This window comes from Sorangium sp. KYC3313, assembly GCF_052075895.1.
In the GTDB taxonomy this organism is placed as follows: Bacteria; Myxococcota_A; Polyangia; order Polyangiales; family Polyangiaceae; genus Sorangium; species Sorangium cellulosum_B.
Genome location: NZ_CP197255.1, coordinates 1,261,732 through 1,319,402 on the forward strand (window position 1 = coordinate 1,261,732; position 57,671 = coordinate 1,319,402).

Annotated in this window: 44 protein-coding genes (2 of these 44 only partly in view); 28 read left to right on the plus strand and 16 right to left on the minus strand. The window is 68.3% G+C overall.

Annotated elements, in window-relative coordinates; all coding sequences use genetic code 11:
* The 3 genes from ACSRUE_RS04940 to ACSRUE_RS04950 form a co-directional block, all read right to left on the minus strand.
* Nucleotides 1–948, minus strand: the 5' end (the start) of a protein-coding gene (locus tag ACSRUE_RS04940) for a S8 family serine peptidase (RefSeq protein ID WP_441290010.1). It extends 990 nt beyond the left edge of the window; 948 of the gene's 1,938 nt are visible here — the first part of the coding sequence; it begins with the start codon at nt 946–948; its stop codon lies off the left edge, out of view.
* Nucleotides 949–1,422: 474 nt separating this feature from the next.
* Nucleotides 1,423–2,961 carry an aminopeptidase P family protein gene (locus tag ACSRUE_RS04945; RefSeq protein WP_441290011.1) on the minus strand — a complete coding sequence of 513 codons (1,539 nt, stop codon included), beginning with the start codon at nt 2,959–2,961 and terminating at the stop codon, nt 1,423–1,425.
* Nucleotides 2,962–3,058: 97 nt separating this feature from the next.
* The gene (locus ACSRUE_RS04950; protein ID WP_441290012.1) at nt 3,059–3,799 is read right to left on the minus strand and encodes an SDR family oxidoreductase; all 741 of its coding nucleotides are present in this window, start codon (nt 3,797–3,799) and stop codon (nt 3,059–3,061) included.
* 121 nt (nt 3,800–3,920) lie between these two features.
* Between ACSRUE_RS04950 and ACSRUE_RS04955 the strand changes: the two genes are divergently transcribed.
* On the plus strand, nt 3,921–4,784 hold the full coding sequence (locus tag ACSRUE_RS04955) for a hypothetical protein (protein ID WP_441290013.1): 864 nt from the start codon (nt 3,921–3,923) through the stop codon (nt 4,782–4,784).
* 35 nt (nt 4,785–4,819) lie between these two features.
* Here the strand turns inward: ACSRUE_RS04955 and ACSRUE_RS04960 are convergent, their stop codons facing one another.
* The 3 genes from ACSRUE_RS04960 to ACSRUE_RS04970 all read right to left on the minus strand — a co-directional run bounded on the left by ACSRUE_RS04960 (nt 4,820) and on the right by ACSRUE_RS04970 (nt 8,698).
* Complete coding sequence (locus ACSRUE_RS04960; protein ID WP_437762905.1) at nt 4,820–5,365, minus strand: HdeD family acid-resistance protein; 546 nt, start codon at nt 5,363–5,365, stop codon at nt 4,820–4,822.
* A gap of 251 nt (nt 5,366–5,616) precedes the next feature.
* Nucleotides 5,617–6,963 carry a DUF1552 domain-containing protein gene (locus tag ACSRUE_RS04965; RefSeq protein ID WP_437762906.1) on the minus strand — a complete coding sequence of 449 codons (1,347 nt, stop codon included), beginning with the start codon at nt 6,961–6,963 and terminating at the stop codon, nt 5,617–5,619.
* 43 nt (nt 6,964–7,006) lie between these two features.
* Nucleotides 7,007–8,698 (minus strand): DUF1592 domain-containing protein, encoded by a 1,692-nt coding sequence (locus tag ACSRUE_RS04970; protein ID WP_441290014.1) that lies wholly within the window; start codon nt 8,696–8,698, stop codon nt 7,007–7,009.
* Between the two features lie 724 nt (nt 8,699–9,422).
* On the opposite strand from ACSRUE_RS04970, the gene ACSRUE_RS04975 reads away from it, so the two are divergent.
* From ACSRUE_RS04975 to ACSRUE_RS05040, 14 genes are all read left to right on the plus strand, one after another.
* Nucleotides 9,423–11,669: a bifunctional salicylyl-CoA 5-hydroxylase/oxidoreductase gene (locus ACSRUE_RS04975; RefSeq protein ID WP_441290015.1), complete on the plus strand. Its 2,247-nt coding sequence runs from the start codon at nt 9,423–9,425 to the stop codon at nt 11,667–11,669.
* A gap of 163 nt (nt 11,670–11,832) precedes the next feature.
* Nucleotides 11,833–12,552: a MerR family transcriptional regulator gene (locus tag ACSRUE_RS04980; RefSeq protein WP_441290016.1), complete on the plus strand. Its 720-nt coding sequence runs from the start codon at nt 11,833–11,835 to the stop codon at nt 12,550–12,552.
* 254 nt (nt 12,553–12,806) lie between these two features.
* A complete protein-coding gene (locus ACSRUE_RS04985) occupies nt 12,807–13,829 on the plus strand; it encodes a YihY/virulence factor BrkB family protein (protein ID WP_441290017.1) in 1,023 nt (340 codons plus the stop codon).
* Nucleotides 13,830–13,900: 71 nt separating this feature from the next.
* A complete protein-coding gene (locus tag ACSRUE_RS04990; RefSeq protein WP_441290018.1) occupies nt 13,901–14,851 on the plus strand; it encodes a diacylglycerol/lipid kinase family protein in 951 nt (316 codons plus the stop codon).
* 291 nt (nt 14,852–15,142) lie between these two features.
* On the plus strand, nt 15,143–16,879 hold the full coding sequence (locus tag ACSRUE_RS04995) for a kelch repeat-containing protein (RefSeq protein ID WP_441290019.1): 1,737 nt from the start codon (nt 15,143–15,145) through the stop codon (nt 16,877–16,879).
* Nucleotides 16,880–17,166: 287 nt separating this feature from the next.
* Entirely contained in the window at nt 17,167–18,489 is a 1,323-nt protein-coding gene (locus ACSRUE_RS05000; RefSeq protein ID WP_441290020.1) for a ketopantoate reductase family protein, read from the plus strand.
* Nucleotides 18,490–18,703: 214 nt separating this feature from the next.
* Nucleotides 18,704–20,656 (plus strand): hypothetical protein, encoded by a 1,953-nt coding sequence (locus tag ACSRUE_RS05005; protein ID WP_441290021.1) that lies wholly within the window; start codon nt 18,704–18,706, stop codon nt 20,654–20,656.
* A gap of 2 nt (nt 20,657–20,658) precedes the next feature.
* Nucleotides 20,659–22,485, plus strand: coding sequence for an acetyltransferase (locus ACSRUE_RS05010; protein ID WP_441290022.1), 1,827 nt, complete (start codon nt 20,659–20,661; stop codon nt 22,483–22,485).
* Between the two features lie 29 nt (nt 22,486–22,514).
* Complete coding sequence (locus ACSRUE_RS05015; protein ID WP_437762917.1) at nt 22,515–24,002, plus strand: OmpP1/FadL family transporter; 1,488 nt, start codon at nt 22,515–22,517, stop codon at nt 24,000–24,002.
* Nucleotides 24,003–24,101: 99 nt separating this feature from the next.
* Entirely contained in the window at nt 24,102–26,765 is a 2,664-nt protein-coding gene (locus ACSRUE_RS05020; RefSeq protein ID WP_441290023.1) for a protein kinase domain-containing protein, read from the plus strand.
* Between the two features lie 414 nt (nt 26,766–27,179).
* The gene (locus ACSRUE_RS05025) at nt 27,180–27,719 is read left to right on the plus strand and encodes a hypothetical protein (RefSeq protein ID WP_441290024.1); all 540 of its coding nucleotides are present in this window, start codon (nt 27,180–27,182) and stop codon (nt 27,717–27,719) included.
* Entirely contained in the window at nt 27,716–28,426 is a 711-nt protein-coding gene (locus ACSRUE_RS05030) for a hypothetical protein (protein ID WP_441290025.1), read from the plus strand. Before ACSRUE_RS05025 ends, ACSRUE_RS05030 begins: the two co-directional genes overlap by 4 nt.
* Entirely contained in the window at nt 28,423–29,517 is a 1,095-nt protein-coding gene (locus ACSRUE_RS05035) for a hypothetical protein (protein WP_441290026.1), read from the plus strand. The genes ACSRUE_RS05030 and ACSRUE_RS05035 overlap by 4 nt, the downstream gene beginning before the upstream one ends.
* A gap of 91 nt (nt 29,518–29,608) precedes the next feature.
* Nucleotides 29,609–30,709, plus strand: coding sequence for a hypothetical protein (locus ACSRUE_RS05040; RefSeq protein ID WP_441290027.1), 1,101 nt, complete (start codon nt 29,609–29,611; stop codon nt 30,707–30,709).
* A gap of 197 nt (nt 30,710–30,906) precedes the next feature.
* Here ACSRUE_RS05040 and ACSRUE_RS05045 read toward each other — a convergent pair whose 3' ends face one another.
* On the minus strand, nt 30,907–31,932 hold the full coding sequence (locus ACSRUE_RS05045; protein WP_441290028.1) for a hypothetical protein: 1,026 nt from the start codon (nt 31,930–31,932) through the stop codon (nt 30,907–30,909).
* A 252-nt stretch (nt 31,933–32,184) separates the two neighbouring features.
* Here ACSRUE_RS05045 and ACSRUE_RS05050 point away from each other — a divergent pair, with 252 nt between their 5' ends.
* Nucleotides 32,185–32,448, plus strand: a complete 264-nt coding sequence (locus tag ACSRUE_RS05050; protein WP_437904082.1) for a hypothetical protein — start codon at nt 32,185–32,187, stop codon at nt 32,446–32,448.
* A gap of 41 nt (nt 32,449–32,489) precedes the next feature.
* Here ACSRUE_RS05050 and ACSRUE_RS05055 read toward each other — a convergent pair whose 3' ends face one another.
* Together ACSRUE_RS05055 and ACSRUE_RS05060 are read right to left on the minus strand one after the other, a co-directional pair.
* Nucleotides 32,490–34,124 (minus strand): hypothetical protein, encoded by a 1,635-nt coding sequence (locus tag ACSRUE_RS05055; protein WP_441293059.1) that lies wholly within the window; start codon nt 34,122–34,124, stop codon nt 32,490–32,492.
* 20 nt (nt 34,125–34,144) lie between these two features.
* Complete coding sequence (locus tag ACSRUE_RS05060; RefSeq protein WP_441290029.1) at nt 34,145–35,140, minus strand: hypothetical protein; 996 nt, start codon at nt 35,138–35,140, stop codon at nt 34,145–34,147.
* Between the two features lie 349 nt (nt 35,141–35,489).
* Here ACSRUE_RS05060 and ACSRUE_RS05065 point away from each other — a divergent pair, with 349 nt between their 5' ends.
* From ACSRUE_RS05065 to ACSRUE_RS05085, 5 genes are all read left to right on the plus strand, one after another.
* A complete protein-coding gene (locus tag ACSRUE_RS05065; RefSeq protein WP_441290030.1) occupies nt 35,490–36,569 on the plus strand; it encodes an RNA polymerase sigma factor in 1,080 nt (359 codons plus the stop codon).
* A gap of 119 nt (nt 36,570–36,688) precedes the next feature.
* Nucleotides 36,689–37,576, plus strand: coding sequence for a helix-turn-helix transcriptional regulator (locus ACSRUE_RS05070; protein ID WP_441290031.1), 888 nt, complete (start codon nt 36,689–36,691; stop codon nt 37,574–37,576).
* Between the two features lie 57 nt (nt 37,577–37,633).
* The gene (locus ACSRUE_RS05075) at nt 37,634–38,194 is read left to right on the plus strand and encodes a sigma-70 family RNA polymerase sigma factor (protein ID WP_441290032.1); all 561 of its coding nucleotides are present in this window, start codon (nt 37,634–37,636) and stop codon (nt 38,192–38,194) included.
* Nucleotides 38,191–38,403: a hypothetical protein gene (locus tag ACSRUE_RS05080; RefSeq protein ID WP_437296997.1), complete on the plus strand. Its 213-nt coding sequence runs from the start codon at nt 38,191–38,193 to the stop codon at nt 38,401–38,403. Before ACSRUE_RS05075 ends, ACSRUE_RS05080 begins: the two co-directional genes overlap by 4 nt.
* A 1,725-nt stretch (nt 38,404–40,128) precedes the next feature.
* Complete coding sequence (locus tag ACSRUE_RS05085; protein ID WP_441290033.1) at nt 40,129–40,497, plus strand: hypothetical protein; 369 nt, start codon at nt 40,129–40,131, stop codon at nt 40,495–40,497.
* A 177-nt stretch (nt 40,498–40,674) separates the two neighbouring features.
* On the opposite strand, the gene ACSRUE_RS05090 is transcribed toward ACSRUE_RS05085, so the two are convergent.
* The 4 genes from ACSRUE_RS05090 to ACSRUE_RS05105 all read right to left on the minus strand — a co-directional run bounded on the left by ACSRUE_RS05090 (nt 40,675) and on the right by ACSRUE_RS05105 (nt 43,741).
* Entirely contained in the window at nt 40,675–41,154 is a 480-nt protein-coding gene (locus ACSRUE_RS05090) for a hypothetical protein (RefSeq protein WP_441290034.1), read from the minus strand.
* A 192-nt stretch (nt 41,155–41,346) separates the two neighbouring features.
* A complete protein-coding gene (locus tag ACSRUE_RS05095) occupies nt 41,347–42,108 on the minus strand; it encodes an ATP-binding protein (RefSeq protein ID WP_441290035.1) in 762 nt (253 codons plus the stop codon).
* Nucleotides 42,105–43,592, minus strand: coding sequence for an IS21 family transposase (istA, locus tag ACSRUE_RS05100; RefSeq protein ID WP_441290036.1), 1,488 nt, complete (start codon nt 43,590–43,592; stop codon nt 42,105–42,107). The genes ACSRUE_RS05095 and istA overlap by 4 nt, the downstream gene beginning before the upstream one ends.
* A complete protein-coding gene (locus tag ACSRUE_RS05105) occupies nt 43,589–43,741 on the minus strand; it encodes a hypothetical protein (RefSeq protein ID WP_441290037.1) in 153 nt (50 codons plus the stop codon). Before ACSRUE_RS05105 ends, istA begins: the two co-directional genes overlap by 4 nt.
* Between ACSRUE_RS05105 and ACSRUE_RS05110 the strand changes: the two genes are divergently transcribed.
* Nucleotides 43,734–44,108, plus strand: coding sequence for a hypothetical protein (locus tag ACSRUE_RS05110; RefSeq protein ID WP_441290038.1), 375 nt, complete (start codon nt 43,734–43,736; stop codon nt 44,106–44,108). The genes ACSRUE_RS05105 and ACSRUE_RS05110 overlap by 8 nt on opposite strands.
* 156 nt (nt 44,109–44,264) lie before the next feature.
* Here ACSRUE_RS05110 and ACSRUE_RS05115 read toward each other — a convergent pair whose 3' ends face one another.
* Entirely contained in the window at nt 44,265–44,438 is a 174-nt protein-coding gene (locus tag ACSRUE_RS05115; RefSeq protein WP_441290039.1) for a hypothetical protein, read from the minus strand.
* 1,793 nt (nt 44,439–46,231) lie between these two features.
* Here ACSRUE_RS05115 and hsdR point away from each other — a divergent pair.
* Together hsdR and ACSRUE_RS05125 are read left to right on the plus strand one after the other, a co-directional pair.
* Nucleotides 46,232–48,637, plus strand: coding sequence for an EcoAI/FtnUII family type I restriction enzme subunit R (gene hsdR / locus ACSRUE_RS05120; RefSeq protein WP_441290040.1), 2,406 nt, complete (start codon nt 46,232–46,234; stop codon nt 48,635–48,637).
* Nucleotides 48,638–48,651: 14 nt separating this feature from the next.
* Nucleotides 48,652–50,478, plus strand: a complete 1,827-nt coding sequence (locus ACSRUE_RS05125) for an N-6 DNA methylase (RefSeq protein ID WP_441290041.1) — start codon at nt 48,652–48,654, stop codon at nt 50,476–50,478.
* A gap of 106 nt (nt 50,479–50,584) precedes the next feature.
* Here the strand turns inward: ACSRUE_RS05125 and ACSRUE_RS05130 are convergent, their stop codons facing one another.
* The gene (locus ACSRUE_RS05130; protein ID WP_441290042.1) at nt 50,585–50,818 is read right to left on the minus strand and encodes a hypothetical protein; all 234 of its coding nucleotides are present in this window, start codon (nt 50,816–50,818) and stop codon (nt 50,585–50,587) included.
* 102 nt (nt 50,819–50,920) lie between these two features.
* Between ACSRUE_RS05130 and ACSRUE_RS05135 the strand changes: the two genes are divergently transcribed.
* A complete protein-coding gene (locus ACSRUE_RS05135; RefSeq protein ID WP_441290043.1) occupies nt 50,921–52,318 on the plus strand; it encodes a restriction endonuclease subunit S in 1,398 nt (465 codons plus the stop codon).
* Between the two features lie 309 nt (nt 52,319–52,627).
* On the opposite strand, the gene ACSRUE_RS05140 is transcribed toward ACSRUE_RS05135, so the two are convergent.
* Nucleotides 52,628–54,322 (minus strand): recombinase family protein, encoded by a 1,695-nt coding sequence (locus ACSRUE_RS05140; RefSeq protein WP_441290044.1) that lies wholly within the window; start codon nt 54,320–54,322, stop codon nt 52,628–52,630.
* Between the two features lie 136 nt (nt 54,323–54,458).
* Between ACSRUE_RS05140 and ACSRUE_RS05145 the strand changes: the two genes are divergently transcribed.
* The 3 genes from ACSRUE_RS05145 to ACSRUE_RS05155 all read left to right on the plus strand — a co-directional run.
* Entirely contained in the window at nt 54,459–55,994 is a 1,536-nt protein-coding gene (locus ACSRUE_RS05145; RefSeq protein ID WP_441290045.1) for a tetratricopeptide repeat protein, read from the plus strand.
* Nucleotides 55,995–56,344: 350 nt separating this feature from the next.
* Complete coding sequence (locus tag ACSRUE_RS05150) at nt 56,345–56,626, plus strand: hypothetical protein (RefSeq protein WP_441290046.1); 282 nt, start codon at nt 56,345–56,347, stop codon at nt 56,624–56,626.
* 191 nt (nt 56,627–56,817) lie between these two features.
* On the plus strand, nt 56,818–57,671 hold the start of the coding sequence (locus ACSRUE_RS05155; RefSeq protein ID WP_441290047.1) for a tetratricopeptide repeat protein. The gene runs 2,218 nt beyond the window's last position; only the first 854 of its 3,072 coding nucleotides appear in the window; its start codon is at nt 56,818–56,820; the stop codon falls past the right edge of the window.

The following is a 57,671-nucleotide window of genomic DNA, read 5'->3' on the forward strand; positions in this document are numbered from 1 at the left end:
GGCCGCCCACCGGATGCCGTCGGCCACGTCGGCGGTCGTGCCCCAGCCGCTCTCGTTCAGCACCTTGACCGGCATGAGCCGCGCGTGGAACGCGAGCCCCACGGCACCGAGGCCGTTGTTGGTCGATTGCGCGATCGTCCCGGCGACGTGCGTGCCGTGCCCCTGGTCGTCGTTCGCGTGGGTCGTCTTGGTGACGAAGTTCCATCCCTCCACGCACTCGGTCGAGGCCAGGTCGGTCCCCTTGGTGAAGGGCCCGTGGTCCTCGCACGCGATGCCCGTATCGACCACGGCGACGGTGACGCCGCGGCCGGAGGCGAAGTCCCACGCGCGCTCGGCGCCCACGCGCGCCATGTGCCACTGGTCCTTCATCAGCGGGTCGTTCGCGACGAACGAGGCGCGCACCCAGGCGAGCGGCTCCGCCGCCTCCACGCGCGGATCGCGCGCGAGCCGCTCCAGCGTCGCCCGGACGGGACCGTCCACCGTGGCGATCTGGATCCGGGTCTCCGAGAAGAGCGACGTCGGCTTGACGACGCGCAGCGAGAAGTCGCGCACGAGGTCCGCGAGCGAGGCGTCGTCGAGGTCGTCGCGCGCATCGACGACGATCTGCCCGGGCTCGTCCCAGCTGGTCTCGTCGAGCTCGGAGGCCATGCCGTGCAGCGGCTCGCCCGCGGTCGCGACCGGTTCACTCAGCAGTTCCGGGCCGCGCAGCGATGGACCGACATCGACGGGCAGCGCAGGGTTGACGTATGCAGGGAGGCGAGGTTCGAGCATCCCCGGCGAGCGCGCCGCGAGGACGGCCCTGGCGCCTTGGCCGTCCGTCCCATCCTCGGCCCTGGCCGCGCCCGCCGCTGCGACCACCGCTGCCGCGGCGAGCAGCGACGTCGCGAGCGCGCGTCCGGTTCGGAGATTTGCGGTCCCAGGCCAACGCAGAAGGCGAGACGTGTGCATGCGGGTCTCCTCATCGGCAGGGTAGCGCCGCCGCCCGCGAGCAGCCATCGCTCCAGCATCCTCGCGCCCGCCGTTGCGTCCGTGCGCCAGCCCCCCTCGCGCCCGCGGCATCAACCGCCAACCGCAACTCCAGACTTCCTGGAACACCGCCCCATCCCCTTCAAGCCCGAGCTCGCCTGCCCGAGCTCCCGACCACCGCTCCCCACGGCAGAGCCGCCGGTGGAGGGTGGGGCCGCGCGGGAGGGCGGCGGGGGTGGGCCCCACAAACCCGAGCGCCGGCCCGCATCGGAGCGAGTCGCCCCCGACCCCACCCCACCCTCCCGTGTGGCAACAGCCCCCCAAAAGGCGCGAGTTTGTGGGGGGACCCCCGCCGCCCTCCCGCGCGGCCCCACCCTCCACCGGCGGCCCCCGCGTCTGGGCACGCCCTCCAGCTCGCTCGCCTGGACCGTCCCCCCGCCCGCCGTTCAGTTCAGTTCACGTCGGCGTAGCCCAGAGTCCCGCCATCCACGCTTCCACGTCGCTCACGGCCCTCGGGAGTTCGCTCGACAGGTTCCGATACCCCGTCTCCGTGACGAGGATATCGTCCTCGATGCGCACCCCGATCCCGCGGTACCTGGCCGGGACGGTCTCGTCATCGAGCTGGAAATAAAGCCCCGGCTCGACCGTGAGCACCATGCCCGCCTTGAGCTTGCCGAACTTGTAGACCTGCTGCCGCGCCTGCGCGCAGTCGTGCACGTCGAGGCCCAGCATGTGGCTGACGTTGTGGAGCGAATACCGCCGGTAGAGCTGCCTGTCTTCCTTGAGCGCCTCCTCGGCGGAGACGTGGAGGATGCCGAGCCGCTCGAGCCCCCGCGCGAGCACCCGCATCGCCGCCCGGTTCGGCTCCATGAAGTCGTTGCCCGGCTTCACCTCGCGGATCGCCGCCTCCTGCGCCTCGAGCACGAGCTCGTAGATCTCGCGCTGCTCCCTGGAGAACTTCCCGTTGATCGGCAGGGTCCGGGTGATGTCGGCCGTGTAGAGCGCGTTGCCCTCGACGCCGGCGTCGACCAGGAGGAGCTTGCCCGGCTCCAGCGCGCCGTCGTTCCTCGTCCAGTGCAGGATGCACGCGTGGTGGCCCGACGCGGCGATGGTCCCGTAACCGACGTCGTTGCCCTCGACCCGGGCGCGCAGGTTGAAGGTGCCCTCGACCTCTCGCTCGCTCCGCGCGCGGGGGAGCGCGCGGATGACGTCCTCGAAGCCCCGCTTCGTCGACGCGACGACCGCCTCGAGCTCCTGCACCTCGAGGGCGTCCTTGAGGAGGCGCATCTCCGAGAGCGCCTCGCCGAGCTGCTTGTCGCGATCGTGCCGGGCGAGGAGCTTGTCGACGCGCTCGGACATGCCGCGGAGCACGCGGTGGGGGCGCGTCACCGTGCCGACGAGGCCGCTCAGGTACGCGTCCAGCTCGGGGAGCCCGCGGCACTCGTCGACGCCGAAGTGCGCGCGGCTCTGCTCGACGCCGAGGCGGGGGCCGACCCAGAGCTCGCCCTTGGCGCGATCGGTGAAGAACGTCTTGTCGCTGCGCCCGGGGTTCGGCTCGACGAAGAGGATGTCCCGGTGCCCGCCCCCCTCCTGCGGCTGCAGCACGAGCACGCAGTCAGGCTCGAGGTTGCCCGTCAGGTAGAAGAAGTCCGAGCCCGGGCGAAAGCGGTAGTGCGTGTCGTTGGCGCGCACCTTCTCGTGCCCGGTGGGGATGATGAGCGTCTCCGCCGGGAAGAGCTTCGACAGGGCGCGGCGGCGGGCAGCGAACACCTCCGCGTGCGCGATCGCCTGCGGGAGCTCGCCGGACGCCGGCGTCCAGCGCTCCAGCATGAACGCGATCAGCGCCTCCGGCAGCGTCGAGTCGTGGCTCGCCGGCTTGGCCTCCGCGCCGGGAGCCGCAGCCGCGGGCGCCTCGGCCGGGGCGCCGCCGGCGGGCGCGCTGTGGGCAGGATCTGCCTGGAGGGGGGCGGCGCTGGTCTCGGGCGTGTGGCTCATGAGGCTCGAACTATGGGTCGATCAGGTGAGGTCGTTCAAGCCAAAGCGCGCCCCCGTTCACGCTGGGGCGGATCGACCCGCGCGGCAAGGCGGCGCGTCACGCGACCGAGGCGCCGCCGTCGACCGCGAGGATCTGGCCGGTGATGAAGTCGTTTTCAGCAAGGAACACCACGGCGCGGGCGACGTCTTCCGCCTCGCCGATGCGCTGGAGCGGGATGCGCTCGCGGAGGCGAGCGAGCGTGGCCTCGTCGTAGGAGGACGGCGGCAGCACCGTCCCGGGAGCGACGCCGTTCACGCGCACCTCCGGCGCCAGCCCCACGGCGAGGCCGCGGACCAGGTGCGCGAGCGCGGCCTTCGACACGGAGTACGGAATGTAATTTTTCCAGGGGCGCTCGGCGCTCACGCAGACCATCGCGACGACGCTGCCGCGGCAGGCGCGGAGCGCCGGGGCGAGCTCGAGCGTGAGCAGGTACGGCGCGGTCGCGTTGAGCGCCATGGCGTGATCCCACGCGTCGGCGGAGAGCTCGGCCGGCGGGACCCGTTCGAAGTTCGCCGCGTTGTGGACAAGGAGGTCGAGCCGGCCAGACGACCAGCCGAGCACCGCGCGGGCGAGCGCGGCGAGCGCCCCCCGGTCGTGGAGATCCGCCTGGAACGCGGCGGCGCGGCGGCCGAGGGAGCGCGCCTCGTCGACGACGACCTCCGCGCCGGCGGCGCTCGTGGCGTAGTGGACGGCCAGGTCGGCGCCGGCGGCCGCAAGCGCGCGGGCCGTCGCGGCGCCGAGGCGGGTGCCGGCGCCGGTCACGAGGGCGATACGGCCGGTCAGGGGAGCATGGGGCATGGGGAGCTGTGTAGTCGATGCGGGGCCCCGCGCGTCGAGGCGGTAGACGTCGCGACGTCGCGACGTCGCGCGACGCCGTTTTCTTCGCCCGCGCCGCGCGCCATGGCACGCTGGACGGGCTTTGCCGACGCCTCCGACACGCCGAGCAGCCGCACAGGAACGCTCCCAGGAGCCGCCGCGCCGCCTGCGCGCCCTCGCCGCGGCGCTGCTTTGCGCGGCCGGGTGCAGGGAGCGGATCGAGTCGATCGATCTGCCCAGCATCGGCCTGCCGGGCCTCGATCCGCCCGGCGCGAGCGCCCCCGCGGCGCCGGCGAGCGCCGCGCCGCGGGCCCCGAGCGCGCCGCGCGCCGCGGGGACAGCGAGCGCCGCGCCGCGCGCCGCCACGCCGCGCGCCGCCGCGCCGGCGGCCCGACCCGAGTGCGACGAGCTGCCGTCGGAGGAAGAGGAGCGGCGCGCGCAGCTGCCGCCCCTGACGGCGCTCGGGAAGGCCGTGCCCACGGAGCCGTGGGCCCCGCCGCCGTACGAGGTGCTCCCGGGCGTGACGCTCCCGGCGAAGATCGCCGCCAAGGTCGAGCAGATCGACGAGGGCTACGCGCGACGCACGCGCGAGCACCTCGTGATCACGAGCGGGACACGCGACGCGAACCGCCAGGCCAGGGCGATGTTCACGAAGCTCAGGCTCGGCGAGGACCTCCTCCAACTCTACCGCAACAAGGCGGCGGTCCAGGAGATCAAGAAGGCGTATCAGGCGAACTCCCGCAAGCGGCCGGAGCAGGTGGTCGCTGCCATGGAGGCCGTGATCCAGGACCAGATCGACCGGGGGATCTACGTCTCCGCGCACCTGCGCAAAGGCGCCGTCGACGTGCGCAACAGGACCATGTCGCCCAAGGAAAAGCGCGCGTTCCTCGAGAGCACCGCGGAGGTTGGGGGCGTCCTGGTACTCGAGGAGACGAGGCCCGCGCACTACCACCTGCAGATCGATTGACGGGCGCGCTCCGTTCCATGGCGCCCCGCCGGGCGTCAGGGCATGCGCAGCGGCGCGACCACGCCCGGCACGCGGCGCAGGCGCAGCGAGAGCCCGATGAGCATCGCTCCCTCGGCGATGGCGAACGCTCCGATGAACCAGACGAGCGCCAGCACGCCGGCCGCCGGGAGCGCCACCATGAGGACGCCGAAGAGGAGGAAGGCGGCGCCGCTCAGCCCGAGCCAGAACTCGTCGGTGATCACGTGCCGGAGCTTCACCGCGCTGATGATCTTGAAGATGCCCATCACGATGGCCCACGCGGCGATCACGCCGTAGAGCGTGAGCGCGGTGATCATGGGCCGCCAGAACGTCAGCACCGCGATCCCGACGCCGAAGATGCCCTCGACCACGGAATACACGCCGCCGCGGCCGCTGATCGCGGACCCGAACGCGGCGCAGCCGTCGAGCAACGCCCACACACCGAACAGCAGCACGAGCGTGGCGAGCGATGGGATCGGCCACACGAAGAGCAAGATCCCGAACAGGATCCCGACCACGCCCCTCAGGGCCAGCAGCCACCAATACCGTCCCAGCGATTCCATGCCTCACCCCTCCTCTGGCATCCACGTCGCTCACACCGGGCGGACGCGCGCGGCCTGAGCGGACGGCGTCTCCGCCGCTCGCGCGCGGAGCGCTGTGCCGCTCATGCCCGCACGGCGTCACACTGCCCGGGCTGGATGCACGTCCCCTGCCCGACCGCGGCGAGCGAGCTGCTCAGCAGCCGCGGGAGGGCGGGCCCATCGGAGGTCGAGCGCTGGTGGGTGTCACGCGCAGGCCTCGCGGCGCGCGAGGCTCACAGGCCGGCGATGGGCCCGCCCGCCGGGTCGCCGTACTCCGACAGCTCGACGCCGAAGTAGTTGATGATGGAGCAATGGAGCGCGCCGGTCGGGGGCTTGTTGGCCTTGACGGCGCGGCCTGTCTGGAACCCCCCCACGTGGCCGGCGAGCATGATGGGCATGTTGGTCCGACCGTGGGAGTCCCCGTCGCCGTTCTCTGACGTGTAGAGCACGAGCGACTCGTCGAGCAGGTTGCCCGTCGCCGTCTGGGCGGCCTTCATCGCGTTGAGCAGGTAGGCGAAGCGGCGCACCTTGAACCGCGAGGTCTGGACGACGCGGGCGTTCGCGATGCGCATCGCCTCCGCCTGCGGCAGCCCGTCGAGATCGGTCGCGCGGTCGCGATCGCCGAGCTTGTGCGAGATGAAGTGATCGCTCCAGTCCCCCACGCCGTCGGGCAGATCGTACCCGGCGAAGTCGAGGCCCCAGCTGTTCGAGTACTGCAGGACGAGCACCCGCGTCAGGTCGCAGGTGAGCGCGAGGAGCCCGAGATCGATCATCTGCTTGAACTTGCCGTGCAAGCTCTGCCCCTTCGTGGGCGCGCCGGGGACGGTGCAGCCCGCCTGCGTCGTGGACTGGATCTGCTTCTCCAGCTCGAACACCGACTCGAGGTGCTGCTCCACGCGCGCCCGGTCCGCCGCGCCGAGGCGCAGGTTCAGGCGCCTCGCGTCCTCTCGCACCCAGTCGAGGACGCTGGCGCGGCGCCGCCGGATGTCGTCCATCTCCTCGCTGGGGTTGCCCATGTTGCTGAAGAGCGTGTCGAACACCTTCGCCGGATCGCGGAAGGCGTCCTCGACCTGACCGCCGTCCCTGAACGAGATGAAGCCCTGCGTGACCGCCGTGTCGCCCGTGGGGGACAGGTTGAGGCTGCGGAACGGGGTCTCGGCCGCGATGTGGTTGGCGAGGTACTGGTCGAGCGTGGCCTTGCGCGGGACGGCCGTCCCGCCGCCGTCGGTGTGGGCGCACAGCGCCATGGCCGGGCTGTGGATGTCGGAGCAGATCACCTGGTGGTCGACGCCGGACACCATGGTGACGTCGCGCCAGATCGCGTCCCCCGCCGGCCACTCGCGCTCGGCGTCGAAGCCGTTCATGTCGACGAGGCACGGAGGCAGCCCCTCCGCCGAGAGCGGCCCCGCCGTCTTCGGGTGCCACGCCCCGGGATCCGTGCCGTTCGGGGCGAAGAACGCCACGAAGCGCTTCGGATCCGCCGGCGCGGCGCTGGCGCGCTGGGGCCGCATCACGTCGAGGAACGGCAGGGCGACCGCGACACCCGCCCCGCGGAGCAGAGCTCTTCTCGAGATCTTCACTGGCGACACTCCTCTTCCGTCGGTCGAACCGTGTGCGAGCACATCACTCTGGCGCCCTCCGCAGCCGGAACTCCGGCGAGCGCACGATGGCGGTCAGGAAGGAGCGGAACCGGTTGCCGTCCTGCGTGAAGCTCCCCGCGGAGGCGTCGATCGCGCAGCGGTCCTCGGCCGCCGGCTCGCGCCCCTGGGTGTAGATGAACAGCTTCTCCGCGACGCAGGCGGCCAGATCGGGGCTCCGCCGCAGCTCCGCCGCCAGGGCAGCGAGCGAGTCGAACGACTCGTTGGCGGCGCCCTCCAGGCGCGGCGCCAGCCCGAACTCGTCGATACCGATGCTCCCATCGTACTTCCCCAGCTTGTCGTACTGGGCGAAGCCGACGCCGATGGGATCAATGAGCGCATGGCAGCCAGCGCACCCTTGCTGGGTATTGCGCTTCTGGAGGACCTCGAGATAGGTCAGGCCGGAGAGCTCGCTCTCCAGCTGCTCGAGGAGCCCCGCGGGGATCGAGATCTTCTCGCAGAGGAAGGCCGCCCGGAGCCACTGGCCGCGCACGGCGATGAGATCGCCGTCGTTCTTGGCGCTGATGAGGCTCGCGTGCGTGAGCAGCCCCGTGTTCGCCCGGTGGTGGCCGGCGGGGAACTCCACGCGGCTCACGCCGCCCTCCGGCACCTCGAGGCCGTAGAACTTGCCGAGCGCCGGGGTGACATACGTGTGGTTCGCGGTGAGCGCGTCGAGGAAGTCGACGTCGGGGGTGAACGCGTGCTCGCCGAGGACGAGCTCGCTCTCGGCGATCATGTCCTCGAGCAGCGCGGGCGTGAACGACGCGTCCGGGTTGACCGGCGCGCGGAGCTGCTCGAACGTCAGCCACTGCTTGAAGAACGCGTTGAAGAAGACCTGTGTCCGCTCGTCTCCGACCATCTCCTCCGCGACGGCGCGGAGGCCCTCGTCGCTGTCGAGCTCGCCGGACTCCGCCCGCTCGAGCAGCGCCGCGCTCGGGGACCGGCCCCACAGCGTGAACGACAGCCGCGACGCGAGCTCGAGCGGCGTCAAGGTCGACGTCTCCGAGCCGGCCGAGCCGACCTCGATCCTGAACAGGAAGCTGGGCGAGGTCAGCAGCGCCTCGATGACGAAGCGGAACGCGTCCTCCCTGTCCCGCGCGACCTCGCTCGCCCGCGCGACCAGATCGCTCGTCTCCTCGGCCGAGAGCGGCCTTCGATACGCCAGCTTGCCGAAGCGCTGCACGAAGCGCTCGAGGCAATCGTCGGCCTCCGGCTCGCAGCCGAGCACCGCTGTCCGGCGCGCGTCGTCCGCCATGAGCTCCTGCCCGAGCGTCTCCGCGATCGCCAGGTAGGCGCGCAGGTGCTGATCCGACACGTTCTGGAGGGCGGCGATCGTCCGGAAGCCACCCTGCCCGGTGTCCTCCGGGATGCTGTCCACGGCGGGCGGCCTGTCGAGCTGGAACAGGTCCTGAAGGGTCAGCTGGACCTCGACCTTGGACAGACGGCGCAGCACGCCGGGGCTCGTTCGGGCCTCGCGGCAGTCGTACGCGGCCGGCTTGCCGGTGGTCGGGTCGATGGGCCTGCCGTCGATGGAGCTGCCCGAGCTGCCATCGCCGAGCTGCCCGGTGCAGGCAGCCGCCGTCAGGCCGACGAGCCCCATCGCGAACATGCCCGCCGCGATGGAGCGGCGGAGGAACGGTACCGATTGATGGGTGTCGGGCGGCGCTGTCTTGCTCATGGAGTGACCAGCCGTTCGGGTGGAATTCACCTGGCCCATGCCGAGGCGTGTCCCGGCGATGAGCCACGTCATGGCTAAGGAGAATATTTGAAGCAGAGCGGTACGTGCGCCCCGGCGTCACCTCGGGGTTCGGTCTATATTCCCGACGATCGCTCTTCTGATCCAGGCTTACCCTACTTCCGCCCGCCGACCAACCCCTTCGTCGGTCGTCCGGAGGCGGTCATGCAGAGCGCATTCAGGGCGTAAAAGCATTCCCTCGAATTTTCCGGAGGAATTGAACAGGGAGACGGGGAGACGGGGAGACAAATCCCACCGATCGCCCTCCCCGTCTCCCTGTTCAATTTTCCGCCCCCAAATGCCAATCCATGAGGGGAATTGTCAGATGAAGCGGACCGATCTGCTCCAGCGCGCCGAACTCGCCCTCTGACCGTCGGGCTCGACACCGATGCTCGCGGCGCTCTCGGAGCCTCCATGAAATCGGGGGGGTGGTCGTCTCTGACGACTGCGTCGCCGGCCGCCTGCGCGAGCCGAGCGACGGCGCGGACTGCCGCGCTCGATCGCGCGATGATGCGAACCAGCTCTTGCGCGTCCCGGAAATCCCGTTCTTCGATCCTGTCCACCCTTGATTTCCATCGGAGCGGCGCTGTACCTCGGCGTTCTCGTGTAGGCTCCGGCGCGGGCGCAGACGCGGGAGCAGAGGAGCAGGGCGTTGAGGATTTCATGCGTGGGCGGCGGGCCGGCGGGCCTCTATTTCGCCCTCCTGGCGAAGCAGGCAGACCCCCGGCGCGAGGTCGTCGTGGTGGAGCGGAATCGGCCCGACGACACCTTCGGGTTCGGGGTCGTGTTCTCGGACGCGACGCTCGACGGCCTCGCCGACGCGGATCGCCCGAGCTACGACGCGATCCGGAGCAGCCTCGCCCACTGGGACGAGCTCCACGCGCACTTCGGCGGGCGCGTCCTCGTGTCGAGGGGGCACGGCTTCAGCGGCCTCTCGCGCCGGAAGCTGCTCGCGATCCTGGGGGACCGGGCGCGCGAGCTCGGCGTCGTCCTGCGCTTCGAGGAGGAGGTGACGGACCCGGAGGAGGCCCTCGCCGGGAGCGATCTCGTGGTCGCGGCCGACGGGGTGAACAGCCGGATCCGCGAGCGCTTCGCCGACCGGTTCGGGCCGCGCATCGACGTCCGCCCGAACCGGTTCGTGTGGCTCGGCACGACGTTCCCGTTCGACGCCTTCACCTTCTACTTCGAGGAGAACCGCCACGGCCTCTTCCGGGTCCACGCGTACCGCTACGAGCCGGAGCGCTCGACCTTCATCGTCGAGTGCCGGGAGGAGACCTTCCGGCGCGCGGGCCTCGATCGCGCCGGCGAGGACGAGACGATCGCGTACTTCGAGGAGCTCTTCGCCGAGAAGCTCCAGGGACACCGGCTGCTGAAGAACCGGAGCGTCTGGCGGAGCTTCCCCACGGTGCACAACGAGCGCTGGAGCGCGGGCAACGTGGTGCTGCTCGGGGACGCCGCGCACACGGCGCACTTCTCGATCGGCTCAGGGACGAAGCTCGCGCTCGAGGACGCGATCGCGCTCGTCGACAGCCTCCAGCGGCACCGGGGCGTGCCCGAGGCGCTCGCCGCGTACGAGGCGGAGCGCAAGCCCAAGGTGCTCGCGCTCCAGCGGGCCGCGCAGGTGAGCCTGCTGTGGTTCGAGAACACCGAGCGCTACATGGCGCTCGACCCGGTGGAGTTCATGTTCAGCCTGCTGACGCGGAGCCTGCGGGTGACGCACGAGGGCCTGAAGGCGCGCGACCCGGCGTTCGTGCGCGAGATCGACGCGCACGTGGCGCGCAAGGCGGAAGCGCAGGCGGGGGCGCGCCTCATCGCCGGAGACGGACCGCCGCCGCCGCCGATGTTCACGCCGTTCCGGCTGCGATCGCTCGTGCTGGAGAACCGGGTCGTTGTGTCGCCCATGTGCCAGTACTCGGCCGAGGACGGGCAGATCGACGACTGGCACCTCGTCCACCTCGGCAGCCGGGCGCTCGGAGGCGCAGGGCTCGTCATCACGGAGATGACCGATGTCAGCGCCGAGGCGCGCATCACGCCGGGCTGCGCGGGGCTCTATCGCCCCGGCCACGTCGAGGGGTGGCGGCGCGTCGTCGATTTCGTCCACGCGCGCTCCCGGGCCAGGATCGGCGTCCAGCTGGCCCACGCCGGGCGCAAGGGCGCGACGAGGCTGCTCTGGGAGGGCATGGATGTGCCGCTCGAGCGCGGCGCCTGGCCGCTGCTCAGCGCCTCCGCCATCCCGTACCTCGCGGAGAGCCAGGTCCCGAAGGCGATGGATCGCGCGGACATGGACCAGGTGACCTCGGACTTCGTGCAGGCGGCGAGGCGGGCGGACGAGGCCGGGTTCGACCTGATCGAGCTGCACTGCGCGCACGGCTACCTGCTCGCGAGCTTCATCTCGCCGCTCACGAACAGGCGCGACGACGCGTACGGCGGTCCTATCGAGAACCGGATGCGCTACCCGCTGGAGGTGCTCGACGCGGTGCGGGCCGCGTGGCCGGCGGAGAAGCCCATGAGCGTGCGCATCTCCGCCACCGACTGGGCGCCGGGCGGGCTCACGACCGACGATCTGATCGCGCTCTCGACGATGCTGCGGGAGCACGGCGCCGACATCATCCACGTCTCGGCGGGACAGACGGACCCGTCCAGCAAACCGGAGCACGGCCGGCTGTTCCAGACGCCGCTCTCGGAGCTCGTGCGGCTGGAAGCCAACGTGCCGACGATCGCGGTGGGCAACATCCAGAGCTACGCGGACGTGAACAGCATCATCGCGGCCGGGAGAGCCGACCTGTGCGCGCTCGCGCGGGCGCACCTCTACGACCCGTACTGGACCCGGCACGCCGCCGCGGAGCAGGGCTTCGACATCGACTGGCCACCTCAGTACAGGTCGGTCGAGAGATACACGCTCCGCATGCGGTGACCCTGCGCGGGGCGAGGGAGAGGTCTGTCCCGCCCGAGCCGCTCCGCGCAGCGCCCCGGTCGAGCGAAAAAAATGAAGGCGGGCCCTTGATCCTCACGCTACGTGAGGACCTAGCCTCCGGGGCATGGACGTGCTCACCCGCCCTGGAAACAGGGGTAACGCCATGCGTTCAGCACCGTTGAAAGTCGGCGATCTCGCCCGGCAGACCGGCCTCTCCGTCCGCACGCTCCACTATTACGAGGAGATCGGCCTGCTCGCCCCGTCGCATCGCACCGCGTCGGGGCACCGGATGTACTCGGCGGGCGACGTCGCCCGGCTCCAGCAGATCAAGTCGTTGCGCGAGCTCGGCTTCAGCCTGGAGCAGATCGCCGCGTGCCTGGACCAGCCGGGGTTCTCTCCGCTCCGGACCGTCGAGCTCCACCTGTCGCGGCTGCGCGAACAGATCGCGCTGGAGCAGCGGCTCTGCGCGCGGCTCGAGGGCCTGGCCCATGTCCTGCGATCGGGAGAGGACGTCTCTGTGGAGCAGCTCCTTCAAACCATCGAGGTGATGACCATGATCGAGAAATACTACACCCCAGAGCAGCTCGAGGAGCTCAAGCAGCGCGCGGACGCGATGGGCCCCGAGAGGATGCGTGAGGCCGAGTCGGCGTGGAAGCAGATCTACGACGACATGCGGGCGGAGATGCAGAAGGGCTCCGACCCGAAGAGCGAGCCGGTGCAGCAGATCGTGAAGCGCATGCGGGAGCTCATCGACGCGTTCACGGGGAAGAACCCCGGGATCGAGCGATCGCTCAACACGATGTACCGGCAGGAGCCCTCGGTGAGGACCCAGCACGGGATGGATCCGGAGCTGCACGAGTTCATCGGCAAGGCGATGAGCTAGCTGGCTCGCGGCGCACGGAGGCCACCGGCGCCGTGGCCGTTCTGCCAGGTGGGGCAATTCGCACCACGCGCGAGGATCGAGCCGCCTCTGCGCTCGGCCGGGGCCCCGCGCGGGAAAAATCGCCGACGTGTCCGGGGATCTGCAGCCGCAGGCCTGGCACCTGCGTTGCTTTTCATGACAGCGTACGGCGCCTCCGGCGCGAGCCGCCCCAGGAAGACCCCCGCAGCGCTCCACACGCCCCCTGAAGGTCCACCATGCACCTGCCCGGAAGAGAGATCCCCTGGAAGGATTTCCTGAACGACATCAAGCAGGAATGTATCAAGGACAAGATCGACACCGTCGCTGCTTCACTGGCGTTCTTCGGTGTCCTCGCGATCTTCCCGTTTCTGCTCTTCGCGGTCGCCCTCGCCGGCCTGGTCATCGATCCTGCCGAGTCCGCGCAGCTGATGAGCGAATTGTACCAGGTGGCCCCGCCCGCCGTGGCCAACATCCTGGGCGAGCGCCTTCAGGCGCTCACCGGGGGCCAGAGCCCGGCGCTCCTGACGGTCGGCGCCCTCGGCGCGGTCTGGGCCGCCTCGGGCGGCGTCACCGCGCTGATGGACGCGCTCAACTCTGCCTATGGCGTCGAGGACAAGCGGTCGTACCTCAAGCGCCGCGGGATCGCCCTCCTGGTCACGCTCGGCGGCGCCGTCCTGCTGACGATCGCCTCGGCGATCGCGGTCGCCACGCCCGCGCTCGCCGCGCACCTCGGCCCCTTCGCGACGCTCGTCCTCTGGCTGCGCATGCCGGTGTCGGCGCTCATCGTGATGGTGGTCCTGGCAATCCTCTATTACTTGCTCCCCGACGTCGAGCAGCAGTTCAAGTTCATCACCCCGGGCTCGGTCGTGGCGGTCGTGATCTGGGTCCTCGCGTCCCTCGGCTTTTCCTTTTATGTCAGCCGGTTCGGCAGCTACGAGGTGAGCTACGGCGCGCTGGGCGGCGTCATCATCCTCCTCCTCTGGATGTGGATCTCCTCGCTGGCGGTGCTCCTCGGGGCCGAGATCAACGCCATCATCGAGCACCGCTCGCCCGAGGGGAAGCGCACGGGCGCCAAGGACGCCAGCGATACGGGGGCGGATCTGCCCAAGACCGAGAAGACCGAGAAGGAGGAGGCCCAGGGCGCCGCGCTCCCGGCCGGCGCCGCGCGCGCCCCGCGCAGCGAGGGCTCGGGCAGCGACGGGGCGCGCCCCAACCCCGCCGGCTCACGTCGCTCGGAGCTCCATCGAGGGAGGGCGTAAGCGCCGACGCGGGGCTCGCGACAAAAACACCTCGCCCTGGGCGCCCAGCGGCATCTAGCATCGGTCTCCGCATGCGCCCCCTCCTCATCGTGAACCCCCGGTCCAGCGGCGGAAAGACGGGCAGGCTCTTCGACGAGATGCTGACGCCCATCCGCCGCATCCTCGGCGACGTCGACATCGTGCGCACGGATCGCCCGCGCCACGCCGTCGATCTCGCGCGCGAAGCCGCGCTCGGCGGGCGCGAGACCGTCGTGGCCGTCGGCGGGGACGGCAGCATCAGCGAGGTGGTCAACGGCCTGATGCAGGCGAGGGACCGGGGCGCCACCGGCACGCGGCTCGGGATCATCGGCGCGGGCACCGGCAGCGATCTCTGCAAGACGCTGAAGCTCACCCGCCGGCTCGACAGCTTTTGCACGGCGATCGCGAGCGGCCACACGCGCCGGCTCGACGTGGGCCGCCTCTCGTACGAGACGCACGATGGCCGGCGGGCCGATGCGTTCTTCGTCAACGTCCTCTCCACGGGGATGAGCGGCATCGTGGTCTCGCTCGTCAACCAGTCGTCGCGGGTGCTCGGCAACACGCTCGCCTACACGATGGCCTCGCTCCGGGGCCTCGTCCGCAGCCGCGTCGGCCGGGTGCGCTGCGTGACGACGCTGCGCGGGGAGCGGCGAGAAGAGGAGATCTCGACGCGCATGCTGGGCATCTGCAACGGCCGCTTCTTCGGCGCGGGCATGCAGGTCGCGCCGATGGCGAAGCCCGACGACGGCGTGTTCGACGTCATCGACCTGGGCAGCGCGCCCCACGTCCGCTTCGCGGCCGTGTCGACCGGCATGTACACGGGCTCGCACATCCGCCACCCGGACGTGCGCCACTTCCAGTGCGATCGCATCGAGCTCACGCTCCTGAACCGCGACGTGGAGCAGGCGTTCTCCCTCGACGTGGACGGCGAGCCGCTCGGGAAGCTGCCGATCACGGTCACGCTGGAGCCGAAGGCGATCGAGGTGCTGGCGCCGGTCGATTGAGGGACCGCGGAGCACGGCGCGCTGCACGCGGAGGTACCGCCCCTCCTCCGGACCGAGCGCATCCTCCAGGGGGACCGGGCCATCGTGGAGCGCTCGCCTGAGCGCTTCCTTCTGAATGGCCACGCACTCCCGAAGCTGGACCGGGCGCAGAGCGCAATTGCCGTCCTCAAGGGGTCGTCGACGTCGACGGGAGCGCGCGCCTCCCCGTGCCGTCTCCGCCGCGCTCGCGGCGCGGATGGCTGAATGAGCGCCCGGCGCCAGGCAACTGAGGGCGCGATGGAGGAGAAACGCATGGACATACGACATGTCTGGATGCTCGGGATCACGTTGGCCAGCGCGCCCCTGATGCTGACGGCGGAGGCCAGAGCGGCCACGCCCTCGTGGGAGGAGGTGCCGCCGATGAGCGCCCCGCGCCATCACCATACGGCCACGCTGCTCCAGGACGGCCGGGTGCTCGTCATGGGGGGTGAGGACTCTCTGCCCTTCGTTGCGGAGATCTATGACCCGGGGACCAAGACGTGGGCATCCGCTGCGCCCCCTCCCGAATTCAGCACGGATGGCCCGGCCGTGCTCCTACCGAACGGCCATGTCTTCGTGGTCGGCTCCAGTGGTTCGGCGATCTACGACCCTGCACTCGACAGCTGGACCCCGGGGGCGTTGCCGTTCGCTGACCTTCCCTCCGCGGTGCTCCTCGCGGACGGCACGGTGCTGGTCATCGGCCAGGACGATCTCGCGTTTCCGACCTTCATCGAGGGAGACATCTATGATCCGGAGTCGAACCGCTGGCATTCCATCCGGCCGCTCCCCTCCGAGTCTCGTGAGCTCCGTGCGACCCTGCTCGGTGACGGCCGCGTGCTCGTGATGAGCGACACGGCGAACATCTACGACCCGGAGACGGACTCCTGGGAGCCGGCGGCGGCTCCTCTCTCCAGACACCAGAGCCCCAGCCTGACGCGACTCATCAGCGGCGACATCCTCGCCGCGGGCGGCGTCTGGGGGTCTTCCGCGCTGAGCCCGTTCTCCGTGGAAGTGTACTCGGCGGGCGACGATGCCTGGGTGCCGGCGAGGGGCACGAGCACGACCGTACCGTGCAGCTATGGCGGCTCGCGCGAGTTGGGCGAGGGGGGGATGGCGTCCTCGCTGCTTCCCAGCGGACGGGTGCTCCTGACCGGGGGCGCGGCGATCTTCTCTTGCAGGCCGGAGGGCTCAGGCTCCGCCTTCTATGTCAAGGAATTCTACTCGATCGCCGAGCTGTACGATCCGGAGTTGGCGACCACGTCGAGCATCTCGGCGGCGCCGCCGGTCACGATGGCGCGCGCGTACCACACCTCGACACGGCTCAACGATGGCAGCGTGCTGATCACGGGCGGCGCCGTGGGCCCCGACCGGGGCTGTTGCAGCTTTACGCCGACAGCCGCTGCCATGCTCTTCCACGAGCGTTCGCCGCTCGGCGCGGCATGCGAGCTCGACAGCGACTGCGCGAGTGGGTTCTGCGTGGATGCCGTGTGCAGCAGCAGCGACGGCAGCGACGGCAGCGGCGGCAGCGGCGGGGGCGCTGCTGGAACGGGCGGCGCGGGCGAAGGCGGCTCCGGCGGCACTCCGACGGGCGAAGGCGGCTCCGGCGGTACTCCGACGGGCGAAGGCGGCTCCGGCGGCACCGCAACGGGCGAAGGCGGCTCCGGCGGCACCGCAACGGGCGAAGGCGGCTCCGGCGGCACCCCGACGGGCGAAGGCGGCTCCGGCGGTACTCCGACGGGCGAAGGCGGCTCCGGCGGTACCCCGACGGGCGAAGGCGGCTCCGGCGGTACCCCGACGGGCGGCGGCAGCGCCGTCGTGAGCGGCAGCGGTACGGGCGGACTCAACACGAGCAGCAGCACCGCCGGCGCCGGAGGCGACCTTCCTTCCGGAGGGGGCGGCTGCAGCGCGGCCCCCGCCAGCCAAGGCGCGCCAGCGTGGCTGTTCTTCCTCGGCGGGCTCGCGACCACGCAGCTGCGACGGCGAAAGGCAAAGGCCAGCGGCTCCAGGTAACACCCCCCTCGGGGCAGGACCGAGGGCGGCATGAAACGACGCTGGTCGACGCGGGTGTGGAGCTCATCGTCGTAGGTGGAGCCGCAGCGGTCCTGCAAGGGGCGCCGCTCACCACGCTGGACCTCGACATCGTCCACCGGAAGACGCCGGAGAACGTCGCTCGGATGTCGCCCGGATGACGCGCCGCGAAAGCCGCGGCGGCTCCCGAGCTTTCAACCCACGCGTCCCGGCGTCCCGCGCTCCTCGAGCCATCGAGCCCGCGCCGCAGCGGTGGTAAGGGATCTCGCGTGAGCTTCAACGATTCCTCTTCGGGCGAGCCTGCCCCGAGCGCCTCCGTGGCCCCCGCTTCCTCCACCCCCCGGCTGCTCGTCGTCGGCTGCGGCGGGATCGGCGGCATCATCGCCGCGTACCTGTTCGAGCAGGGCCACGACGTCACCGCCTTCACGACGAACCCGATCATCGCGGACGCCATCAACGCCGGCGGCTTCCGGGTGCGCGGCGAGGCGAGCCCTGGCACGGTCGGCGGCAGCGCGGTGCGGGAGCTCGGCCCGGATACCCGACCCTTCGACTACATCCTCCTGGCGACGCAGCCGCCGCAGGTCGAGGAGGCCGCGCGGAACGCGATCGCGCACCTCGCCCCGACGGGCGCGATGATCTGCCTCCAGAACGGCCTCTGCGAGGAGCGCATCGCGCGCATCGCCGGCCCGGAGCGCACCTTCGGGGGGATCGTCGCGTGGGGCGCCTCGATGGTGGAGCCCGGCGTGTACGATCGCACCTCGAGCGGCGGCTTCGTCCTCGGCCGGCTCGACGGGGCGAGCGACCCGCGCCTCGACGAGCTCGCGCGCATCCTCGAGGCGATCGGGCCGACGACCGTGACGGACAACCTCGCCGGCGCGCGCTGGTCGAAGCTCGCCATCAACTGCTCCATCTCGTCGCTCGGCACCGTCGGCGGCGATCGCCTCGGCGTGCTGCTCAGGCACCGCTTCGTCCGCCGCCTCGCGCTGGAGATCATGACCGAGACCGTGCAGGTCTCGCGCGCGCTCGGCGTGCGCCTCGAGAAGGTCGCGGGGACGCTCGACCTCGACTGGATCGCGCTCACGGACGCCGAGCGCTCCGCCGTGGGCTCGCCGGGGCTCTTCGCGAAGCACGCGCTGCTCCTCGCGGTGGGCGCGCGCTTCCGCCGCATGCGCTCCTCGATGCTCGCCGCCATCGAGCGAGGCCGCCCGCCGGCCGTCGACTTCCTGAACGGCGAGGTCGTCGAGCGCGGCGCGGCGCTCGGCATCGCGACGCCGATCAACGCCGCGATCCGCGAGGAGGTGCTCGCGATCGCGGCGGGCAAGCGCAAGCCGAGCCTCACGCTGCTGCGCGCGTTCTTCGACCGAACGCGCGAGCTCGTGGGAGCGTCGTCGTCCATCCGGCCCCCGCCGCCGGCGACGCCGGCCGAGCCGCCCGCGGCCCCGCCGCACGAGCCGCCCGCGGCTCCGCCGGCCGAGCCGCCCGCGACCGCGCCGCACGAGCCGCCCGCGACCGCGACGAGCGCCCAGGCGGACGCATCGGGCGAGCCGTCCATGCCAGCAGCGAACGTCCAGAGCGATCTCAGGGACGCGTAGACAAGCGCCGAGCAGCTCGGCGACAGAACACCGACAAGCGGACAAGCAGCCGAAGGACACCGACACGTGTCCTGGCCTTCCTGGCGTCGTCGCGGATCGAGCTCGCCGCGCCGTCGCGGCACGAACTCTTTGTCGCGCCGTGGCGTCGAAGTTCGGTAGCATCGGGCGTCTCTTCCTGCGGATCCCGAGAGATCCCTCGACGAGGAACCCTCGCATGACGCACTTCTCCCTCGCCCTCTCCTCCCGGCGCGGCGCCGCGCTCCGCGGCGCTTCCCTCGTGCTGCTCGCCGCGCTCGCCGCGTGCGGCGACGACGGAGGCGGCGGCAGCGGGGCCGCGGGCGGCGGGGGGAGCGGCGACGGCGGCGGAGGCGGCGGAGGCGGCGGCGTGCTCATCGCGGAGCCGAACCGGTTCCGCCTGCGCATCGACGACGCCGAGGTCCCCTCGGTCGTGCTGGAGCTCGACAAGCAGAAGGCGCTCCAGGTCTTCGGCGAGGACGGCGCCAAGCAGATCACGATCCTCGACGTGGACACGACCGGGCTGCTCCGGAACGCGCTCGAGCAGATCCAGAACGCCTGTGGGACCTCGTGGCAGAACGACAGCCCGGACCCGGGCCATAACTGCTCGCTCACCGAGCTCGGCCAGAGCTTCGGGATCGAGTGGCAGAACTCCCCGGAGTTCGCGCTCGTCCGGCTGCTCAGCATGACGCCCGCCAACGCCAATGTGAAGGGGACGTCGCTCGAGGGGCTGCAGGCGATCTTCGAAGAGAATCCGGGGACCTTCGCGTTCGACTTCGCCGACGTCCTCGCCGACAGCATCACCCTCGATCTCGGGGTCCAGCCGGATCCGACGGCCGTGCGCAGCAACCGGACGGCCCCCTTCGTGCCGATACCCAAGCTCATCCTCGCCCTCCAGCAGCAGCTGCTCGGCACGCACCCGGCCATCGCCAGTCCAGATGGCTTGAGGATGCCTGTCAGCCTTTACGAGGCCCTGGTCGATCTCCAGCCGCTGTCCGAGAAGCTCGGACCCAGCGGGGATCATCCAGGCGTGCTCGTGCGGGACGATGAGACGTTCACGACGAAGAGCGATGTCCTCTTGCCCGACTTCCAGATGCGCGTCGTCGCCGAATCCGGCCTGCGCAGGGTCTCGGGGGTCGATCTCTCGCAGGGCGGCGGCGACATGTTCCTCCGGGACGGCGACGCGCCGCTCCGGTTCGACTTCACCGACCCGGAGAAGCTCCAGATCAGCGGCATCGCCCCGACACCGACGATCGATATGCGCATCTCGCTGCGCGAGCTGCCCGCCAAGGTGAAGGCGTGCATCGAGGCCGACGCGCCCGCGTGCAAGGAGAACCGTCCAGACATGCCGGTCGGCTCCAACACGGTATGGTCCACCCCTCCATTCATGATGGAGCACATCGTGGGCAAGGCGGCTTATCTCACGTATAGCGAGCGCGTGCCCTTCACAGGGTGCTACTTCCGCCTGAGCGGGACGTGCCGTGTGGGCGTGACCATCGGCCAGAACGGCGACCCGCGCGGCTGGACGGCCTTCACCGACCTGGTTTCCGACCAACCGCCCCCGATACCGCCGTCGCAGTTCTTCTGGGAGCTGCTCACCGAGGTCGGCCAGGTCGCCATCCACGACCCCACCGGCGACGGCAGCCCCGAGATCCCGGAAGGCGCCGCCCAGCCGGTCTTCGCGCTCCACAACGTCGGCATCGGCCTGACCGCCGACGAGATCGTGGCCGACCTCCGCCCGACCCTGCAGAGCCAGGCCAGCGAGATCGCCGAGATCATCCTGGGCCGTTACTGGGTCAACAACGACGCGCTCGACTTCTTCTATGGCCGCGGCGCGCCCGACGGCGCGCCCACCTTGTTCTTCGTCGCCGAGGACGACCTCCGGCCTTCGGATCAAAGCTCGGAGGCCCCTCGCGCCTACACCTACGAAAGTCCCGGCTTCTTCACGAGCCCGGATCTCAGCGAGGCGAGCAAGGTCTCGACGAAGGATCTCGACGGCGTCGACGACACGACGCACGAGAAATACAGGCTGCCGCCGGGCGAGACCACGCTGTACATGCAGGACGACGAGGGCGCCGTCTACGAGGTCCGCTTCTACGTGCCCGAGAGCGACGATCCGGTGGAGATCACCGCCGACGTGGAGAAGCTCTGATCATGGAAGCGCGAGACCGCACCCGCCCCGCCGCACCCGCCGCCCGCCGGCTCTCCCGGCTCGGCCCCCTGCTCGCCGCCGCGCTCTCCACTGCGCTGCCCGGCTGCGTCGAGGCCGTCACGGTGGAGCAGGCGCCGCCCCCGCCGGCGCTCGGCGTGCGCGAGAGCCGCACCGTCACGCTCGAGTTCCTGCGGTTCGACGCGAGGGGCTTCGCCAAGACGCTCACGCTCGACGAGCTCAAGGCCATCCCGCGGCCCACCCTCGAGGGGATATGGCTGCTCGATCTCGACATCTCGACGCTCATCGAGAACGCGCTGCTCAAGGTCATGTACATGCCCCCCGCGGAGATCGCGGCGCTCCCGCCGGCGTCGCGGAACCTCGTCGGGCTCCTGAACATGACGCCGGAGAACGCCGACCTCCGCGGCACGAGCCTCGAGGGCCTGCTCGGGGTCGGCAACGCCGTGGGGCTCTCGACGTCGAAGATCCTCTCGGACCTCACGGGCGCGGCCGGCAACGAGCGGCTCATCCCCGTCCAGATCACCTCGCAGGCCGTCCTGGAGAACCTCGTCAGCACCCACCCGAACGCCCAGCACCGGAGAGGGCCGACGAACGACGAGCACCCGGACGGCGTCTACCCCGTCGCGCCGCACTCCATCCCCGTCACGCTGTACGACGTCGTCACCGACTTCGCCGGCCTCGCCGCGCAGTTCGGCCCGACACCGCTCGATCCGGACGACCCGGACGGCGCGAAGCACCCCGGCTTCATCAAGGCCGCGTCGGGGGTGAAGGCGGCCCTCGACGACTTCACGATGACGGTCCGCGTCGACGTCAACGCGCTGCCGTACAAGGGGGTCGACGCCACGATGGCCGATGTCGCGAGCGTCAACAGCACGCCCGGCCAGATAGACACCCTGTTCGATTTCAGCCGGGAAGACTGGCTCGTTCTGGACAACCTCGCCAGGAACCTGAGCATCGGCGAGCTGACCCTGGCCATCCCCGAGAACGCGATGCTCCTGCCGGGCGGCACGAGCCGGGAGCCCGCGCCGCGCGGCGACTCGCCCGTGTGGGAACAGCCGCTCTGGGAGTTCGAGCACATCCTCGCCCGCGCGGGTGAGCTCAGGGCAGCGCAGATCGAGGATCACTGCTCCAGCTACGCGCCCGCGGGCACGTCGATGAGCGACTTCGAGGCCGTGAAGGTCTGCATCGACGAGAGCGGATGGACCGAGATCAGCGTCGACGACAGCGTCGTCCTGGAAGACCCGCCTCCGGCGCCGTCCTACTTCTGGGACATCCTCCTCGACGTGGCCCAGGCGCGGCTCCACGACGGCGGCCTCGCCGAGGGGGAGGCCGACCTCGAGGTGACGCTGCGCGACGTGCCGGTCGGCGTGAAGACCGAGGATCTCGTCGCGAGCATCAAGGAGAACCTCGCGCGCGATCCAGCGGTCCTCAAGGACATGGCGCTCGAGCTCAACAACAACGCCGCCGGCGACGCGGACTTCTACCTCTACCAGCCGAGCACCGAGAGCGGCGTCGCCGGCCGGCGGGATTACCTCTACTTCGTCGCGCCGGACGACATCCGCAAGGACGCCGACGGCGTGCGCGTGCGCGACTATGCGTACGAGAGCCCCGGCTTCTTCTCCGACCCCGCGCTCGAGAAGAAGGTGTCGACGACCGAGGAGATCGACGGCGACGCGCTCCACGAGAAGGTGGAGGTCAAGGCAGGAGATACGCTGTACTTCGCGGACGACGAGGGGCACCGCTACGAGATCGGGATCGGCGACAAGCCGAGCCCCCATCGCCTCTCGCTCACCCTCACCCGGATCCAGTGATCGGCCCCCCCACCGTGAGGACCCGTCTCATGCAAGGAGCTCTGCCGCCCCCGCGGCCCCGCGCCCGTGCGCGTCAACGAACACGACGTGAGCTCGCCGCGCTCTCGCTCGCGACAGGCCTCGTCTGCCTGACGGCGCAAGACGCGCGCGCCTCGGGCATCGACGCGCCCTGGGTGACGAGCGGCCTCTCGGGCCCCACGACGTCCGACGCCGCGGCCGTCTACTGGAACCCGGCCGAGCTCGCGGGGGTCCAGCGGCCGGAGCTCGTCCTGGGCGCGGGCCTCATCGTCGGCCACGCGACCTACCAGCGCGAGCGGCGCGGCACGTACCAGACGCCGGACACGCTCCAGTTCAAGCTCCCGCTCGATCCGGCGAACGTCGACGCCAGCAAGCGCGGCCGCGCCGAGGAGGTGTCGACGACGCCGATCGCGCCGACGGGCAACGCCTTCCTGGCGATCCCGGTCCTGCCGAACCGCCTGACCGTGGGCGTCGGCCTGTACGTGCCTTATGCCGCGGCGCTCAGCTTCCAGGACGGCGCGCAGCGCTGGCAGCTCCGGCAGGCGTTCATCGTTTCCACGTCGCTCACGGCGGCCGCCGGGCTCAAGCTGACCGACCAGGTCTCGCTCGGCGCCGGCGTGTCCTACGTCAGCGGCCTCGCGGAGCTCTCGAAGGTGCAGGACTTCGGGAGCCTCAAGGAGTTCCACGACGGGCTCGACTACCTGAAGCAAGACAACGACTTCGGCCCGAACACGCCGTCCGAGCTGCGCGAGCTCGACGTCCTGGCGCGCTCCATCTCGATCAAGGAGGCCCTGTCGCACGGCGCCTCCTTCCACCTCGGGCTCGCCTTCAATCCCAACAAGGATCTCCGCTTCGGCCTCACGTACCAGCACAGCGCCGCGATGCGGTACAAGGGCAAGTTCGCCATCGACATGGACCACCCGTTCTTCACGCAGGACCTCGCCGAGCAGGGCCTGCGTTACAAGCCGCTGGTCGAGGGCGACGTGGAGCTCTCGTTCACGCTCCCCAAGCGGCTCACCGCCGGCGTCGGCTACCGGGTGAACGATAAGCTCAGCGTCGATGGGCTCCTCTCGTACGTGCTCTATTCGGACATCGAGGCGTTCGTCGTCGAGGCCTCCTCTCCGGACCTCGCCCAGCCGAAGCTCGGGATCACCGATCGCGTCACCGTGACGCTGCCGCGCAGGTGGAACGACACGGTGTGGGCGGAGATCGGCGCCAAGTACAAGCTGAGCGAGGCGTTTCTGGCGACGGCGTCGGTCGGGTATCAGTCGGCGGCCTCGCCGGACAGCACGATCGACGTGGCCTCGCCCGACAACCACCGGCTGATCGGGGACGTCGGCGGCGTCTTGAAGCTCAGCGATCGCGTGTCGCTCTCGGGCGACGTCCGCGTGCAGGGCATCCTGCCGCGCACGGTGACCGGCTCGGATTACGACCTCGGCAACGGGAAGTACTCGCTGGTGCTCGCGACGGTGGGCGGGCACCTCAAGTTCGTGTTCTGACGGCGATTTGCGGGCCGCCGGCGGCACGACATCGTTGGGCAACGGCTCTGCGGCGCCGAACCGCCGTCGGGTGCCCGGCGCGAGTACATAGGAAGCGCCATGCACGTGCTGGACCTCGTCGAGGATCGGTTCGAAGTCGAGCGTCTGGCCGCCTCCGGCGGGATGGGGGACGTGTACCGCGCGCGCGATCGGCTCTCGGGAGAGGCGATCGCGTTCAAGGTCCTGCGGGGCGCGAGCGAGCGCGATCTGCGCCGGTTCGCGCGAGAGGCGGAGGCGCTCGTCACGCTGCGGTTGCCCGGCGTCGTGCAGTATGTCGCGCACGGCGTGACCGGCGCGGGGCAGCCGTACCTGGCCATGGAGTGGCTCGAAGGCGTCACCCTGGAGGAGCGGCTCGCCGAAGGACCGCTGACGTTCGACGAGAGCGTGACGCTGGCCGCGCGCGTGGCGGCGACGCTTGGCGCCGTCCATGGCCTCGGCATCGTTCACCGCGACCTCAAGCCGAGCAACCTGATGCTCGTCGATGGCGACGTCGAGCGAGTCACGTTGCTCGACTTCGGTATCGCGCGCAATCTCCGGCTCGAGCTGAGCCTCACGTCGCCCGGAGCGATCCTCGGAACGCCCGGGTACATCTCCCCCGAGCAGGCGCGCGGCGACCTGGCCGTCGACGCCCGCGCCGACGTGTTCGCGCTCGGATGCGTGCTGTTCCAGTGCCTCGCCGGGCGCCCGCCGTTCCTGGGCGGCAGCGTGCTCGCGCTGCTCGTGAAGGTCGTCCTGGAAGATCCACCGCGGCTCGGGGAGCTCCGCGGCGACATCCCCGAGCCGTTCGAGCGCCTGGTGACGCGGATGCTGTCGAAGGAGGCAGCGCAGCGGCCGCGCGACGGCGCCGCCGTCGCAGCGGAGCTCGCCGTGCTGGCCGACGGGCGCCACGGCGGAGCGGGCGCCGTCTCGGCGCCGTCCGCGTCGAGCGAGGCGATCACGACGGCCGAGCGCAGGGTCATGTGTGTCATCCTGACCGCCAACGGCACAGACGAGACAGACGCCACGCTCTCGGACGCCGAGGGCGCCGCGCGGACCCAGGCGCTGCGGGACATCGTGGCGCGCCACGGCGGGAGCCTCGATGTGCTCCAATCGCGCTGGCTGCTCGTCGCGCTGTCGGGCGCCGAGTCCCCGACCGACCTCGCGGTGCGAGCGGCCCACTGCGCGCTCGCGCTCCGGACGGAGCTTGGCCGCGCACCCATGGCCGTCGCCACGGGGCTGGCGGAGATCGAGGGGAGGTTGCCTGTCGGCGCGCTCGTCGATCGCGTGGCGCAGCTCATCGCCGGGCGTGACGGCCCGCTGCCCTCGGGCATCCGGCTCGACGAAGCGACGGCGAGCCTGCTCGCGAGCCGCTTCGATACGGCGCGCGAGCCCGGAGGATGCTGGCTTCGCGGCCCCAAGGCGGAGCCGGACACCGTCCCCAAGTTGCTCGGGAAGCCGACGCCCTGTGTGGGGCGCGAGCGCGAGCTCTCTCAGCTCGCGGCCGAGTGGCGCCACTGCGTGGACGAGGGCTCCGCGAGCGCCGTGGTCGTCGTGGGCGCCCCCGGTCTTGGCAAGTCGCGCCTCGCCTGGGAGTTCCTCCGCGCCCTCGAGGAGCGGCGCGAGGCCGCCGAGATCTGGATCGGCAGGGCCGATCCGATGGCGGCCGGCTCCGCGTTCGGCCTGTTGTCCCAGGCGCTCCGCCGCGCCATGCGCATCCTCGACGGCGAGCCGCTGGAGGTGCGGCGGAGCAAGGTGCGCGACCGGGTCGAGCAGCTCGAGGGGCTCGGGGCCAAGCGCCCGCACGTCGCGGCGTTCCTCGGCGAGCTCGTCGGGACGGCGTTCCCCGACGAAGGCGACGTGCAGCTCAGCGCGGCGCGGCAGAACCCGATGCTGATGGGCGATCGCCTCCGCGAGGCGTTCGTGGACTTCGTCAGGGCCGAGTGCCAGCGGCAGCCGGTGCTCGTGGTGCTGGAGGACCTCCACTGGGGCGATCTGCCCACGGTGACCTTGATCGACGCCGCGCTCCGGCACGCCAGGGACCTGCCCTTGTTCGTCCTGGCGCTCGCTCGTCCAGAGGTCGACGAGCTCTTCCCGGCGCTCTGGAGCGAGCGCCACGGCCTCCGTCTCAGCCTCGCGCCGCTGCCCCGGCGCGCGGGTGAGCGGCTCGTGCGGGAGGTGCTCGGGGATGGCATCGGCGCCGAGCAGATCGAGAGGCTCCTCTCCTGCGCCGACGGCAACGCGTTCATGCTGGAGGAGCAGATCCGCGCGGTCGCCGAGGGCAGGAGCGCGGGCATGCCCGAGACGGCGCTCGCCATGGTGCAGGCGCGGCTCGAGGCGCTGGACGTCGAAGAGCGGCGCGTGCTGCGCGCGGCGAGCGTCTTCGGTGAGACGTTCTGCAAGGGGGAAACAATTTCTACACGCAGAAACAATGCTGAGTTGTTTCGAGCAGTTATGTGCTGTGCCCGGCATGGGCGGCGGCTAGCGGGCGGACGCCGTGGAGGCTGCACGCGGGCCATCGGAGCGCGCCGGTGCGGTCCTGGGGATCGCGGATCATCGGGGGCGCGGTTCGGAGCGTGCTGCGCATGGGGCAGGCGTTACGGCGGCGCCGAGCCGGGCGCCGGGAGCTTCCGTCGTGCACCGCTGCGACGCCCGAAGGCAGGGCTCCCGAGTCGAGTGCGTCGTGCCCGGTCGTCGCCCGTTGCGACACGGACACGCGAGCGACATCGTGCAGCTCCAGGCGCTTGAGCGCTAGCGCGTCGTCGCCGCTGAGCGCGCAGGCCACCGTCAGGCGCCGCGCTCGCGGGCGGCGTGGCCGCGCGAGCGATGTCGTGCCGCGCCGCGCGTGGCGGTCACAGCGCGCGGTCACCGCTGCCTGCGCGCGGCGCCGCGCTGGGTCGGGCTTGCAGCCGACACGCGCAGCCCGGGGCGCGTGGCCGGTCGCCCGCACCCGCGGCGGCGCGGCCAGGCAGCTGGCGCCAGCACGTCGACACGCGCTGGCGCCGCACGGGTAGAGTTGCTCGCTGGCGCACGCTCTGGACGGTACGACCCCTCGCCAGTTTAGTGTGCTCGCCTAGATTCCGTTTGACGCCGATCCTCTGATCAGAAGAATGCCCCGCGTCGGCACGTTGCTCACGAGTTGCGGAAGACGGGAAGGGGACGATGGGCACAAGGAGGCGGCGGATCCCATGGGCGATCCTGGTCATCCCGCTGCTCGTCGTCGTACCGACGCAAGGAGACGCCTCCGAGCTGAGCGCTGGTGTGAGTCTCGGGTGGCTCCAGGCCGGTACCGTTCCGCGCCTCGCGGTGGGGCCGCACGCGGGCATATCTTGGCCCATCCAGCGAGACATCCTGTTCACGGTGCACGACCTGTGCACGATCCTACCCCCGATCCAGGAGGACGGGCTCGGGATCTACAACCAGACCTCGGTCGACATCGGGTACGCGTGGAAGGACGGCAACGTCAGCGCGGGGCCGTCTGTCGCGTTCTACCTCATGCCGGCGTGCGGCGTCACCTTGTGCGGACGCGTCGGTGGCTTGGCGGTGGGCGGCCACGCGCAGACCAACGCGTACGTCGCCGGACCGCTCGGGGTGTCGGTGAGCGTCAACGTGGATTGGGTCGGTCGGGGCAGCCTGGTGCTCCCGGGCTATGTGTCCGTCGTCGTCGTTGCTGGTCCTGTGCTTCGATGGAGCGAGAAATGAACGTGAGAAAAGTTCTATTTTTGATCTTGACTATCGCGGTTTGGGCGCTGGCGGCGTGCAACATGACGTTCGGCGACTGCTATCCTGTCGGGGAAGGAACTTCGGGTGCAGGGGCCGGTCCGGGCTCCGAGCCACGCCCCGTCTTCACCTCCTCCGCATCCGGTGACTTCGGGGCCGACCCCCAAGGCGGCGGCGAGGGCAAGATCGCGTGCAACGAGTGGGAGCTCGAAGACGAAGAGGAGAGACCGAGCGACAGCTCGGAGAGGCCGACTGCTAGCCCGACGAGCCCGCCAGATCCCTGCCAGCAGAGCGGCACTCCGACCATGGGGTGCACAGGCAAAATACCGATCGACCCGCGGGCTTTCGACTTTGTTACGATCGTTGCCTACGATGGGATTGGCGTTGCAGGTGGTTGGCAGGAGGCAAAGGCCTATCTGGCTTTCGGCCATAATAATGAGGGCGACTCAACGTGTATGGTTCACATTGGGATGCCACTGCGAAGCGAAGAGTGGGGAGCGATCTCGTCGGATAGGGCAGCACAGATTAGCGCTGACGTGGCGAACTGGTCGGCGGATACAGTATACGAAAAGGATAGCGGCGCGCAGCTCCCCCCGGGCATATTCTGCAAAACGTTCAAGTCTAGAATAGTAGAGCGCTTTATTAGTGATTTCTACAAAGGCCTTGGCGCCAGGCTCAAAAATCCATGAAACACAGCATTAACGAGCTGTTGGACGTTGTCTATCGATACTACCCCCGTGGCGTTGGGATTGCCGATGATGTCGACGAACAGCTCCGCAGCCAGACCGAAGAGCACGCCCGGCTCGTGGCTGCGCAGATCCAAGCATCAAAAGACGAGCGATGGCAATCCATGCTACGTCGCATCGACGACCGCTTCCCTCGTATGCTCATGAACCGTTCGCTGCATCTCACCACGGGCGGCTGCGACGGCTGCTACTCCTTCACGATTGATCTTCGAAAATCCACCGGTGAGCCGCTGTGGTTTCAAATAAGTTTCCTGGCCCCTTACTACATTGTCCATCGATCCTGCACGATCGAGATCGTGAAACAGGTGAGCGACTTGTTCGTGGTTGTATTCCGAGGCTTGCGCTTCATTGTTTATCGAAGCCCATTCGATCCAGGCTTCGTGTCGCGGCCGGACGATAGTCTCAAGTTCGTCAACATCAGGAAACGCTACGTTGCCTTCGATTTGTCGCCCGAAGAACAGCTATATGCGGAGTGGATTTCCCGTGATATCGAAGCGACCTTCGGTTGCGAGCGCATGCCGCCGGAGATCGGGACCGTGCTCGTGCCGGATGTGACAACAGGCGTGCGCCTTCCTGGTGAGGTCAGACTCTACGACTGCTTATTTTCGGACGAGCATACATGGGTAAGACCATCGCCGTCTGAAGTGTCGGCTGGCGGCGTGGACATCGAAGCGAGCAACCTGACAGACTCGCTCATCGCGGTACTCAACGTGCTTGCGGCGCTGTATCACATCTTGTGGGCTCTGATGCCCGAGGTGCAAAGCGGTTCTTCTTACTGGGTTGTAACGACGGATGGTGTCTTGCGGAGAGAGGAGGTTATTGAGGCACTTGCGAAGATTCGCGTGCTCATTGAGCAGCCGAAGACTGCCCGCGGCATCGCTGCCAGGCGCGAGCTCGAAGCTGCTACGCGCGAACTGGAAGCTCTGGTCGCTTCGTGGGACGGTCACGGTGAGGCGCCAGCCGCCATGGTCGCTTGGGCCTCGAGGTTCCTGGCGAGTTGGCCGTTCGACCCGGCTCCCGGAGGTTCCTCGTAGCCGTCGTTGAGATCCGTGCCGCCGTCCACTTGTCGCCGAGAACGGCATTGGATGGACAGTACAGACACACCGGCTCCAGGATTGTGAATCCATGAAACACAACATCGACGAACTAATCGGCATTGTCTATCGATACTATCCCCGTGGGGTTGGGATCAAAGAGGATGGCGATATCGACGTCCAGCGATGCATGGAGACCGAAGAGCACGACCGGCTCGTGCGCGCGCGGATCCAGGCATCGAAGGTCGACCGATGGCACGACCTGCGGCGTCGCATCCAAGACGGATTCCCTGGTAGGTTCATGAACCATTCGCTGTACCTCCCCACCGGAGGCTGCGACGCCTGTTACTCTTTTTCGATCGACATGCCGGAGTCCACGGGTCGAACGCTGTGGTTCCATGTGAGCTTTCTGGTTCCGTACTACATCGTCCATAGCGAGCGCACGGTCGACATCGTGAAGCGAACGAGGAACTCGTTCTCGGTCAAGTTTCTAGGACTACATTTCATCATTCCGCGTAGCCCGTTCGATCCTAGGTTCGTCGCTCGTCCGGACGATGGACAAAAGTTCGCCATCATCGTGAGGGAATATGCCACCTTCGATCTGCTGCCCGATGAGCAGCCATGCGCGGAGTGGATTTCTGGCGACATCGAAGCGACCTTCGGTTGCGAACGCATGCCGCCGGAGATCGGGACCGTGCTCGTGCCGGAGGTGATGACGAACCTGCGTCTCCCCGGAGAGGTTAGACTCTACGACTGCCTGTTCACGGACCAGCACAGGTGGGTGGAGCCATCGCCGTCTGATGAGCCGGCACCCGGCGTCCAGATCGAAGCGAGCAACTTGACACAGCCGCTTATCGCGGTGCTCACGGTGCTCACGGCGCTCTACTGCATCCTGTGGCCCCTGATGCCAGAGATGCAGAGCGGTTCTTGCTACTGCGTGGTGGAGACGGATGGCGTCCTTCGAAAGGGCGAGTTGATCGACACGCTCGTGAAGATTCGCGTGCTCCTCGAGCCGCCGATGACTCCATGGGGCATCGCTGCCAAGCGCGAGTTCGAAGCTGCCACGCGCGAGCTCGAAGCGCTGGTCGCCTCGTGGGACGGTGAAGGCGAGCCGCCGGCCGCCATGGTCGCCTGGGCCTGGAGCTTCCTGGCGAGTCGGCAGGTGAACTCGGAACCCGTAGCCTCATCGTAGCACGACGCCTGGAAGGTGCCCCGATCAGCAGAAAGGCCGCCGAGATCGCCAGGAGGGGAGCGGAAGGGCCATCCCGGCATGTTCCCTCCTACGCCCATGGTTCCTTGGGTCCCAGCGGTTCGCTTCGCTGCCTGCCTTGCTGCGATCGTTGCAGCCGTCGTGGAGGTCCGTGCCGTTCTCCCATGACGTGAGTTCGGCTATTCTGGGAAACGCTGCATCTCGACCTGGATGCCGTCCTCCCCGTGGATCTCTTCGCCAGACCAATCCCAGCTCACGCCGCCCTTGCCCGGCGGTCCGAGATCGTAGGTGACGCCCTCCAGCGTGAGCTGGTCCTCGTCGAGGGTTGCGATGCCGATCGAGTCGCCGCCGCGTCCGGGGCCGCCGTAGCCGCCGTCGCCTCCTCGGCCTCCGTCGCCGCCGCCACACGACCACGTGCCGTCCCCCACGGCCCCGCCTGGCATGCCCCAGCCGCCATCGCCGCCTCGCTCCGGCGCCCCGCCGTCCCCACCCGACCCGGCGAGGCGCGTCGTGAGCAGGCTGTCGCGCACCGTCAGCTTGGCGTGAAGCACGGCGATTCCGATGCTGGGCTGGCCGTTCCCGCCCCCTCGGCCGCCTCGGCCACCGCAGCCCCCCGCGCCGCCCGAGCCGCCGCCGGCGCCTCCCTTGGAGGCCACGCCGCACACGGCGAGCCCGCCACGACGCCCGCCTCCTCCGCCGCCGCCTTGGCCCGGCATGCCGCGGATGCCATCGGCTGCCCTGTCGCCCTCCCATCCGGTCTCGGTGAGCCGCCCGATGCCCTCACCAGATGCGCCTATCGCGCCCCACTTGCCGTTTTTCCCGTTGAAGCCGCTGTAGCAGCCAACGTCTTCGCGGTTGCCAAGTCCTCCTTGCCCTTCGTGGCCGGGCTCCGGCGCGGGTACGGGCTCGCCGGCCTCCCCATCTCCGGCGCCGTCGGCACGCCCGTCTCCTCCCTTGCCACCGACGGTCGGGATCCCGCCCTCGCACGGGTTCACCACCGCGGGCCCGCCGGCGACGACGGCGCCCGAGCACGCATCCCCGCCGTAGATGCCGTGCGGCCCGTCGGGTGCTCCGTCCGGCCCGGGCCACTCCTCGCCATGGCCGCCCCCGTTTCCGGGGGATGCGCTGATCTCGCTCCGGGTGAGCTCCACCGCGGTACCCGACCGGACGAGCATCCCGATATAGGTTTGGCCCAGGATGGTCACGTGGTCGATCGTCGAGACTCCATCCGCCGCCCCGGTGTCGCCGGCGCCCGCCGGCTCGACGGTCAGAGCAATGGCGAATGGTCTCTCACGGACGATGAGGCCGGTTGTAACACCCTCTTTGAAGCGTTCGAATGTTTGGCAATCAACGCCCCCGTAGAGGTCCACGCCGGAGGGTAGGATGAGGGACTCTTCGAAGACGTCGTTGCACGCGAACACCCTTCCTCGACCGATGCGCGCCAGGGCAATCGCGCGATGGAGAGAGCGGACCGGCTTGTTCTTCGTGCCTGGATTCGCATCGTCGCCGCCAAAGAAGGGCCCGGCGACAAACACGCCACAGCCGTCGGCCAGCCGATCGGCGGCAAGGTGCTCGAGGCAGACGGCTTCCGGCGGTGGTTCGTCCTGGCACGACGATGTGAGCGCGCAGGGCGGACCATCGGCATCGATGGGGCCTGGCGCGCTCTCGCAGCCAACCGCGGCGAAAGAAAGAGCCAGGAGCAGGCCAATCGTGCGTTTTGACGTCATCGGCATTCCTCGACGGCTGCGCCGCGATGAGCGACTCAACGGGGCGGCTCGTTTGCCGCACCGAAAGGATAGAGTGGACCCCATGGGCCGCTCGCCCCTCGGCCCACCTCGTCGTCTAAGGCAGCGTTTCCTGCATAGCCGCCATCTCCTGCGTGCCCAACGTCGATGATCGTGCCGGGCAGGATGGCCAGATGGGGGACCACGTACGCGATGCCGATCGCAGCGCCGCCGAGCCCACCGCCGGCATCACCGCCGTGGCCGCCGCTGCCTCCACGGCCGCCGCTGCACGCGTCCCACATGTCGCCATAGCCGAGCCCACCGCGACCGCCCTTCAGCCCAACGCCGCCTGGTTGGCCCGTTCCGCCGACCCCGCCATCGCCGCCGTTGCCCGCGACAACCTTCGTGGCGTCGAGTTCCAGCTCCGAGTCCTCCAGTGCGACGATGGCGATGCTCGCGCCACCATAGCCGCCGCCCCGGCCTCCCTCGCCCCCGCAACCCCCGCTCCCCCCCGAGCCACCGGCCGCACCGCTCTGGGGGCGGCTTACAGGGCACGCAACCATGTCGCCGCGCGACTTGCTGCCGCCACCGCCGCCCCCCCCTTGGCCGGCGCCGCCCTTCTTTCCATCCTCACCCCGGACGCCGACCCATCCGTGGATGTCGAGGTAGCCTTCACCTTTCGCGCCGTCAGCGCGGCCACGGCTGGCACCGGGCGCGCCGTCTTCCCCCTTCGTGCACTGATCGCCGCCCGCGCCGAGCCCCGCAGCCCCGAAGCGTTGCGGATTTCCCGCGGGCTCCGGCTTTCCTGGCGCGCCATCGCCGCCGCCGTCAAGCCCGCCGTCGCCGCCATATCCGCCCGTCGACTCGATGCCGTCGTCGCAGGAGTTGACAACCGGCAGGGCGCCCACAGCGGCGTCCACGGTGCAGGCGAGCGCGCCGTCGTTCCCCGGCGCTCCGTCCTTCGCGCGGACGCTGAGCGCGTCCTTGCCCGGCTCCCCATCGTTGCCGTTGCCCGCGATGACGTCGCTCAACACCACCTTCGCCTTGGCCCCAGGGCTCAAGATCATCGCGATCGACGACTTGCCATCGCTCGCGGAGGCGTCAGCCGCCACGGCGCGCACGCCGAAGATCACGGACGTCGCGTCGTCCCCTGCGATGACCGCGTCGTTCCCCCCGAGGACCCGCAGCGGGATCCCCACCGGCGGAGCGATGATCGTCGGGTGATCCGGTCCGTCGAACGATCCCGCATACGACCAGTCACCGCCGTCACAGAGGCGCCCGCCCCACAGATCGACCCCCGAAGGCAGCTCGATCGCCTCCTCGAACTCCCCGCCGCATGCGTACACGCGCCGGGTCGGCTTTTCGTCGCGGCCTCGCCCGTGCGCGGCGAGCCCGATCGCGTGTTGCAACGTCTTCACCGGCGCGTCCTTCGTTCCGGGGTGCCTGTCGTCGCCTGACGACGCGCTGACGAACACCCCGCATTCGTCCAGCGCCGGCGCGGTACCAGGCGTTCCTGCGCAGGGGTCGGGCGGAGGCTCCGGATCGGGGGCACAGTCCAGCCCTTCCCAGCAAGCATCGGAATAACGGCACGCGGTCGACGCGCTCGCGCTCCACGCGCACAGCACCACGGCGAAAACAGAAGCTCGAGCGCTTCGGCCGCCCTGCGAACGCATCTCCACCGCCCCTCCAGACCTCACCACCGTCCCTCGATCCTCACGCCGGTCTCACGCCCCGTCGCCACGGGCGAGACGTGGATCCGCTCCTGAGCCGGCGAGCGCCCCAGGAAGGAGAAGTCGGTGAAGAAGGACGCGGCCGTCGCTGCGCCGAGGACACCCCCCGTGATGAGCAGGGCCGTGCCCAAGCCGTCGGAGAGGTTGCGCTCGTCGAGGAGGCGGCGCAGGGCGCCGCACGAGGAGCGCTGGGACGCTTGCCAGCACATCGACGAGCTGGACGTCCGACCACGCGTGAGCCCGTCGCGTTGCTCGCTCGCGTCACCATCCAGCGTGCTGGCCCTGATCATCAGGACGGCGCCCGCCGACAGGGTGGCCGTCGTGGCGGTGATTCCCGCGATACGCAGCGTCCCCGGCCAGGAAGCCCACGGGCTGGGGGCCTGCGCGCGCACGACGGGTGAAGAGCTCCTGGTCTTCGGCGTTTCCTTCGGTGAACCCGGCGCGCTCTCCGGAGCTTGGCTCACCGCCAAACGCGCCAGCGGCATTCTGACGTTGTACGCCGTTGCGGCCACAGCCCCGAACTCATGGAACCCATCCAGGCGCCCCGGGGCGCTGGCCCGCACGATGCGCTGGCCGGGCTCCAAGAACAGCTTGTACGTCCGCGCGACCCGGCCTACCCACTTGCCGTCGACGAGCACCTCGGCATCCGGCGGATCGACCGAGAGCACGAGTGTCGCGACGTGCGATGTTGCCTCGCGCTCTCCTTTCTCGAATCGCAGCTGAAGCGCGAGCGGCAGCGCCGTGCGCTGCTCGAGGCTAAAGGCCAGGTGCTCGGCGGCATCGCGGTACTTGCGCAGCGCGAGCTCGCAGAGGCCAAGCTCGCCGGCGAGCTCCGCGCGCTCTCGCTCCGTGCTGGACGCCGGGTCTGCTGCCTCGAAGGCGGCCTTGTAGGAGGCGTATGCCTCGGTCCACTGCCCGGCGTTGCGCGCCCTGCGACCGCGGCGAACATGGTCCTTCACCGTTGCGCCGTCACGTGGTCCTGGCTCCGGATAGGCGTCCTCCGCGCTGGCCGAGCTCGCAGCGCCGGTTGCGGCGAGGAGCGCAGAGAAGAGCAGAGCGCGTGCGGAACATCGCATGGTTGGACGGTACTCGCGCCAGCCGCGCGGCGTCAACGGGAGCGAATCGATGCAAAGTGACCCTGGCAGTGGCAAATTGCGTTCGGGTGCGGCAATGCGATCGCCTGTTCGCGGCAGCGTAGCGAAGACTCGAGCGCCTGAACGCATGTATCAGTGCTACCTGGTGCTACCAAAGTTGCCGCTCCTTGCACTTTCCTGCACCGTTTCGAGCGGCTCAGGGATGCTACCTACCGTGGGCAAGCCAGCGACCCATCTCCTCAGCTTCAACCGCTTCCGACGCCTGGCCAGGCTTCACGGCGTGCCGGCGCGCGACGCCGAGGACGTCGCGCAGAACGCGCTGCTGCGGGGATTGGAGGTGGCGAGGCGGGTCGAGCTGAGCGGCGATCCGGCGCGGTACTTCGTCACGATCGCCCTCAACGAGGCACGGAAGCACAGACGGAACGAGCGCCGCCGCGGAGAGGTGCTGACGTCGTTCGAGGAGCGCGATCCCCGAGACGAATGCCCCACGCCGGAGGAACTGCTGCGCTTGCGGCAGCAGGAAGAGCTGGCCCGGGACTTGCTCGACCGGGTCGGCCCCAAGGACCGGGATCTCTTGGTCAAGCACGAGCTGGAGGGGACACCGCTCTCCACGATCGCCGCCGAGCTGAACGTCCCGTTGGATACGGTGAGGGCGCAGCACCGCCGGGCTTGGGATCGACTCGTTGCGGCTTTCAAGCGGTGGACGGCCCAGCAACCCGCGCACGGTAGGGACGAGAGCGCCTGCGTCCCGCTGGTGCTCGGGCTGGACCGCCGTGCGTCGTGGACGGCCTGGCTGCGCCGGCTGGGCGTGAGGATCGTCGTGCAGGGTGCGTTCGTCGTGTTGACCGGCGCGCTCCTCTCGGCGGTGCCGCCGCTGCCCAGCGCGGAATCGTGGCTGCACCCGGCCGCATTCAGCGCACCGGGGCGCGCGCCCGCACCAGACGACGTCACGGCGCAAGGCTCACGTGACAGCGCGCATTCTGCTGTCGCGCCCGCCGCGCCCGAGAGCGCGTCGCCGGCGGCGACAGGCAGCGCGCGCGCTGAGGCTGTGGCGAGCAGCACGCCCGCGCCCTCTGTGGCGACAGCACCTCGTATCTCGTCCCCGGGGAGCCCCGTGTGGCCAGCGGTCACCGCACGCGAGATGCGCCTGATCAGCCAGGCCCGAAGGGCCATTGAGGACAACGACGGAGAGGGCGATCACGAGGCGCGCCTGCTGCTCGAAGCCCATGCGCGGGAGTTTCCGCGCGGTCGGCTCGCAACGGAGCGCGAAGCGCTGTCCAGGCACATTCGCTGAATCGGCGGCCGTCGATCGACGGCGAGCTGACGGTGACGCTGAGGGTGTCTTCAGCCCAGACAGCACAGGGCCGAGATCTGTCTTGCGTAGGAATGCTTACGTCCAGGAGGAGAATTACCATGGAGGACATGCTGGGGGCGATGTGGCTCGTGTCGCCGCTCGGGCTCGCGATGATCGCGTGCGTCGCGATCGGCTTCGCGGTCACCGCGCGCGAAGCGCTGGGACGCGAGCGCGGGCTTCGCGAGGCGCGCGAGCACGCGCATGATGACGAGGAGGCAGCCCTCACCGATGCGAAGGAGCAGGCCGTGGGGGACCGGGATCGATACCGGCGCCTTCTGGACTGTCACGTCGACGCGGCGCTCGCGGAGCTGAGAGACGCCCGAGGGCGCCCCGTCCCCTGGCCGGGAAGGGTCCTCGAGTCGTTCTGTGCGACGACGCCTTCGTGGAGGAGAAAGCTGGCCGAGAGCACGGGGTTGGAACCGAGGGAGGTGGAGCGGCTGCTGAGGAGCGACCTGCCCATGACGCCCGGCCTCGCGCGGCAGCTGGAGACCTTCACCGGCACGCCGGCGCGGTACTGGGAGCGCCTGTGGCGGCTGCACGACGACTACCGGACGGAGGCCGAGGAGAGCGTGGTGATCCAGGTTGGCGAGCCCGTCACCGAGCGCGAGAGCTCGGCGCGTCCCGCGTCGTCGCCGGTGCAGAGCTCGACACCACCGGCGCTACCTCCCCGCGCGCTCGACGTTCCTCCGCCTGTGGTACCGTCTCCCGAGCTTGCGGCCAGAAGCCCGCGGGCGAAGCTCCCGCCGCCTCCACAGCCGCGGCTTCGGTCGCCGCTCCCTGCCCGCGCTGCCACGGGGGCTGAGCTCGCCCGGCGTGCTGCGACGCTGACGAGCTTCCCGGTACAGCGTGACGAAGGCGGGCCGGGTTCCGCAACGGCTGCCGATTGGGAGGACGTAGAGCGCTCTCCGCTGAACACGACCCTTCCGGGAGTAGGGAGCCATGGGTGAGCGCAGCCGCGCCTCGCATTCATCATAGGGTGCGATTTCGCAACGGGGGGTAAAGTCATGGATTGTCCGGATGAAGGAAAGCGCGCTGCGGCGTACGCGCGCTTGTTTTGCCCGATGCTGGTTCGTGCCGTGTTGCTCTGGTTGGAGAGGATGGGGGTCCCTCAGTGCCATCGTGGCGACGTGGCGGGCCAGGTCTGGCTCAACGTCTGCGAGAGCTGGCCCAGGTTCGATCCGAAACGCGGCAGGCCGGAGCGCTGGTTGAACGCGATCACCGTACACGTTGCCTCCCACTACCACGAGCGTGCGCGAAAGCGCAGGGAGGAATTGGTCAGTTCGATCGATGTGCTTGATCCAGCGCCGGATGCTGCTGCTGTGATGGAGTCCGACAACGTCAGGGCCAGCACCATGGATGCAGTGAATGAGCTCGATCCGGTGCTGCGACTCGTTCTCGTGGCACACGATTTGGGCGGAGTTTCAATGGCCCAGATCGCCCAAGATGCAGGGCTGCCCCTCTCGACGCTTTACAGGCGACGCGCACGGGCCATCGGTGAGTTGCGTAATATCCTTATGCTTGGGGAAGCCGGCGAGATCTCTTCGCGGGGAGTGGGACTGCAATGAGCGTCAAGGGCCTGGTTGTTCACTTCCGGCGCGACCTGGATGACGACGAGGCGGAGCGAATGATCGACGCTATGATGATGCTGAAGGGCGTCGCCAAGGTATCATCTGTCAAGGCCGGTTACGAAGACGAACTGAACCGGCAGCGGGTCAAGCGAGAACTGCTAAGCAAGATTGATGGGCTTCTGAGAGATGACGAGGTCCCGATCTAGCTGCCGACGAACCCGCGTCGTCGTGGTGTCGACGCAAAAGGCCCGCGGTGCCGCCATCGGGCCGCGCTCGCGGGCGACGCTGGCGCACGGACGACGTCGTGCCGCTCCAGGGGGGCGCCTCTGATCACGATGCGCGAGCCGAGCGCGGCGAATCGGCATCGTGTGGGTTTTACGCGCACATGCAAGGGCTCGCGCTGGACTCCATTCCCACAAGAGATGGTGTTCACCGTGCGCGGTTGAAGCCGAGCGGACGCGAGGGAGCTCGGCGAGCCTGCGACGTCGGCCAGCAGCCCCATGGTCTCGTACGCGATCGACGGGTGCAGGGCCCCAGCGTGGCGCCCGCGTTTAGCGTCGCCATGCGCGGCCCGGATCGGCGCGCGTGGACGTCCGCGCGCGAGGCGCCCTGGGAGACATTTTCTCGGGAGACGGTCGGAGGCGCCAAGCTGGCCGATCGCGCGCGCCATCGCCCGGTCTGCCCGGTCTGACGTGAAGGGCCGCCGCTGGCGCTTGGCCTCGCGCCCGTCACGGGCGCGGGGAGCGTGGGCGGCGTCACGGAGGCGCGCGCCGACCGCCGCGACGCCGGCCCGCTGGCGTGGCGATGTCGCCGTCCGTGCGCCAGCGTTGTCCGCCTCCCGGCCCGGCGTGGCGCCGCGGGCAGGACGGCGCTCGACGGCGTTGGCGGAGTGTTGGCGACCACGCGGCTGGAGCTACACGACGTCGCCCATGCGTGGCCGTGCCGCGCGCGGGCGGCTTGTCGGAGCGCGCCGTGGGGCAGGTCGCGGTCACCGCACGCTGACGGCCGAACGCCTGGGGCTGCGCAGGATGCCGCCCGTGCAGCAGCGTCGTCCGCCAGCGCGGCCCGACGACCGCGCGTCGGGGGCCGCCAGAGCGCGAGGGTAGCTGCTCCTGCCATATACAAACCTCGGTTGTTGTGTGTTTCGGGTTCGGGACGGAGCCTGAACGAGGGCCCGTGAGGAGGCCCGAAATGGTAATTCTGACGATCCGGTATCTCGTCGCGAGTTACCGGGATCTGGTCAGGTGTGGAAACCGCTCTGGTGACGCGCAGTTAGACCGCTTCGAGGGAGCGCCCGAGGGGCCAATTTGGGGGGGTCGCGAAGGGGTCGATTTGGTAATTTTGCGCGGGGTCGGCTGAGGGGCTCCGGCGAGCCGCCCACCTCCGTTTTGTTGCGTACGCGTGCCACAGGGCGGCGCGCGACGGGCACGACCGCGGGGCGGCATGACGCGGGGCGGCATGGCGCGGGGCGCGAACTCGGCGCGCGAGGCCGCGGAGCTCGTCCAGGCGGGAGGCTGGCCCAGGCGCAAGGCGGAGCTCGCCCAGGTGGATGCCAGCGCGGCTCGCGACTGCGGCGCCGGGCGAGCTGGCCCCGCTCGACGGTCGGGCCGTGGGACCGCCCGGGGGGGTCACCCCGCACACCGAGGTCACGTCATCGGGCCCCAGCGAATGCCAGTCAGGTCACGGTGCCACGTGAGAACCGGCGTCCTCTTGGTCGCACGCTACATCAGACTTTAATGGCGTCGCCCTCGCCAGGGACCGACTCTTGTACTGTGCTTTAACGCTCTTTAAAGTTGAACGGAAAATGAAGGCTTCGCTCTGGCAGGTTTGTGGTTCGGTGCTTTTGTAGACGCATGAGCTCGCGGCGCTGGTACGAGCTCGCGTGCGGAGTTGTCCGCGCGCCGAGCCACGTCCTGGAAGAGTGTTTCCAGATGAACAAGCAGACCCGGTGCCACCTGCGCGCGATCGCTCGGCTGCACCCCGAGATCGGCAACCTGTGTGATCAGCTTGAAGCGCCCTGGAACGCCGTGCGAAGGATCGCGCACGCGCCGGGGGCGGCGGCGCAGTGGGAGCGCGCGGAGCAGGTGCTCGGTGAGCTCGTGGAGAAGCGCCGGGCGACGGCGCCGCGTCGGTCGAGGCTGGAGGCTGTGCGCCTGGAGGCGCTGAAGCGAATGGGACCGCCGATGGAGGGAGGAGGAAAACTTGCGAGCTGCCTGCGCGCCGCGTGGGAGGCGGCGGAGCGCGGGACGGCAGCGGTCCCAACCCCACGTCCGGGCAAGCGGCACGCTCGTCTGCGGTGAAGCGCTGCCCGGCGGGAAGCGCGCCAGTCGAGCACATGAAGCGGCGTCGCGTTGGACGTTCGCCGCGTACCTCTGCCGTGCGTGCCTATCGCGCCCGCTCGCCGATCCTATTCAGGGAGCAGGCGACGCTGGCGCACGGGCGACGTCGTGCAGCTCCAGGTGCGTCAAGGAGTGCTGTCACGGCGCCGCGCTCGGCCCGATGGACGAGGCCGACGGCGCAACGCTCGCCGACGTCCGCCCCGATCTCTGCGACGGCGTCGCGCTCGCCCGGGGTGGACGATGATGGCCCCCCGAGCTCATGTTCGAGATCTCGTTACCGGCTAGGCATGGAGCGGCGCCCCGACCGCCGAGCCGCGCCGTCTGCTCCGGCGTCGTGAACGACGCCAGCGCGATCACGGCCTCCCTGGCGTCCGTCTCGACGCTGCGGGCGCTTCGCGGTTCGACCATGCCGCGGCGCCGCGGTCCGAGCTGGAGGAGCATGCCGGAGACGTGGCCGACCTCGACCAAGTGGACGGCGACGGCCCCGAGCTCGCGCGGCGCTTCTACCTCGCAGAGATGATGCCGTTGGCCGAGGGGCGCCCACGCGGCGCGCCCGTGCCGCTCCGCCCTCGGCGGCAACGTGGCCGAGTTCGACCAGGTGGAGGGCCATAGCTTCAAGCTTGCCGACGCGCGCCTCGACCTCCGCGCTCGCGCTGCCGCGGAGGGGAGCCGCCGAGCTCGCCTCGAGCTCCTCGCCGGGCCGCGCGGCACGAACTCTGTAGATGATCTCGACAACTCGCGGGAATTCGGTGAAGTTCACCGGTGAAATCCGCGTCCGATGCCGGTGAAGGTTCCCGGTGAAGAGGCCGCTCAGTGCTTCTTGGTGCGGCGCTGCTTGGTGCGGAGGGCGCTCAGCTCCTTGGCTTCCTTGAGCCGGTAGCTCTCGGCCTCGATCTCGATCACCTCGGCGCGGTGCACGAGCCGGTCGACGAGCGTGACGACGCAGGCAGCATGCGGGAAGACCTCGCCCCAGTCGGCGAAGGCCTTGTTCGTGCTGAGCAGGATCGGCTTCTGTGCGTCGTAGCGACGGGTGACGACCTCGAAGAGCAGGTCGGCGTAGCGGCTATTGTAGGAGAGATAGCCGACTTCATCGATGCAAAGAAGGGCGGGAGCCGTGTAGCGGTGCAGCCGGCGCGCGAGTGCGGCCGAGGAATCCTGCGCGGCGAGGTCGGCGAGCATGTCACTCGCGGTCGAGAAGCGGACCGTGTGGCCGCGGACGACAGCCTGGTGGGCGACGTTCTTGAGGATCATGGTCTTGCCAACGCCGTTGGGGCCGACGAGCACGGCGTTGTGGCCAGTGGAGATGAAGCCGGGGGCGAAGAGGTCGTCGACGGCCTCGCGGTCGATTTTCTTGGGCCAGGACCAGTCAAAGTCGGTCATCGGCTTGAAGGCGGCGACGCGGGAATTTTTGACGCGGCGTTCGAGGCTGCGCTTGTGGCGCTCGCGCTCCTCGATGGCGAGCACCTCGCCAAGCCAGGGCTTGTCAGCGAGCTGCTCCCAGCATGCGAGCAGGCCAAAGAGGCCGAGGCTCTTGAGGCGGGCCTTCGTCTCGGTGGGCGTGAGGTCGGTCATGACGTCGGGTCCTCCTTCAGCGCGTCGTAGGTGGCGAGGGAATGCGGCGTAACGACGAGGTTGGCGTGCTGGCCGCGCGTGACGGGGATCGAGACCGGAGGCGGCAAGCAGCGCTCGGAGCGATGGCGGTCGAGCACCTGACGGACGGCACCGACGTGGATGGTGTCGCGCTCAAGCACCTCGACAAGGGCCTCTTCGAGGTCGGCGGCGCCGACGGCGTCGAGCAATTGCAGCAGCCGGGCGATCGCGCTGCCGACGTTGCCGCCGCGCTCGGCCACGATGCGGAGGAATGCCTGGCTGCTGCGGGCGGCGCGTGCGAGGCGATCGAGACCGCGGTGCTCGCGGGCGCGGCGCTTCTCGTCGGCGAGGCGCTGGAGGTGCTCGGGTTGCTCGATCTGCTGGCCGCGGTCCCACGAGCGGACGTGGGTCGCGACGATCTCGTTGCCGTCGGCGATGCGCACCTGCTCGAGGTCGGCAAGGACGACGAGCGTGCGGCTGGTCCGGTCGTGGGGGACAGAGTAATCGTTGAGATCGAAGCGCGCGTAGGGGGTCTTTCCGATCTCGACCTCGACGCGCTCATGCGCCGGAAACGGCGTGTCGGGGTGTCGCAGCAGCACGTTGCGCTCATCGTCGAAGGCCTGACGCACGGTGCGGGCGCGGTCTTCAACCCAGGAGCGATCGATCGCCGCGGAGCTGGTCCATTCGGTCGCTTGTCGGTTGAGGTCACCGAGGTCGGCGTACGTCCTGGCCTCGAAGAAGGCCTCGCGGACGTAGCGGATGGCGCGCTCGACGCGCCCCTTCTCGTTGCCGCGGGCGACGGCGACGGGGCGCGGCTCGAAGCGGTAATGCGCTGACAGCGCCAGCAGTGTGGGGTGAAACCGGATTGCGTCGCCGTGGCGCTCCACGACGGCGCTCTTGAGGTTGTCGTAGAGCAGCACGCGCGGGACGCCGTTGAAGTCGGCGAACGCCTCGACGTGCCCGCGAACGAAGAAGGGCATCGCCGCGCCCGGGAAGAAGCGCAGGAAGAGCCGCCGCGAGTAACTGAGCACCATGACGAAAGCCCAGAGCGGGCGCAGCGCCCGGCCGACAGTCAGCTTGCCGAAGTGCGCCCAGTCGACCTGCGCTTGCTCGCCGGGCAACGTCCGGAGCCGCTGGAATGCCTCTGCCGGCTTCTTGGGGCGCAGACGGCCGATCACCCGGCGCAGATGATCGGGACCGCCCGGATAGCCGCGCTCCTTCAACATGCCGAAGAGCCGACTCGAGCGCAGCGAGGGATACTTGCCGAGTTGCTCGACGATGAAGGGCACGAAGGGGTCGACCATCGACGGGCGCGGCGCGACGACCTTCGGGTCGACGCCCGCTTGCCCGAGCACGCGCTGCACGGTGGTGTGATGCAGCCCGAGCTGGGCGGCGATGGTGCCAATGGGCCACCTCTCGCCGTGGTAGAGGCGCAGGATCTCGGCCTCCTTCTCTTTCGCGATCACCGCCGCCTCCCGTCACCGTAGAGGCCCACGTGGGACGCGGGGAGCGCGTCGATGAAGAGCTCGCCGAGCGGGCCGCTCGCGCGTGGCCCAGGGCGGAAGCCGCGCTCCGCAAAGCGAGCAGCGGCCGATATCTCGGATTCGATGGTCATCGTCGTCCTTCCTGCCGGCGGTAATCTCCGGCGCGAGCTGGGACATCGACGCGGCCGCGGCTTCCGTCACCCCGTGATGCGTCACTTTCTGCGCGGAGAACTTGTCCCGCTGCCGGTCGCGATACCGGGCCTGGCGAGCGGCATGGAGGCGGCGAGCACGAGGCCGGGCCTGGTAGGCGGCCCCGGCGCGGCGGAGCGACTCACGACGCTGGATCGGGCGGCAGTCGGGGCAGAGGCGCTGGCCGCGATCGCAGCGGCGGCAGAGGCGAAGCTGGACGCGGCAGCGGGTGCAGAGGGCGAGGCGGTAGGCGGACGAAAGCAACGGGCTCCATGCCGCCGCTTTCTGGACCTGGAGCCCGGCTTGTGATGAAGGTGGGGGACTCCGGCAACGCGGAGCTCCAGAAGGCCCGAGGGTGGCAGCCCTCGGGCCTTCGACTTTTCGGCGGGCGCAACGTCTACGCCGCCGAGGCGAGCGCGGCCCAGATCGGCGTAGGTGCTGGGGTTGAACGGTGAACGCCGGCGATCACGTGGCCGCGATCTTCACCGGCCTGACGCGGGACGCGATGATCGCCGACAAACTCGGCCGGGTGGACATCGACGCGGTCGCTCCGCCCTCGACGAGGTGGACATCAATGGCCCCGAGCTCGCCGACGACCACCTCGACCCCGCGGCCGCTCCCCGTCTGGTGCTTCCCCAAGCGAGCGGCGCCCCCTTGCGGGGTTCAGCTGGCCTATCACGTCAGCGACGGCGCCGGATGCCAAGGACGACCGCGGCGCCTATGCCGACGAGCACGAGCAGGGCGACGCCGACCCACGCCCAATCCCAGGGATCCGAGCTAAAGGAGACGGCCACCGCGCCGCACCCGGGAGACCACACTCTTTTTTTAATGAGGCAGCGCATCCTCTCATAGACCGCCCCTCCGGTCCGCAGGAACGCGCGGACCCCGCCGGGGTGTTCCTCGACGCTGCGGCCCCGCTATCTGCTCGGGCGCCGTGTACGCCAGCACGCTCGCGAGCTCGCCGGCGTCAAGCGTCGCGACGTGGCCGGGCTCGAACTGGCGGCCGGCGACAGCCCTGAGCTCGCCGGCGCAGCCGATCGAGATGCAACGCCCTCGATCGGCTCCGGCGTCATGTACACCGCGGCCGCTCCGGAGCGAGGGAGCCGCGCGCGCCGACGTCCACCTCGACCCCGCGGCCTGTTTGCTCGGGCTCCATGTCGCACGACGCCGGCCCAGAGCTCGCCGGCGTCCACTTCCACGCCGCGGCCACTCGGCCCTCGACCAGGTGGACGCCCGCGGCCGCCGAGTTCGTGCTCGAGGACCTCAATACTGCGGCCGCGCTTGATGGCCTCGTCCGTTTGCTGGGGCGCCAGTTAGCGTGATGCCGGCCCCGCGCTCGCCGGCGTCCAGCTCCGCGCGCGGCCGCTCCGCCCCTCGACCAGGCGGACATAGACGCGGCCCGACCCACGAATCCGCGTCGGCCGGGCTGTGCTTGCCGCGACGCTGGCGCACGTGCGGACGGGGTGCAGCTCGAGGCGCGCGGCCACCAGCGCGCCGTCAACGGCAGCCGGCCCACGGCGAGGCCGCGCTGGAACCGCGCTCGCGGCGACGCTGGCGCACGGGCAACGTCGTGTTGCAGCTTCAGGCGCGGCCGTCAGCGTGCCGTCAACGGCAGCCTGCCCACGGCGAGGCCGCCCCTGGCTGCGCTTGCAGGCGACGCCGGCGCACGGGCGACGTCGTGCAGATCGAGGTGCGCACGGGTACGGCCGTGCAGCTCCGTGCAGCCGTCACCGCGCAGTTTGTTCACGGTGCCGTATCCACTGTGTCGCCAGCCGATCGACGGTCATCACGCAATCCTGTCAACCCGCCGCGCGCGTCCGCCGCTCACGCGTCACATGCGCAAGATGCAGCGCTCGGGTGCCGTCGGAGCGGTGGCCGAATCGTCGGTACTGGATTGGGTGTCGCCGAAACGAGTGCTCAAGCGGCCAAAATCGCTGCCAGCGAGCCGTTGGAACGAGCGCTCGGGTCGCGTCGGAACGGCGAATCGCGTCACGTTTGGAGTACGCAGCGGCGGCGTCAAGAATCCCTGCTGGACCCCGAACGCGTGGGGCAGCTAGCGGCAAGTGATTGAATTGTTGGCGTTTCCGCGCACGGACCTTGACATGGGCCACCGCGCCCACCTCCGCGCGGGATGTAAGTGGGGGTTGACCAAGATCCGACCGGCCGGTCCGCCAGCGATCCGAACGGAAGGGACCTGACAACCTGGGCTTAATGCGCCCTGGGCCGGGTCGCCCCTTACCGCAGAGCCGGATTGGCGCCGGCTATGCGCTTAGGTAGAGCGCCGGCGGACAGGGGCGCAAGGAGGCCCACCGCTCGCCAGGGGGCTGGCTCTGGTCGGTCGCACCGTGGGACGAGCAAAAATCAGCAGTTCCCGCGCGTTCAGGACGCGGCTAACATCTCGACCACCGGCGTCCAACGACTCCATTAACACTATGCCTCGCAACGAAGCTGATACCTGCCGCGTTCTCGTTACTCCCGCGCTCAGAAGGTCTGGCTGGTCCGACGATCACCTCGTCGAACAGTACATCTTCACTGATGGTCGCATCGTGAAGCCGAGCGTTCGGAAAGATCGAAAACGGGCCGACTACCTGCTCCGGTACTCGCCCGATTGGCCAATCGCCGTCGTCGAAGCGAAGGCCGAGGACCGACCGTACAACGAAGGAATCCAGCAAGCGAAGAACTATGCCGCGGTACTCGGCGTGCCGTTTGCTTATGCAACCAACGGGCACGGCATCCGCGAATTTGACTTCCTTACAGGAGATGAGGTTGACGTCAGTGAGTATCCATCACCCGAGGAACTCTGGCAACGCTATCGGACTGCCCGCGGTCTCCACGATCCCGACACCGCTGCCCGGCTACTCACTCCATGTAACCTGTCCGCCGAGAAACCACCCCGGTACTACCAGTCCATCGCGATCAACCGCGTTGTCGAAGCGCTGGTGACAGGTAAGCGCCGCGCTTTGGTGGTCATGGCAACCGGGACCGGTAAGACATCCACCGCCTTTCAGATTTGCTGGAAGCTGTGGGAATCCCGATGGTCGCGTGATGGAGCGAATCGCCGACCCAAGATTCTGTTTCTTGCCGACCTGGATGTATTAGTCGATGATCCAATCAAGCGAGATTTTGCACCGTTTAAAGAGGCCATAACCCGTGTCCAGGGCAGAGCAGGCACCGCTCATGACATCTATTTTGCGCTCTACCAGGCCATCGCCCAGTCCGATCGTACCCCGTTGCTATATCGCGAGTGGTCACCGGACTACTTCGATCTTATAATAGTAGATGAGTGCCATCGCGGCAGCGCGGGCGAGAATAGCTTGTGGAAGGATATTCTCCGTTACTTCAGCAGCGCGGCACAACTCGGCCTCACTGCTACCCCGGCGCACGCTGCTGACCGAGACACGCTCGCATGGTTCGGTCAGCCGCTATATACCTACTCTCTGCGCCAGGGCATAGAAGACGGCTACCTCGCTCCTTATCGAGTTTACCACGTTGTCACCGACGTTGACGCTACTGGCTGGCGTCCGTACAAGGGCCAACTCGACGACCATGGCCGACCGATTCCCGATGAGTTATATGGAACTCCGGAATTCGAGCGCAAGCTCGTGTTGCCGGAGCGTAATAAAATCATTGCCCAGCACCTGACTGAGCATCTCAGGCGAACTGATCGCTTCGCCAAGACCATAATATTCTGCGTTGATCAGGACCACGCTCAGGCCATGCGTGGTGCTCTAGCAGCTTGCAACGCGGATCTCGTGAAGGAGAATCCTAATTACGTCGTCCGCATTACCGCCGATGAGGGTGCTACCGGCAAGGACCTTCTGTGGGAGTTCATGGCACCGAAGGTAAAGCGTGATAGCCCGATTCTTGCCACCACCAGTAAAATGCTGACGACCGGAGTCGATGCGCAGACATGCCAGAACATCGTCATCTTGCGGGTGGTTCGTTCAATGACCGAATTCAAGCAGATAATCGGCCGCGGCACCCGCGTACGTACCGACTTCGGAAAGTGGGTATTCAACGTCCTAGACTATACCGGTACGGCGACGGTAAAATTTGCCGATCCTGCGTTCGATGGCGACCCGCTGCCGCCCAATCCTGGCGACCCATTGCCCGGCGATCCGGTCGTCTCGTTGCCGCATGGTGGCGATGGTGGCGATGGTAACGAGGGTAATGGCGATTCCGAGCCCTTGTTGCCTCCCGATGATTGGCCCAGGCCCTTACCTCCGACCCATCCTGTTCCACCGCCGGCTCCGTCACCATTTCCTTCGGCCAAGCACACCGTTTCGGGAGTCATAGTGCGAGTCATCGCCGAGTTAGTCCAGGTGCTTGATCCCAATGGTCACGTTTTACGGGTCGAGAGTTTCGCTGATTACACCCGTTCACGCCTATGCGCCCTATATCCGACGTCGGAGCAGCTGCGCGAGGCTTGGAAGACAATTGATGGCCGCTCGGTAGTAGTGAAGAGCCTAGAGAACGCCGGCATCGACTTGGCAGATCTTGCTAGGGCGACCAAGCGAGGCGATGCCGACCCGTTCGACCAGCTATGTAATCTCGCCTACGGTGCACCGATCCTTACCCGCCGCCAGCGTGTAGAGGCCGCCAAGCGTCGGAAGCCAGACTTCTTCACGCAGTACGGTGAAGCGGCACGCACGATCCTTGCGGATCTGGTCGAAATGTACGCTAAAGACGGTCCTGACGACCTCGATGTTACCCGAGCCATCGAACTGCCTCCCCTGCGCGACCGCCTGACTTTTGACGAACTGGTCGCCGCGTTCGGGGACGTCGACCGTCTCGGATTCGCCTTGACGGAACTCTCCGAGCTGCTGTATGCGGCCTGACCGTAGGACTCCCCATGCCCCGCCCTAAGAATTCCACGAAGCAATCGACCGAGCTCACGCAGAGCCCCGCGCCGACTGCTGCGGTTGCTACAAGCAAGCAGAACCTGTCGGCCATCATAAAGGCCGCGCGCAACCACATGCGGAAGGACCACGGGCTTTCCGGCGAGCTCGACAGGTTACCGCACCTGACCTGGCTCATGTTCCTGAAATTTCTGGATGATCTGGAGCGTACGGAAGAGGCTAAAACCAAGCTCCGGAAGCAGAGCTACCAGCCGATCATTGCCGCACCCTATCGCTGGCGTGATTGGGCACTCGGTGAGAAGGGGCTCACTGGGACTGATCTATTAGTTTTCATCCGCGAGCAACGTGCGACCCGGCCCGACGGTAGCGAGGGTCTCGGCCTCATACCTTACCTGAGCAAGCTCCAGGGTAGTGCTCCCGGTGACCGTGCCTCAGTAGTTGCCAAGGTGTTTCATGATGTGACTTGTAATTTTCGGGACGGTGCACAGCTCCGTGAGGTGGTTACCGAGATCAACAAGATCGGCTTCACCTCACGAGATGAGGTTCACACATTGTCGTATCTCTACGAGTCGATGCTCAAGGAGATGCGCGACGCTGCCGGTGATAGCGGCGAGTTCTACACCCCCCGCCCAGTCGTTAACTTCCTCGTGAAAGCTGTGGATCCGCGCCTCGGCGAGACGGTGCTAGACCCGGCTTGCGGTACCGCTGGGTTTTTAGTTTCGGCCTTCGAGTACTTGAAGCCTCAAGCCACCACACCTGCGCACTTAGAGATTCTGCACCAGCGTTCCATTCTTGGCGGCGAGGTTAAGCCACTGCCCTATCTGCTGGCGCAGATGAATCTGCTTCTGCATGGAATGGAGCGAGTCCACATAGCTTACGGCGACGCCTTCGCCAAACCCATAGGTGAGTACGGCCCAGCGGAGGAGGTAGACGTTATCCTGACGAATCCGCCCTTCGGTGGTCAGGTGAAGGACAGTGTGCTGTCCAGCTTCCCGCCAAGTCGTCGCACGTCAGACACTGCCCTGCTGTTCTTCCAGGTTATCATGGCGCGGTTGCGGAGGTCGAGGACGCTGCGAACCTCGGGCCGGTTCGGGCGCGCTGCGGTGGTCGTGCCCAACGGCACGTTGTCTGAACTCGGGGTAGCTGCGCTCATCAAGCGCGATCTGCTGACAGAATTCAACCTCCATACAATTATCCGGCTGCCGGCGGGAGCATTCGCGCCGTATACCGATATCCCGACCAATTTGCTCATCTTCGACTCCAGTCGAGCCACCACCGACATTTGGTACTATGAGCTACCCACCCCGGGTGACCGCAAAAAGTACAGCAAGACGAACCCCATCGAGGGGCGCGAGTTCGACCCTGTACTGGAGTGGATGCGTGCTCCGGCGGCCAATGAGCACTCCTGGAAGTTGGCATTCAGCGAACTGCATTCTAAGGCCCGCGCCAAGGCCGCTCGATTCGAAGAGCAGGTGAATGCGGAGGAGGCGGCCGCTCGTGAGGCGAAGGCTCGTATCGTGGAGGCCAAGGCCAAGCTTAGCAGTGCCAGCGGAGTCGCCCGCGATCGCTGGAAGGCGCTGCTGGAGTCCGCTCAGGAGGCCGAGCGTACTGCTCTCACCCAGGCCCGCGAAGCGCAGGCACAGTGGGATGCTATATATTGGCCAGTATTCAATCTCGACCACAAGAATCCCAATGCAGCAGACACGCCCGATCTGCTGCCACCTACGAAACTGGCGGAGCGGCTCATCGCTCAGGCAGAGCGAGTGGCTGAGATCCTGCGTGCCGTGAAGGTGCTCGTACAGGCAGGACCCCATGGCTGACGTAACGAGCGGAAGAGAGTTGTTGTCCTCCACCTCATGGCCCCGGGTACCGTTCACCGATGTGGCGACCCTGGTCCGTCGTGAGGTGAAGGTCGAGCCTCATGAGCTATACCAGGAAATTGGCGTGTACTCTCATGGCCGGGGCATTTTTCACAAGCCACCCCGCACCGGGGCGGACATCGGAAACAAGGATATCTACTGGATTGAGCCAGGCGATTTTATAATGCAGATCGTCTTCGCCTAAGAGGGCGCTATCACCGTGGCGAGGCCTGAAGAATCCGGCAAAGTTGGCTCTCACCGTTTCTTGACATTCAGGATTGATGAGCAGCGTGCCGACCAACACTTCCTATATTGGTGGTTCCGCACCAAAGAGGCACTGGCTCAGGTCCTCCGCATCTCGCCGGGATCCGCTGGAAGAAATCGGACCCTCGGAACCAAGCGGTTGAACGAGATCAAGGTTCCGCTTCCACCGGTTGACGAACAGCGTCGTATAGTGTCCTGGCTTGGTGCAATCAGTGGCCGAGTGACCGAAGCACGAGACATTCTGGCACGACGACATCGGGACATCATTGATGTTGCAAAGTCAATGCTATTCCCTTATGGATCTACGGATCGGCGGGTTGCGTTTGGCCGGTTGCTTGATCGTCGCACGTTGAATGTACGCGTCGAGTCAGATGTGGAATATCAGTTCGCGGGTGTGTACAGTTTCGGCCGTGGCATGTTTGTTGCCGGGAGAAAAGCGGGGAGAGATTTCGCATATAAGGAGCTTGCAAGGGTTCGCGCGGGCCAATTCTGCTACCCTAAGCTCATGGCGTGGGAGGGTGCCTTTGCGGTCGTTCCTTCGGAATGCGATGGAATGCATGTGAGTCCTGAGTTTCCTGTCTTTGATATTAACCAGGATTTGGTTATTCCGGAAGTCATAGAGGCATATTTCAAGATGCCCGATGTGTGGTCGAAGCTCGCAGGGGACAGCATCGGGACCAATCTACGCCGTCGACGTCTCAATCCGAGCGACCTTCTCGCAGCTGAGATGCCGCTACCCTCGATGGATAGGCAGCTTCAGTACCGGCAAGTGGCTCGTCAGCTCAAGGCCGCCGATTTGGCGATGCAAGTTATGGAGAGTGACCTCGATGTACTTCTGCCAGCTGCCCTCGTTCAGCTCTTTTGCTCGGAAAAGCCGCTCGCTGATGGGCGTCTGCCATCAAGCGCTGTCGGTCGGATTCCGGAATTCGCGGCGAGCGATCGAAGTCGCCCGTCTCTAGTTGATGACTCTGACGAGGAGATTAGCGATGCGCTCATTTGCTGCGTAGTCGCCGATGAGCTGCAGAAGGCTGGTAAACGTTGCCGACGTTTTCATCTTAGCAAGTTTGCCTACATCGCCAAGCGAATCGGTGGTATCCCGATTTATGCTGAATTTATACGTCATGTGGCAGGGCCATGGTCGCCGCGGATCAACGACGTCGCTCAACATACCGCCGTCCATCGTGGATGGCTCGCAATGAAAGGCGAGAGAGGCGACGAGCTTATCCCGGGGCCGCGCTTCGCGGAAGCTCTAGCGATGGCTCAGCAGAAGCACGGTGTTCATCTCGGCAAGCTCAATGCAATACTTTCCAAATTGCATACTTTTGGCGACAGTGGGTTGGAGCGATGGGCGACGATTCTGAAGGTGGTTGAGGATTTGCAAGGGGCCAATCGTTCTGTAACGGAAGAGGCTATTCAGGCAGAGATCGATGGATGGCCTGGCAAGCGTGAGAAGGATGCTTTTGGTCGAGATAGCGTTCAAAAGGCGATCAGGGGCATGGTGCATGAGCACTGGCTGCCGCCGATTGCGGCGCAATAAGCATGCCGCGCGCTCTCGGGAGATGTCGGTGTCGGCGATTTTTTTCTGCGAATCGTGACTACCTCACGTAGGAGATCGTCTGTTGACGAGCGCGACGGTCGCGGCGAGATTGCGCAGACTGTTGCGGTTTATTGCGATGGTGAACGGATCGGGTGACGCTGTTGATGCAACCCATCGCGAGGCTGAGCGCTCCCGGCTGCGGCCGTGGTAGGGCGGGGTCGAGCTCGACGGGGCGAAGGGCCCTCCCTCCCGCGACTCTCGTTCCCTATTGGCCGCTCGTCGGCCGGACGGTTAACGCGGAGCGGCGCGTCAGCCCTGCGAACGCCCGACGGGAGCGACGGCACGTTCTGGCGAGCCGAGATAGTCACGCGCAGACATGGTCGGGGCAGGGAGTGCAGCGACGGTCGGGGGCAGCGAAGCAGCAGGCGAGGGGGCGGGCAGCGCAGCGACGTTCGGCACAGGGCGAAGCGCTGGCAACTCTTGCGCCCCATGCGCCGCTGATATCTGCGATGGATCGCGCCATGTGGTCCTGATCTGCTTGTCCTTGGTTGCCTCGACTTTCGAGGAGAACGAGCGAATCAGTGCTCGCTGGATGTCTAGCGGCAACACATTCCACTCGTCGACTATCTGCTGGACATAGGAGTGTGCGTGCTTCCGAGTCTCGACGGTATCGTTGCCTGCTGTCTCCTTGAACTCGGCTTCCTTCGCCTCGATCGCCGCAAGCGCGTCGTCGAGACGATTCAGTTCCATCTTCACATCGTCGACGGTGAAGAGTCCCTTTGCGACAAACTCCACGACCCGCTGTCGCGAGATCTTGATCTCGCGGCGTTGGGCTGCAAAGTCCGGCTTCTCGATTTGACGCGGCGGTCTCGTTAGCGAAGTGAGGAGCGAGCGAGCAAACGTCAAGAATTGCTCGCTTGCGGCGGCGTCCGCGTCCGGCTGGCGAAGCCATGCGCTGAGCTTGCATCGGACGCCTTTCTCTTTCTGCTCCACATGGCCACGGCAGACGTAGTAGCCCACCTTGTGTCGGCCTCTGCGGTCCACCGGACGGGCAGCGACGCTGCCGCCGCATTCCGCGCAACGGCAGAAGCCGCGCAGCAAGTAGTTCGCTGTCGCAGACGCGGCCTGGGGCTTCCTCCCGCGGCGGCGGCTTCTCAACGCAAGCTGAGCGTTGTTGAATGTCTCATCGTCGATGATCGCCTCATGTGCAGGGATCCACTCGGCCGGAAGTTGCACCACGCCGCGCGTGGCGTTCGGTCGCACGCAGGTTTTTGCGACACGGCCCGTGTAGGTTCGGTTGCGCAGCGCGGTAAGGACCCAGGCGCGCCCGAACGCCTTGATGCTGCCATACTCCTGGCGGAGCCGCTTGGCGGTCTCGAATACGCTATAGCCTTCAAGGCAGAGCGCGAACATGCGACGCACCACCGCGGCGTGCTCCGGAACCACGCGGAGGGGGAGCGGCGTCTTCGTGCCTTTGGGCTTCGGCTGGCGTTCGTAGCCGAACGGCGGTTGCCCTTCGACGAAGTACCCTTGGAGGCGCAGGTGCTTCCGCCCCCCTTCGGTTCGCTCCTTGATCCGACGGCGCTCCTGCTCCGCCCCGACCGCCCAATTGGCGAGCGTGTCCTCTGCCATCGGCGAGCGCGAATCGAACCCCTTGTCAATGGCGACGAACACGGCGCCCTTGCGCATGATCTGACGAACGTTCTTGACAATGAAGACGACGTCGCGCCCGAAGCGGTCGATGTCCGTCACGATGACCATGTCCCCCCGGCGGACGTCCGCCAGGAGCGCGGCGACCTTCTTCCGGTTCGCCTCGTTCTCCTCGCCGCCGCTCTCTACCTCCGGGAACAGGATCGGCTCCGGCAGCGAATGGAGCCGGCAGTAGTTGCCGATCCTCTCGGCTTGGGCGTCCAGGGAGACGCCTGCGATCTCCTGCTCCCTCGTACTGACGCGCGGGTAGCCAAGCGTCCGCCGGATCGCGGCGTTGGGGGTTGCGTCTTTCATTTGTTTCACCTGTCAGAAAGGTTGATCGTAGTTCAGCCCGTCCGGCTGAGCAAATCGCCGGTTTTGGCCGGAATTTCGGCCTCCCCTGCGTGTACTAAAAGTTCCGCTACTCTGGGAGGGTGGAATCGCCGCCCTCGTGGGCGGCGCGCCGGTGGCGCCGCGGCTGGGCGAGCTCGCGCGGCGGGAGCTCATCCTGCGGCGCCACGAGGCGCGTGTCGCAGGCGAGGTGGAGTACGGGTTCCACCATGCGCTGGTCCGGGAAGCCGCGTATGGCATGCTCACCGAGCGCGATCGCCGTGTCGGCCACGCGCTCGCGGGCGACTGGCTGGAACGGACCGGCGGCGCAGACACGATGGCGCTCGCGGAGCACTTCGAGCTCGGCGGCGCGCCGGCGCGGGCGGCAGAGGCGTACCTGCGCGCCGCTGAAGAGGCGCTTCGCGGCAACGATCTGCGCACGGCGCTGGAACGGGCCGATCGCGGCATCGGCTGCGGCGCCGCCGGAGAGACCGCGGGCAGGCTCCGCCGAGTTCAAGCCGAAGCGCATGTATGGAGCGGCGATTCCGCCCTCGCCGTGGAGCGAGGCCTGGAGGCGATCGAGCGGGTCGAGCGAGGCTCGACCACATGGTTCTCAGCCATCGAGCAGATGTGCCTGGCCTCGTCCAAGCAGGGATCGTTCGACGCGCTGGAGCGATGGCTGGCCATGGCGGCGGATACACAAGCCGCGGGCAACGCTCAGTGCGTCAAGCTCACCTGTCTCATCGCCGGTTCGATGGTGGTGACCATGTGGGGGCGTTATGCCGAAGGGGACGCTCTGATGGAGACCGTCGAGCGCGCTCTCGCAAAATCAGGGATACAAGACATAGGGGTGATTGGACGCCTCCACGACGCGCGCGCGTGCTACGCGATGTGCACTGGTGACCTCAGCGCCGCCGCGAACCGCCTGGAGACCGCGCTGTCCGCCTTTGACCAGGCTGGCGATCGTCGCAATACCTGCAGCGCCCGAGCAAATCTCGGATTTTTCTACGCGGAGCTCGGCGACTTCGAGAGGGCGGAGTCGTTGCTGCGCGCATCCAGGGACGAAACCGACCGGTTGCAGCTCTGGGATCTCAAGATCGTCGTGGAGTCGAACCTCGCGCAGATCCTCACGCATCGCGGGCAGCTGGCCGAGGCGCGGAGGCTCGCAGAAGCGAGCGTCACGCCGAGCCGGGAAGCGAGCGGCGCGCGTGTGGAGATGATGTCCCGCTGCTGCCTCGGGAGGATCGCCCTCGCCGCCGGCGATCTCGAGACCGCGGAGCGCGAAGCGCGCGCTGCCGTCTCGCTCGCTCCCAGCATACCGACGCTCGGCGTGCAGGCCTTTGCGGTCCTCGCGCGCGTGCTGCTCGGACTCGGCCGCATCGACGAGGCAGTCCGGACAGCAGCCGACGCCAACGCCACGCTGGAGTCGTTCGGAACCATCGAAGAGGGCGAGTCGTTCGTCCGCCTGACCTGCGCCGAGGTGCTCTCCGCGAGCGGTAGGCACGACGAAGCCGCCGCCGCGATCGGCGCGGCCAGGACGGCCCTGCTCGCGCGCGCCGAGAAGCTCTGCGACCCGGCCTGGCGCGAGCGCTTTCTCCAGCACGTCCCCGACAACGCCCGCACGCTCGAGCTCGCGCGGCGGTGGCTCGGCGGCTGATCCTCGCCGTACAAGGCGTTTCTCTCTTGGTGGAGGGAGTGGAGCTCTGGACGCTCTCATCGGATGATGAGCTCACGTCGTGGTTGTTCGCCGCGAGCCGGCGCGCTGTTCTCCGCGAGGAACAGGTGTCTCCTCCAGAGAGACAGGGGGCTCGGCAGCCTCGTGCTCAGCTGCGGAGATCCGGGGAGCGATAGGCCTCGTTTTCGGCGTAAACGCGGGAGCTCGCCGGCGGACGCCCGGCCCGTTGGCCGTGGCATGGCACCTGCAAAACCGCAAAACCGTATCGCTGTTCCACCTGTCCGGTCACCATCGAGGAGAGTCGAATGTTCACTCGCGTTACCCAACGATCCATGTCCGTCCTTCTCGCGTCGCTGATGGCGAGCTTCACCCTGTTCGGCTGTCAGGTCGAGGTCGCCGAGGAGCCGTCCCCCGACGTCGAGGTGGGCGAGGCGAGCCAGGAGTTGATCAACTGCAAGGGCCGGTGCGCCAAGTTCTTCATGCTCTGCGTCGAGTGGGGCGAAGACTACGAGTCGTGCGCCGCCGACCGGGATGCCTGCATGGCGGAGTGCGACGAGCAGACCTGCGAGCCCGGGGAGCCCGGTTGCTGCCAGGGTCAGCCGACCTGCTGGTAGCCGCCTCTCCCCCGCCCTGCCGGGATGATGGAACCGCCAAGGCGCCACAAGACGCCAAGATAATTGAGATTTTCTTGGCGCCCTTGGCGCCTTGGCGGTTCAAAAGACCGCACCTTCAATCAAAGTACCCCCCCTGAAGAGGGCGACGCAGGAACCGCAGGCCGCGACGCGCGCATGCTACACAGCGTCCTGTGAGCCTGGGCGAGAGCGTGATCATCTGCCCGGGGTGCAGCGCGGAGAACTCGCCGTTCAACCCGCGTTGCACCCGCTGCGAGGCGCTGCTCTCGGAGGATCCTCCGCCGCACACCGCGACCACGGAGGACCCCCCGTCGAGGCAGTCGACCTCCCGCGACGAGCACGGGTCCCCGAACGTCACGATCGATCCGCTCGCAAGCACCGTTGTCGCCCCGGACGGAGGAGCGTCCGAGCCTCCGGTGCCGCCCGGATCCGAGGCGCCGCTCGATCTGCGCCCGGGCACGAAGCTCGGCCGGTTCGAGGTGCTCGATCGCCTCGGCGAGGGCGGCATGGGCGTGGTGGTGCGAGCGCGCGATCACGTGCTCGGCCGCGACGTGGCGATCAAGGTGCTGCGGCCCGAGGTGCTGGGGCGCTCGGGCGCGGCGACGGCGCTCGCGCGGCTCGTCCGCGAGGCGCAGGCCATGGCGAGGATCAAGCACCCCAACGTCGTCACGGTGCACGAGGTCGACGCCTCGGCCGGGCAGGTGCGCGTGGTGATGGAGCACGTCGAGGGCCGGACGCTGCGCGCGTTCTGCGCGGAGAGGCGGCGGCCCGCCTCGGAGGTCGTGGCGGCCTTCCTCCAGGCGGGAAAGGGGCTGTCGCAGGTGCACCACGCGGGCCTCGTGCACCGCGATTTCAAGCCCGACAACGTCCTTGTCGGCGCCGACGGCCGCGTGCGCGTCACCGATTTCGGGCTCGCGGGGCTCGCCGAGGGCGAGGCCGGCGGCGGCGGCGCGGAGGCGGGGATCGAGGCCGCGCTCACGCGCTCGGGCTCGTTCCTGGGGACGCCGGTCTACATGGCGCCCGAGCA

What these genes read in the sequence shown, in the direction of transcription:
- ACSRUE_RS05070 (WP_441290031.1), top strand. Translation starts at nt 36,689, where the DNA reads ATGGAGGACATGCTGGGGGCGATGTGGCTCGTGTCGCCGCTCGGGCTC.
- ACSRUE_RS05150 (WP_441290046.1), top strand. Translation starts at nt 56,345, where the DNA reads ATGTCCGTCCTTCTCGCGTCGCTGATGGCGAGCTTCACCCTGTTCGGC.
- ACSRUE_RS05125 (WP_441290041.1), top strand. Translation starts at nt 48,652, where the DNA reads ATGCCCCGCCCTAAGAATTCCACGAAGCAATCGACCGAGCTCACGCAG.
- ACSRUE_RS05010 (WP_441290022.1), top strand. Translation starts at nt 20,659, where the DNA reads ATGGAAGCGCGAGACCGCACCCGCCCCGCCGCACCCGCCGCCCGCCGG.
- ACSRUE_RS05015 (WP_437762917.1), top strand. Translation starts at nt 22,515, where the DNA reads ATGCAAGGAGCTCTGCCGCCCCCGCGGCCCCGCGCCCGTGCGCGTCAA.
- ACSRUE_RS04950 (WP_441290012.1), bottom strand. Translation starts at nt 3,799, where the DNA reads ATGCCCCATGCTCCCCTGACCGGCCGTATCGCCCTCGTGACCGGCGCC.
- ACSRUE_RS05080 (WP_437296997.1), top strand. Translation starts at nt 38,191, where the DNA reads ATGAGCGTCAAGGGCCTGGTTGTTCACTTCCGGCGCGACCTGGATGAC.
- ACSRUE_RS05095 (WP_441290035.1), bottom strand. Translation starts at nt 42,108, where the DNA reads ATGACCGACCTCACGCCCACCGAGACGAAGGCCCGCCTCAAGAGCCTC.
- ACSRUE_RS04960 (WP_437762905.1), bottom strand. Translation starts at nt 5,365, where the DNA reads ATGGAATCGCTGGGACGGTATTGGTGGCTGCTGGCCCTGAGGGGCGTG.
- ACSRUE_RS04980 (WP_441290016.1), top strand. Translation starts at nt 11,833, where the DNA reads ATGCGTTCAGCACCGTTGAAAGTCGGCGATCTCGCCCGGCAGACCGGC.
- ACSRUE_RS05085 (WP_441290033.1), top strand. Translation starts at nt 40,129, where the DNA reads ATGAACAAGCAGACCCGGTGCCACCTGCGCGCGATCGCTCGGCTGCAC.
- ACSRUE_RS05110 (WP_441290038.1), top strand. Translation starts at nt 43,734, where the DNA reads ATGGTCATCGTCGTCCTTCCTGCCGGCGGTAATCTCCGGCGCGAGCTG.
- ACSRUE_RS05040 (WP_441290027.1), top strand. Translation starts at nt 29,609, where the DNA reads ATGAAACACAACATCGACGAACTAATCGGCATTGTCTATCGATACTAT.
- ACSRUE_RS05030 (WP_441290025.1), top strand. Translation starts at nt 27,716, where the DNA reads ATGAACGTGAGAAAAGTTCTATTTTTGATCTTGACTATCGCGGTTTGG.
- ACSRUE_RS05005 (WP_441290021.1), top strand. Translation starts at nt 18,704, where the DNA reads ATGACGCACTTCTCCCTCGCCCTCTCCTCCCGGCGCGGCGCCGCGCTC.
- ACSRUE_RS04990 (WP_441290018.1), top strand. Translation starts at nt 13,901, where the DNA reads ATGCGCCCCCTCCTCATCGTGAACCCCCGGTCCAGCGGCGGAAAGACG.
- ACSRUE_RS05075 (WP_441290032.1), top strand. Translation starts at nt 37,634, where the DNA reads ATGGATTGTCCGGATGAAGGAAAGCGCGCTGCGGCGTACGCGCGCTTG.
- ACSRUE_RS05035 (WP_441290026.1), top strand. Translation starts at nt 28,423, where the DNA reads ATGAAACACAGCATTAACGAGCTGTTGGACGTTGTCTATCGATACTAC.
- ACSRUE_RS04945 (WP_441290011.1), bottom strand. Translation starts at nt 2,961, where the DNA reads ATGAGCCACACGCCCGAGACCAGCGCCGCCCCCCTCCAGGCAGATCCT.
- ACSRUE_RS05050 (WP_437904082.1), top strand. Translation starts at nt 32,185, where the DNA reads ATGGAGAGAGCGGACCGGCTTGTTCTTCGTGCCTGGATTCGCATCGTC.
- ACSRUE_RS05020 (WP_441290023.1), top strand. Translation starts at nt 24,102, where the DNA reads ATGCACGTGCTGGACCTCGTCGAGGATCGGTTCGAAGTCGAGCGTCTG.
- ACSRUE_RS05055 (WP_441293059.1), bottom strand. Translation starts at nt 34,124, where the DNA reads ATGCGTTCGCAGGGCGGCCGAAGCGCTCGAGCTTCTGTTTTCGCCGTG.
- ACSRUE_RS05105 (WP_441290037.1), bottom strand. Translation starts at nt 43,741, where the DNA reads ATGACCATCGAATCCGAGATATCGGCCGCTGCTCGCTTTGCGGAGCGC.
- ACSRUE_RS04995 (WP_441290019.1), top strand. Translation starts at nt 15,143, where the DNA reads ATGGACATACGACATGTCTGGATGCTCGGGATCACGTTGGCCAGCGCG.
- ACSRUE_RS05025 (WP_441290024.1), top strand. Translation starts at nt 27,180, where the DNA reads ATGGGCACAAGGAGGCGGCGGATCCCATGGGCGATCCTGGTCATCCCG.
- ACSRUE_RS04985 (WP_441290017.1), top strand. Translation starts at nt 12,807, where the DNA reads ATGCACCTGCCCGGAAGAGAGATCCCCTGGAAGGATTTCCTGAACGAC.
- ACSRUE_RS04970 (WP_441290014.1), bottom strand. Translation starts at nt 8,698, where the DNA reads ATGAGCAAGACAGCGCCGCCCGACACCCATCAATCGGTACCGTTCCTC.
- ACSRUE_RS05140 (WP_441290044.1), bottom strand. Translation starts at nt 54,322, where the DNA reads ATGAAAGACGCAACCCCCAACGCCGCGATCCGGCGGACGCTTGGCTAC.
- hsdR (WP_441290040.1), top strand. Translation starts at nt 46,232, where the DNA reads ATGCCTCGCAACGAAGCTGATACCTGCCGCGTTCTCGTTACTCCCGCG.